55 protein-coding genes (1 of these 55 running past the window's edge) are annotated in these 57,671 nt (G+C 44.8%); 24 read left to right on the forward strand and 31 right to left on the reverse strand.

Annotated features, from left to right (window positions below):
* Positions 1–251 precede the first annotated feature (251 nt).
* The 14 genes from NSA57_RS04620 to rsfS all read left to right on the forward strand — a co-directional run bounded on the left by NSA57_RS04620 (position 252) and on the right by rsfS (position 10,710).
* Complete coding sequence (locus NSA57_RS04620; protein WP_257464155.1) at positions 252–722, forward strand: tyrosine-type recombinase/integrase; 471 nt, start codon at positions 252–254, stop codon at positions 720–722.
* Entirely contained in the window at positions 692–955 is a 264-nt protein-coding gene (locus NSA57_RS04625; RefSeq protein WP_257464244.1) for a site-specific integrase, read from the forward strand. Before NSA57_RS04620 ends, NSA57_RS04625 begins: the two co-directional genes overlap by 31 nt.
* Positions 956–1,334: 379 nt before the next feature.
* A complete protein-coding gene (locus tag NSA57_RS04630; protein ID WP_257464156.1) occupies positions 1,335–3,203 on the forward strand; it encodes a TIGR03960 family B12-binding radical SAM protein in 1,869 nt (622 codons plus the stop codon).
* The gene (locus NSA57_RS04635) at positions 3,187–3,894 is read left to right on the forward strand and encodes a TIGR03936 family radical SAM-associated protein (protein ID WP_147598990.1); all 708 of its coding nucleotides are present in this window, start codon (positions 3,187–3,189) and stop codon (positions 3,892–3,894) included. Before NSA57_RS04630 ends, NSA57_RS04635 begins: the two co-directional genes overlap by 17 nt.
* Positions 3,887–5,113, forward strand: a complete 1,227-nt coding sequence (locus tag NSA57_RS04640) for a ribonuclease E/G (RefSeq protein WP_257464157.1) — start codon at positions 3,887–3,889, stop codon at positions 5,111–5,113. Before NSA57_RS04635 ends, NSA57_RS04640 begins: the two co-directional genes overlap by 8 nt.
* 75 nt (positions 5,114–5,188) lie before the next feature.
* A complete protein-coding gene (locus NSA57_RS04645; protein WP_257464158.1) occupies positions 5,189–6,298 on the forward strand; it encodes a hypothetical protein in 1,110 nt (369 codons plus the stop codon).
* A gap of 159 nt (positions 6,299–6,457) precedes the next feature.
* On the forward strand, positions 6,458–6,763 hold the full coding sequence (rplU, locus tag NSA57_RS04650) for a 50S ribosomal protein L21 (protein ID WP_022067450.1): 306 nt from the start codon (positions 6,458–6,460) through the stop codon (positions 6,761–6,763).
* A 12-nt stretch (positions 6,764–6,775) separates the two neighbouring features.
* Entirely contained in the window at positions 6,776–7,096 is a 321-nt protein-coding gene (locus tag NSA57_RS04655; protein ID WP_257464159.1) for a ribosomal-processing cysteine protease Prp, read from the forward strand.
* Between the two features lie 4 nt (positions 7,097–7,100).
* Positions 7,101–7,388, forward strand: a complete 288-nt coding sequence (gene rpmA / locus NSA57_RS04660) for a 50S ribosomal protein L27 (RefSeq protein ID WP_022067452.1) — start codon at positions 7,101–7,103, stop codon at positions 7,386–7,388.
* A 71-nt stretch (positions 7,389–7,459) separates the two neighbouring features.
* Entirely contained in the window at positions 7,460–8,752 is a 1,293-nt protein-coding gene (gene obgE / locus NSA57_RS04665) for a GTPase ObgE (protein ID WP_022067453.1), read from the forward strand.
* Positions 8,753–8,781: 29 nt separating this feature from the next.
* A complete protein-coding gene (gene yhbY / locus NSA57_RS04670; protein ID WP_022067454.1) occupies positions 8,782–9,072 on the forward strand; it encodes a ribosome assembly RNA-binding protein YhbY in 291 nt (96 codons plus the stop codon).
* 16 nt (positions 9,073–9,088) lie between these two features.
* A complete protein-coding gene (gene nadD / locus NSA57_RS04675; protein ID WP_257464160.1) occupies positions 9,089–9,736 on the forward strand; it encodes a nicotinate-nucleotide adenylyltransferase in 648 nt (215 codons plus the stop codon).
* On the forward strand, positions 9,729–10,322 hold the full coding sequence (yqeK, locus tag NSA57_RS04680; protein WP_257464161.1) for a bis(5'-nucleosyl)-tetraphosphatase (symmetrical) YqeK: 594 nt from the start codon (positions 9,729–9,731) through the stop codon (positions 10,320–10,322). The genes nadD and yqeK overlap by 8 nt, the downstream gene beginning before the upstream one ends.
* A gap of 28 nt (positions 10,323–10,350) precedes the next feature.
* On the forward strand, positions 10,351–10,710 hold the full coding sequence (gene rsfS / locus NSA57_RS04685; RefSeq protein WP_257464162.1) for a ribosome silencing factor: 360 nt from the start codon (positions 10,351–10,353) through the stop codon (positions 10,708–10,710).
* Between the two features lie 199 nt (positions 10,711–10,909).
* On the opposite strand, the gene lexA is transcribed toward rsfS, so the two are convergent.
* On the reverse strand, positions 10,910–11,530 hold the full coding sequence (gene lexA / locus NSA57_RS04690; protein ID WP_022067458.1) for a transcriptional repressor LexA: 621 nt from the start codon (positions 11,528–11,530) through the stop codon (positions 10,910–10,912).
* Positions 11,531–11,756: 226 nt separating this feature from the next.
* Here lexA and NSA57_RS04695 point away from each other — a divergent pair, with 226 nt between their 5' ends.
* The 10 genes from NSA57_RS04695 (at position 11,757) to NSA57_RS04740 (ending at position 20,690) form a co-directional block, all read left to right on the forward strand.
* Positions 11,757–13,157 (forward strand): biotin/lipoyl attachment domain-containing protein, encoded by a 1,401-nt coding sequence (locus NSA57_RS04695; protein ID WP_257464163.1) that lies wholly within the window; start codon positions 11,757–11,759, stop codon positions 13,155–13,157.
* 17 nt (positions 13,158–13,174) lie between these two features.
* Complete coding sequence (locus tag NSA57_RS04700) at positions 13,175–13,867, forward strand: YggS family pyridoxal phosphate-dependent enzyme (protein WP_257464164.1); 693 nt, start codon at positions 13,175–13,177, stop codon at positions 13,865–13,867.
* A gap of 29 nt (positions 13,868–13,896) precedes the next feature.
* On the forward strand, positions 13,897–14,535 hold the full coding sequence (locus NSA57_RS04705) for a cell division protein SepF (RefSeq protein WP_257464165.1): 639 nt from the start codon (positions 13,897–13,899) through the stop codon (positions 14,533–14,535).
* Positions 14,536–14,541: 6 nt separating this feature from the next.
* Positions 14,542–15,294, forward strand: a complete 753-nt coding sequence (locus NSA57_RS04710) for a YlmH family RNA-binding protein (RefSeq protein ID WP_257464166.1) — start codon at positions 14,542–14,544, stop codon at positions 15,292–15,294.
* A 21-nt stretch (positions 15,295–15,315) separates the two neighbouring features.
* Positions 15,316–16,407 carry a 3-dehydroquinate synthase gene (aroB, locus tag NSA57_RS04715; protein ID WP_022067463.1) on the forward strand — a complete coding sequence of 364 codons (1,092 nt, stop codon included), beginning with the start codon at positions 15,316–15,318 and terminating at the stop codon, positions 16,405–16,407.
* Complete coding sequence (gene lspA, locus NSA57_RS04720; protein WP_147598984.1) at positions 16,404–16,946, forward strand: signal peptidase II; 543 nt, start codon at positions 16,404–16,406, stop codon at positions 16,944–16,946. The genes aroB and lspA overlap by 4 nt, the downstream gene beginning before the upstream one ends.
* Positions 16,943–17,857 (forward strand): RluA family pseudouridine synthase, encoded by a 915-nt coding sequence (locus tag NSA57_RS04725; RefSeq protein WP_147598983.1) that lies wholly within the window; start codon positions 16,943–16,945, stop codon positions 17,855–17,857. The genes lspA and NSA57_RS04725 overlap by 4 nt, the downstream gene beginning before the upstream one ends.
* 69 nt (positions 17,858–17,926) lie before the next feature.
* Positions 17,927–18,568, forward strand: a complete 642-nt coding sequence (locus NSA57_RS04730; RefSeq protein ID WP_147598982.1) for a cytidylate kinase-like family protein — start codon at positions 17,927–17,929, stop codon at positions 18,566–18,568.
* Positions 18,569–18,759: 191 nt separating this feature from the next.
* The gene (gene dtd / locus NSA57_RS04735; protein WP_147598981.1) at positions 18,760–19,206 is read left to right on the forward strand and encodes a D-aminoacyl-tRNA deacylase; all 447 of its coding nucleotides are present in this window, start codon (positions 18,760–18,762) and stop codon (positions 19,204–19,206) included.
* Between the two features lie 422 nt (positions 19,207–19,628).
* On the forward strand, positions 19,629–20,690 hold the full coding sequence (locus tag NSA57_RS04740) for a tyrosine-type recombinase/integrase (protein ID WP_022067469.1): 1,062 nt from the start codon (positions 19,629–19,631) through the stop codon (positions 20,688–20,690).
* A gap of 14 nt (positions 20,691–20,704) precedes the next feature.
* Here the strand turns inward: NSA57_RS04740 and NSA57_RS04745 are convergent, their stop codons facing one another.
* The 30 genes from NSA57_RS04745 to NSA57_RS04890 form a co-directional block, all read right to left on the reverse strand.
* Positions 20,705–22,021 (reverse strand): VanW family protein, encoded by a 1,317-nt coding sequence (locus NSA57_RS04745; RefSeq protein ID WP_257464167.1) that lies wholly within the window; start codon positions 22,019–22,021, stop codon positions 20,705–20,707.
* Positions 22,022–22,124: 103 nt separating this feature from the next.
* The gene (locus NSA57_RS04750) at positions 22,125–22,544 is read right to left on the reverse strand and encodes a hypothetical protein (protein ID WP_022067472.1); all 420 of its coding nucleotides are present in this window, start codon (positions 22,542–22,544) and stop codon (positions 22,125–22,127) included.
* A 133-nt stretch (positions 22,545–22,677) separates the two neighbouring features.
* Positions 22,678–23,877, reverse strand: coding sequence for a D-alanyl-D-alanine carboxypeptidase family protein (locus tag NSA57_RS04755; RefSeq protein WP_257464168.1), 1,200 nt, complete (start codon positions 23,875–23,877; stop codon positions 22,678–22,680).
* Positions 23,874–25,031 carry an FtsW/RodA/SpoVE family cell cycle protein gene (locus tag NSA57_RS04760; protein WP_147598978.1) on the reverse strand — a complete coding sequence of 386 codons (1,158 nt, stop codon included), beginning with the start codon at positions 25,029–25,031 and terminating at the stop codon, positions 23,874–23,876. The genes NSA57_RS04755 and NSA57_RS04760 overlap by 4 nt, the downstream gene beginning before the upstream one ends.
* Entirely contained in the window at positions 25,028–25,279 is a 252-nt protein-coding gene (minE, locus tag NSA57_RS04765) for a cell division topological specificity factor MinE (RefSeq protein ID WP_257464169.1), read from the reverse strand. The genes NSA57_RS04760 and minE overlap by 4 nt, the downstream gene beginning before the upstream one ends.
* Before the next feature lie 32 nt (positions 25,280–25,311).
* The gene (gene minD / locus NSA57_RS04770; RefSeq protein WP_147598977.1) at positions 25,312–26,100 is read right to left on the reverse strand and encodes a septum site-determining protein MinD; all 789 of its coding nucleotides are present in this window, start codon (positions 26,098–26,100) and stop codon (positions 25,312–25,314) included.
* 72 nt (positions 26,101–26,172) lie between these two features.
* Positions 26,173–29,073 (reverse strand): penicillin-binding transpeptidase domain-containing protein, encoded by a 2,901-nt coding sequence (locus NSA57_RS04775; RefSeq protein WP_257464170.1) that lies wholly within the window; start codon positions 29,071–29,073, stop codon positions 26,173–26,175.
* A complete protein-coding gene (gene mreD / locus NSA57_RS04780; protein ID WP_257464171.1) occupies positions 29,058–29,585 on the reverse strand; it encodes a rod shape-determining protein MreD in 528 nt (175 codons plus the stop codon). Before mreD ends, NSA57_RS04775 begins: the two co-directional genes overlap by 16 nt.
* Entirely contained in the window at positions 29,585–30,517 is a 933-nt protein-coding gene (mreC, locus tag NSA57_RS04785) for a rod shape-determining protein MreC (protein WP_257464172.1), read from the reverse strand. The genes mreD and mreC overlap by 1 nt, the downstream gene beginning before the upstream one ends.
* Positions 30,518–30,536: 19 nt before the next feature.
* The gene (locus NSA57_RS04790; protein WP_257464173.1) at positions 30,537–31,550 is read right to left on the reverse strand and encodes a rod shape-determining protein; all 1,014 of its coding nucleotides are present in this window, start codon (positions 31,548–31,550) and stop codon (positions 30,537–30,539) included.
* A gap of 12 nt (positions 31,551–31,562) precedes the next feature.
* Positions 31,563–32,261: a RadC family protein gene (radC, locus tag NSA57_RS04795; protein ID WP_147598972.1), complete on the reverse strand. Its 699-nt coding sequence runs from the start codon at positions 32,259–32,261 to the stop codon at positions 31,563–31,565.
* A gap of 95 nt (positions 32,262–32,356) precedes the next feature.
* On the reverse strand, positions 32,357–33,946 hold the full coding sequence (locus NSA57_RS04800; RefSeq protein WP_173752131.1) for an NAD(P)/FAD-dependent oxidoreductase: 1,590 nt from the start codon (positions 33,944–33,946) through the stop codon (positions 32,357–32,359).
* On the reverse strand, positions 33,943–35,166 hold the full coding sequence (locus NSA57_RS04805; protein ID WP_257464174.1) for an aminoacetone oxidase family FAD-binding enzyme: 1,224 nt from the start codon (positions 35,164–35,166) through the stop codon (positions 33,943–33,945). Before NSA57_RS04805 ends, NSA57_RS04800 begins: the two co-directional genes overlap by 4 nt.
* 40 nt (positions 35,167–35,206) lie before the next feature.
* Positions 35,207–36,484: a methionine gamma-lyase family protein gene (locus tag NSA57_RS04810; protein WP_147599072.1), complete on the reverse strand. Its 1,278-nt coding sequence runs from the start codon at positions 36,482–36,484 to the stop codon at positions 35,207–35,209.
* Positions 36,485–36,630: 146 nt separating this feature from the next.
* Positions 36,631–37,578, reverse strand: coding sequence for a tRNA (adenosine(37)-N6)-dimethylallyltransferase MiaA (gene miaA / locus NSA57_RS04815; RefSeq protein ID WP_022067485.1), 948 nt, complete (start codon positions 37,576–37,578; stop codon positions 36,631–36,633).
* A gap of 9 nt (positions 37,579–37,587) precedes the next feature.
* Positions 37,588–39,870: a DNA mismatch repair endonuclease MutL gene (mutL, locus tag NSA57_RS04820; RefSeq protein WP_257464175.1), complete on the reverse strand. Its 2,283-nt coding sequence runs from the start codon at positions 39,868–39,870 to the stop codon at positions 37,588–37,590.
* A gap of 48 nt (positions 39,871–39,918) precedes the next feature.
* A complete protein-coding gene (gene mutS / locus NSA57_RS04825) occupies positions 39,919–42,540 on the reverse strand; it encodes a DNA mismatch repair protein MutS (protein ID WP_147599071.1) in 2,622 nt (873 codons plus the stop codon).
* Positions 42,541–42,934: 394 nt separating this feature from the next.
* Complete coding sequence (locus NSA57_RS04830; protein ID WP_257464176.1) at positions 42,935–44,533, reverse strand: amidohydrolase; 1,599 nt, start codon at positions 44,531–44,533, stop codon at positions 42,935–42,937.
* Between the two features lie 222 nt (positions 44,534–44,755).
* Positions 44,756–46,546: an aminopeptidase P family protein gene (locus tag NSA57_RS04835; protein WP_257464177.1), complete on the reverse strand. Its 1,791-nt coding sequence runs from the start codon at positions 46,544–46,546 to the stop codon at positions 44,756–44,758.
* 147 nt (positions 46,547–46,693) lie between these two features.
* Positions 46,694–47,950 carry a M28 family metallopeptidase gene (locus NSA57_RS04840; RefSeq protein ID WP_147598965.1) on the reverse strand — a complete coding sequence of 419 codons (1,257 nt, stop codon included), beginning with the start codon at positions 47,948–47,950 and terminating at the stop codon, positions 46,694–46,696.
* A gap of 38 nt (positions 47,951–47,988) precedes the next feature.
* Positions 47,989–49,332, reverse strand: coding sequence for a M20/M25/M40 family metallo-hydrolase (locus NSA57_RS04845; protein WP_257464178.1), 1,344 nt, complete (start codon positions 49,330–49,332; stop codon positions 47,989–47,991).
* Between the two features lie 14 nt (positions 49,333–49,346).
* Positions 49,347–50,018 (reverse strand): hypothetical protein, encoded by a 672-nt coding sequence (locus tag NSA57_RS04850; protein WP_022067492.1) that lies wholly within the window; start codon positions 50,016–50,018, stop codon positions 49,347–49,349.
* Between the two features lie 9 nt (positions 50,019–50,027).
* The gene (locus NSA57_RS04855; protein WP_022067493.1) at positions 50,028–50,762 is read right to left on the reverse strand and encodes a DUF5058 family protein; all 735 of its coding nucleotides are present in this window, start codon (positions 50,760–50,762) and stop codon (positions 50,028–50,030) included.
* A 113-nt stretch (positions 50,763–50,875) separates the two neighbouring features.
* Positions 50,876–51,526 carry an aspartate/glutamate racemase family protein gene (locus NSA57_RS04860; RefSeq protein WP_257464179.1) on the reverse strand — a complete coding sequence of 217 codons (651 nt, stop codon included), beginning with the start codon at positions 51,524–51,526 and terminating at the stop codon, positions 50,876–50,878.
* 15 nt (positions 51,527–51,541) lie between these two features.
* Complete coding sequence (locus tag NSA57_RS04865; RefSeq protein WP_022067495.1) at positions 51,542–52,486, reverse strand: aminopeptidase; 945 nt, start codon at positions 52,484–52,486, stop codon at positions 51,542–51,544.
* Positions 52,487–52,569: 83 nt separating this feature from the next.
* On the reverse strand, positions 52,570–53,253 hold the full coding sequence (locus tag NSA57_RS04870; protein WP_330601491.1) for an AroM family protein: 684 nt from the start codon (positions 53,251–53,253) through the stop codon (positions 52,570–52,572).
* A 6-nt stretch (positions 53,254–53,259) separates the two neighbouring features.
* Positions 53,260–54,198: a DUF1177 domain-containing protein gene (locus NSA57_RS04875; RefSeq protein ID WP_173752137.1), complete on the reverse strand. Its 939-nt coding sequence runs from the start codon at positions 54,196–54,198 to the stop codon at positions 53,260–53,262.
* A gap of 13 nt (positions 54,199–54,211) precedes the next feature.
* Positions 54,212–55,294 carry an S-methyl thiohydantoin desulfurase family protein gene (locus NSA57_RS04880; protein WP_147598960.1) on the reverse strand — a complete coding sequence of 361 codons (1,083 nt, stop codon included), beginning with the start codon at positions 55,292–55,294 and terminating at the stop codon, positions 54,212–54,214.
* 31 nt (positions 55,295–55,325) lie between these two features.
* Entirely contained in the window at positions 55,326–57,002 is a 1,677-nt protein-coding gene (locus tag NSA57_RS04885) for an OPT/YSL family transporter (protein WP_257464180.1), read from the reverse strand.
* Between the two features lie 223 nt (positions 57,003–57,225).
* On the reverse strand, positions 57,226–57,671 hold the end of the coding sequence (locus tag NSA57_RS04890; protein WP_257464181.1) for a PucR family transcriptional regulator. Its footprint extends 769 nt past the window's final position; the window shows 446 of its 1,215 coding nt (coding positions 770–1,215); its start codon lies beyond the right edge, outside the window; the stop codon is at positions 57,226–57,228.

Genomic DNA, 57,671 nt, shown 5'->3' on the forward strand with positions numbered 1-57,671 from the left:
GACTGGTGACAGAAAGTTAAGCAAGTGAGCGTCAACTGATGTGAGCAATCTGGTGACAGCTCATGAAATCACTAACAATAAAAAGTAAAGCATGAGAGCGGGAAGCAGAATAAGTTCTACTCATGTGTTTCTTCGTTTGCATTGACAATGAAGAGAAAATCCCTTAGTTTCAATGAGAAACCTAGGGGATATCGAATGTATCCCATGAAGAAATATGCTACACTACCGAAAAAGGCATGGAGGACAGTAGAATGGATTATAAAGAGCAAGTAAAAAAGTATCTTGAATATAGTGAGTATAGGAAAGAATTGGATTGGAATACGCTGAAGGCATACAGAATTGATTTTAGACAGTTTTTTGAGTTTACACAGGAAGATATCCCAGAAAAAAGCAAAATAGAAGATTATATAGTGGAATTGCATAAAAACTACAAGCAGAAAACCATAAAACGTAAAATTGCATCAATCAAAGCATATTATAATTATTTGGAAGAGTGCGAAATTATCGATGATAGTCCGTTTAGAAAAATTAAAGTAAAATTCAAGGAAGCAGCAATTTTACCTAAAATAATCCCGCGTGAAGAAATTGAAACTTTGTTGAATTATATGCATTCATGTAAGAAGAGAAGTAAGGATAATACTTATAAGTACTGGTTACGGGATATAGCTGTAATAGAAACATTACACCACATATATTCCGACATACATACGCAACTGTTTTAAAGGAAAATGATATTAGTTTGAAAGCGATATCTGTCTGTATGGGACATAATGGAACAGGGGTTACAAAGGATGTTTATATCAATCTTCCTGAAGAAATATATGACTGTGAGAAGGTGATTGGCAATTTTATAATAGATATTCTGCCTCAAACAGATTTTGTATTCGACATTCAGATATCTGAGAAAGATTTGCTTGAACTCCTTCCGCAAAAAGTATATAATATGGTGGGTTAACATGCTGTTTCAGAATGTTTTCTGCTGCTTCATATCAAACAATATCATATTCTCATATAGGGTGTTAAATGATAGGAAAAGCAGGACAAAATTTTTAAGAATTTAATTATAAAATAGGTGATTTATAGTATCAAATTATGTTATGCAGTGCTATGTATTTTATGCAAGACCATGAAAATGGTGTATAATTATGCATAGTGCTGCACAGTAGAAAAAAAGTAAATTTGTTACGCAAGGGCAAAAATCAGGTGAAAAACAGCATTTTTCATACTGAAAAGCGTCCCTGAAAATCATAAAAAAACAGCTATTTTTCGTGAAAATCGAAAAAGAAAAGAAGATTACTTTTTTGTATATATTAAACAAAAACGAAAGGAGAAATATGAGAAAACTAGCTTTAAATGATGAAATATTACTAAAAATCGAGAAGCCGGCCCGGTATATCGGGAACGAAGTGAACTCGGTGATGAAAGACAAGAATGAGGTGGATATCCGTTTCGCTATGTGCTTTCCGGACGTTTATGAGATCGGCATGTCCAATCTTGGAATGGCTATCCTTTATGATATGTTTAATAAAAGAGAGGACGTATGGTGTGAGCGTCTGTTTTCCCCGTGGACGGATCTGGATAAGATCATGCGGGAGAAGAAGATACCTCTTTTTGCTCTGGAATCCCAGGAACCGGTGCGTGACTTTGATTTTCTGGGCATTACTCTGGGCTATGAAATGTGTTACACCAATGTTCTGCAGCTTCTGGATCTTTCTCAGATTCCGTTTCTGGCCAAAGAACGCGGGGAGGAATTCCCTCTTGTGATCGGAGGAGGCGCCTGCGCCTATAATCCGGAGCCGCTGGCAGAGTTCTTTGATCTTTTCTATATCGGAGAGGGAGAAACTGCCTATGATGCGCTTTTTGATGCTTATATTGCAAACAAAAAGGCAGGGGGAACAAAAAAAGATTTTCTTTTAAAAGCAGCGCAGATTCCGGGAATTTATGTGCCTGCTTTCTATGATGTAACCTATCAGGAGGACGGCACCATTGCGTCCTTTACGCCAAATCAGCCGGAAGCTCCTTCTAAGGTAGAAAAGCAGCTGGTTATGGATATGGACAGGGACTATAATTTTCTGGAAGCGCCTGTGGTTCCTTTTATTAAAGCAACCCAGGATCGTGTGACTCTGGAGATTCAGAGAGGATGCATCCGGGGCTGCCGTTTCTGCCAGGCCGGGATGATATACCGTCCTACAAGGGAAAGGGATATTGAGGATCTGAAGGAAGCTGCCCGGATCATGTTAAAAAATACCGGGCATGAGGAAATTTCCTTAAGCTCCTTAAGCTCCAGTGACTACAGTGAACTGAAGGAACTTGTAAACTTCCTGATCGATGAGTTCCGGGATAAGGCAGTAAATATTTCCCTTCCGTCTCTGCGTATTGACGCATTTGCGCTGGACGTTATGAGCAAGGTACAGGACGTAAAGAAAAGCAGCCTTACCTTTGCGCCGGAGGCCGGTTCCCAGCGTCTCCGCAATGTGATCAACAAGGGACTTACAGAGGAAGATATCCTTCACGGGGCCGGACAGGCCTTTGAAGGCGGATGGAACCGCGTAAAGCTCTACTTTATGCTGGGACTTCCCACAGAAACCGAAGAGGATATGAAGGGGATCGCCCACCTTGCGGAAAAAATCGCAGAACGTTACTACGAGATTCCAAAGGATAAGCGAAACGGTAAAGTGCAGATCAATGTGAGCACCTCCTTCTTTGTGCCAAAGCCTTTTACACCGTTCCAGTGGGCGCCTATGTTCAGGGAAGAGGAATTTATTGAAAAAGCCAAAATCGTAAAAAATGAAATCCGTTCTCAGTTAAATCAGCGCAGCATCAGGTACAGCTGGCATGAACCGGATGTTACGGTTCTGGAAGGTTTCCTGGCAAGAGGCGACAGAAGAAGCTCCAAAGTAATCCTGAAAGCTTATGAAAAAGGAGCTCTCTACGATGCCTGGTCTGAAAGCTTCCGATATGACATCTGGAAGGAAGCTTTTGCAGAAACCGGCGTTGACATGGAGTTTTATACTCTTCGTGAGCGGGATACAGATGAGATCCTTCCCTGGGATTTTATTGACGCAGGCGTAAGCAAAGAATTTCTGATCCGCGAATGGAAACAGGCAAAGGCGGAGACAGTGACCCCTAACTGCCGTCAGAGATGTTCCGGATGCGGGGCGAAAAGATATGGAGGAGGTGTGTGCCATGAAGGTCAGAATTAAATTTACAAAAACAGGAGCAATGAAGTTTGTGGGCCATCTGGATACCATGCGCTACTTCCAGAAAGCCATCCGCAGAGCAGAGCTTCCGGTGGCATTTTCCGGAGGCTACAGTCCTCATATGATCATGTCATTTGCAGCTCCTCTTGGTGTGGGAACCACAAGTATGGGAGAATACTTTGATATGGAGCTTACGGAAAAAGTTCCTACAGCAGAAATTGAAGATCGTCTCAATGCAGTTATGGTGGAGGGCATTACAATCAGCTCTGCAAGACAGGTAGAGGACGGCAAGGCAAGTACTGCTATGGCTCTTGTGGCTGCCGCAGATTATTTTGTTGCTTTCCGGCCGGGAAAAGAACCCTGCGGGAACTGGCAGGAGAAGCTGGCGGATTTTCTTGCACAGAAGGAGATCACAGTAACCAAAAAGACAAAGCGCAGCGAAAAAACTGTGGACATCCGTCCGTTTATTTATCAGATGGAGGCCTGTGACAGCGGCGTATTCATGCAGCTGGCTTCTGCAAGCTCCAATTACACCAAGCCGGAGCTTGTAATGGATACCTTTGTGCGCTGGCTGGATAAAGAACCGCAGGAGTTTGCCTATATGATTGAACGGAGAGAGGTTTACGCGGATGCAGGCGAGGATAAAAATCCCCGTTTCCTTCCGCTGGAAGCCCTGGGAGAAAAAGTTGAGTAAGCTGATCATCACAGAACTGAAGCTTTGGGGCTGCTCCTCCATTGTGTGCGCTGTCGCAGAAAATCAGAAGATCATGGAGCTGAGGCTTGAAGCAGCAGGGAAAAAAAGTATTCTGAATAACATTTATGTGGGACAGATTGAAAAGATCGCCCAGAATATCCAGGCGGCTTTTGTGCGCTTTGGGGACGGACTTACCGGATATCTGCCCCTTGTTCCGCCGGAACAGGTGATTTTTACTGCCGGAAGGAAAGGAAATGCCCCGTTAAGGGCAGGAGACGAGCTTCTGGTTCAGGTAAGCAGGGACGCTATGAAGGGAAAGCTTCCTGCTCTTACCACAAACCTGAACTTTCCGGGAAAATACCTGGTGCTTACAACAGGAAACCGCAAGATCGGATTTTCCGGAAAGCTTACAAAGGAAGAAAGCAGTCTTCTGAATAAATGGCTGGAACCGGAAAGAGAGCGCGGTGACAGAGGCTACGGGCTGATTGCCCGCACCAATGCAGCAGAGGCCTCCAAGGAGGAATTTCTTCATGAGCTTAGCTGTCTGAAAAAGATTTACGAGAAGGCTGCCATTAACGGACAGAACCGTATCTGCTTCAGCCTTCTCTATGAGGCGGAGCCTTTTTATGTGGCAGCAGTCCGGGATATATACAGCCGCAATCTGGAAGAAATTATTACGGACATTCCTGGAATCTATGAGAAGCTTAAGGAATATCTGAAGGACTTTATTCCGGAGGAGGCTGATAAGCTGAGTTTTTATGAAGATAAGCTTTTGCCTCTTCATAAGCTCTACCGGCTGGAACATACTCTTGATGAGGTGCAGCAGGAAAAAATATGGCTGAAAAGCGGCGGTTTTCTTGTGATCCAGCAGACAGAGGCCTTTGTTTCCATTGATGTAAACAGCGGCAAATACACAGGAAAGAAAAAGGCAGAGGAAACCTATCGGAAGATCAATCTTGAAGCGTCTGAGGAAATTGCCCGTCAGATACGGCTTCGCAATCTTTCCGGAATTATCCTGATTGATTTTATCAATATGCAGAATCCGGATCATCAGGACGAGTTGTTCCATGTGCTTCAGAAATATCTTCGGAAAGATCCTGTAAAGGCCAGAGCAGTGGATATTACGCCTCTGCATATTCTGGAAATGACCCGAAAAAAGGTAAGAAAGCCTGTGCGGGAAGAAATTTTAGAGATACGGAAGCAGAGCGAAGAAAAATAAATTTTCTGTAAAAACAGGAGATAACGCAGATTAAGGCCTACAGGGGATAGAAACGGAGGCAGAGGAGGGATTTTTATGTATCTGGGGTATGCTTTAAGAAAAATGGCACGGGAACTTGGACTGGAAGTAAAAGATGGTGTTGTCTGTGGCATTTTTAAGAGATATGCGGTCAGCATGTGGGAGGGACTGAGTGGCACCAAAACCTTCAGTATTTCAGCAAAATTTGATGATAAGCTATACGAAAAGCTGGATAAAGATTTCAGTGAGCTGGAATATAAGTATCAGAGATTACTTTATATCAGATTTATGGATGATACTCTGACAGCTGAATTTTCTGATAATCCGGGAACCATGAAGCAGTTTCGAAATTGCTTTTTTGATGTTCTTTCTATTTTAGACCAGTATGATATCCCGGATGCAGATATCTGTCCTAAATGCGGACTTCCCATGTATGGACAGGGCGTATGGTCCATGTGTGAGATCATAGGAAGTAAAATCTGCCTGTATGCTCATGAACATTGTGCGGCAGCTATGGAACGGGAAGTAAACAGACAGCTGGAAATAGGGAAACGAACCCCTGTCTCAAAGGAGCAGTTTATTAAGGACATCAAAGAGGCTTATCCGGAAGAATCCATTAAAGAAATTGAAAAAGCGTACAAAGAAATAGAAGCAGAGCAAAACCCGGGAAAAAGATATCTTCCCGGATGGATCGGCGCTCTGGGCGGGTGCATCCTTAGCGCTATTCTTTTTGTTGTACTGTGTTTGATGGACAGCGGTTCCCACTATAGCAGAGGCGGAGGACTGAGCCTGGTAGCCTGCTGTGGCGGATTTATTATAAAAAAAGGATATGATCTGACAAAGGATACTTATGGGAAAAAGCGTTGCTTTACAATTATTATTATGACTGTGCTTTATGTTTTTCTGGGAGTTTTGGGAATTGCTGTTGTTCAGGAAGCAATGGCAATGAACCAGTTCAATACAGTTCCGGAGGGAATATCTATTGTGGAAGAATGCCGGCTATATATACATTCCGGAATACGATCAGTGTTATTGGATAAAGGACGCTTTCTGATCGGGCTGATTATCTTTACATCTGTTTCCCTGTTTATTATTATTGTGGATTTGTATAATGACGGAGACAGAGATGAGCGCATGCGCCGCAAACGCCTTCAGAAAAGGAAATAAGTTTACTGCCTAAAAAATTAAAAAAATTTCATTACATATCTTGACGAATGAAAATAACCGTGCTATCATACAAAGGATGCCGCACAAAGAGGTTGAAGCGGCGGGATTTTGTGCCTGCCCACCATATTTGGCGAGTAAATTTTACAGGAGGTGCCACAGATGTACGCAATTATTGCAACAGGTGGTAAACAGTACAAAGTTGCCGAGGGCGACGTAATCAGAGTTGAAAAACTCGGTGTTGAAGCTGGTGAAACCGTAACTTTCGATAACGTGATCGCAGTCAGCAATGACGGATTAAAGGTTGGAGAAGACGTAAAAGATGCCAGTGTTACCGCTTCTGTAGTTGAGAACGGAAAGGCTAAAAAAGTCATCGTTTACAAGTACAAGAGAAAAACTGGATATCACAAGAAAAACGGTCACAGACAGCAGTTCACTAAAGTGAAAATCGAAAAGATCAACGCTTAATCTGGTGTTTGTATGATTACAGTGACAGTCACGAAGAAGAACAATTCCTATACAGAGTTTACTTCAAAGGGGCATGCCGGTTATGCCGAGGAAGGGCAGGACATTATCTGTGCTGCAGTTTCCGTTCTGGTGATCAATACCGTAAATTCTCTTGAGACTCTGACCCACGATCAGATTTCCGTAAAAGAAAAGGACGGTTATGTTTCTTTTACTTTTACAGAGTCTGTATCAGAAGGAGGAACCCTTCTTATGGATTCCCTTGTTCTCGGACTGACAGAAATTGAGCATAGCTATTCAAAACGATATTTAAAAGTAAAAGTCAGGGAGGTGTAACGACATGATGAAAATGAACCTTCAGTTATTCGCACATAAAAAAGGTGTTGGTTCTACAAAGAACGGCCGTGATTCTGAGTCCAAGAGACTTGGTGCCAAAAGAGCAGACGGACAGTTTGTAAAAGCTGGTAACATCCTTTACAGACAGCGTGGAACTAAGATTCACCCAGGCGTGAACGTAGGCTGCGGTAAAGACTATACATTATTTGCACTGACAGATGGTGTTGTAAGATTCACCAGAAAAGGACGCGATAAGAAACAGGTTTCTATCGTTCCGGTAGAGGCAGAATAATCAGTTTGGCGTAAGGGCTTCAAATCGTTCATGGTTTGAAGCCTTTTGTTTACAGTATAAGGAGCGACTTTATGTTTGCAGACAGAGCAAAAATCATTATCCGTTCTGGTAAGGGCGGAGACGGCCATGTAAGCTTCCGCAGAGAGCTGTACGTACCCAACGGCGGTCCGGATGGCGGGGACGGCGGAAGAGGCGGAGACGTTATCTTTGAAGTGGACGAGGGACAGAACACTCTGGGAGATTACAGGCATAAAAGAAAATTTAAAGCAGAGGACGGAGAAGAAGGCGGCAAGAGACGCTGCCATGGCGGAGACGGCAGGGATATTGTCCTCAAGGTTCCGGAAGGAACGGTTATTATGGAAGCAGAATCCCGCAAAGTCATTGCCGATATGTCCGGCGATAATAAAAGACAGGTTGTGTTAAAAGGCGGAAGAGGCGGAAAAGGCAATCAGCATTATGCTACTGCTACCATGCAGGTGCCCAAATATGCCCAGCCGGGACAGCCTGCCCAGGAGCTTGAGGTTCTTCTTGAACTGAAGGTGATCGCAGATGTGGGGCTGGTGGGCTTCCCAAATGTTGGAAAATCTACCTTCCTTTCCAGAGTTACCAATGCCCAGCCAAAGATTGCCAATTATCATTTTACAACATTAAGCCCTAACCTGGGCGTTGTGGATACAGAGAACGGCGGATTTGTAATTGCAGATATTCCCGGACTGATCGAGGGTGCGTCTGAGGGCGTAGGCCTTGGTCATGAATTCCTCCGCCACATTGAGAGAACCAGAGTTCTGGTTCACATTGTAGATGCGGCTTCTACAGAAGGCCGTGATCCGGTGGATGATATTTATAAGATCAACAAGGAGCTGGAAGCTTATAATCCGGAAATCGCAGCAAGACCTCAGCTGATCGCTGCCAACAAGATCGACTGTATCTTTGAGGACGGTGAGGAAAATCCGGTGGATCGCCTGAGAGCTGAATTTGAGCCAAAGGGAATTAAGGTATATCCTGTTTCTGCGGCAACAGGTCAGGGAATCCGTGAACTACTTTTCGGTATCCGGCAGCTTCTTGATGAGAGCCCTGCGGAGCGTATTGTATTTGAACAGGAATTCTTCCCGGAGGATGTTCTTATTACAGAAAATCTTCCTTATACTGTCACAAAGGCGGAGGATGATCCTCATGTCTTTGTTGTGGAAGGACCGAAGATTGAAAAAATGCTGGGTTATACCAATCTGGATTCTGAAAAAGGCTTTGCCTTCTTCCAGCGTTTCCTTAAGGATGGAGGTATCCTTGATGAACTGGAAAATGCCGGCATAGAAGAAGGCGATACCGTGCGCATGTACGGCTTTGACTTTGATTATTATAAATAAGTGATATTTTAGAAAGGCTGGTTACAGTTATGACAAGTAAACAGAGAGCTTATCTGAAAAGCCTGGCAATGAAAATGGATCCGGTCCTTCAGCTTGGCAAGGGAAGTGTCACACCGGAGAATACAGCTTCTGTGGATGAGGCGCTGGCAGCCAGGGAGCTGATCAAGATCAGTGTTCTTCAGAACTGTCTGGATGATCCCCGCCAGATGGCGGAGGTTCTTGCAGAAAGAACACATTCCCAGGTTGTTCAGGTGATCGGACGTAAGATCGTACTTTACCGGGAAGGAAAAAAAGACAAGAAAAAAATCATTCTGCCATAATACAGGAGGAATGAATATGGCTTCACATCGAAAAAAAATAGGAATCATGGGAGGAACCTTTGATCCTGTTCACGTAGGCCATCTGATTCTCGGAGAAAAAGCATATGAGCAGCTGGGTCTTGACCGTGTATGGTTCATGCCAAGCGGAAACCCTCCGCACAAAAGAAACCGTCAGGGCAGAGCAAGCAATGAAGAGAGGATTTCCATGGTGCAGAAAGCCATTGAGGGAAATCCTCATTTTGAACTTTCGCTGATAGAAATGAACGAAGACGGGTATACTTATACCTATCGTACTCTGGAGCGGCTGAAACAGGAAAATCCGGACACAGATTATTATTTTATTATCGGAGCAGACTCACTTTATGATTTTGCCACCTGGAAGGAGCCTGCCCGGATCTGCCGGGCCTGTACCATTGTGGTCGCTGCCAGAAATCATGTTCCCACTCTCAGTCTGGATCAGGAGATGACATATCTTTCTCATCAGTACGGGGGATGCTTTATCCGGCTGGATACGCTGAATATTGATATTTCCAGTCAGCTGATCCGGCAGTGGATCCAGGAAGGAAAAAGTCTTCGCTATTATGTTCCGGATCCGGTGGTTTCTTATATCCGTGAACATCATATTTATCTTGCGCCAAAAGGAGAACCTGAATACAATGGCTGAATACGATTTTATAAAAATACAGAAAAAACTTTCAAAATATCTGGATGAGAACAGATTTCATCATACCCTTGGCGTTATGTATACCTGTGCAGCTCTGGCAATGGCTCATGACTGCCCCATAGCGGATGCGCAGCTGGCAGGACTTCTTCATGACTGCGCCAAATGTATTCCCAACAAAAAGAAACTGAAAATGTGCGGGGAAAACAAGATTCCGGTAACAGAATTTGAAAAGGAACATCCCTTTCTTCTCCATGCAAAGCTGGGCGTTTTTGTGGCAAAGGATAAATATGGGATCAGAAAAAAAGAAATTCTTTCTGCTATTGCTTTCCATACAACAGGAAAGCCGGATATGAGTCTTCTGGAAAAGATTGTTTATATTGCAGATTATATTGAGCCGGGCAGGGACAGGGCGCAAAATCTTCCTGAGATCCGAAAAATTGCCTTTCAGGATCTGGATGAGTGCATGTATGTGATCCTGAAAGATACCCTGGATTATCTGGAGGAGACTCCGGGAGAAATTGATTCTGCAACAGAAGATGCGTTTGCTTACTACAAAGATTTACATACAAAAAGGCAGGGAAGCTGATTCTCCTGCCGGAAAGGGGCTTTGATCTATGAACAGAGAAAAGGAAATGACAAAGATTGCTTTAAGAGCTCTTGATGACAAAAAAGCCATGGATGTAAAAGTAATTGATATTCATGAGGTTTCTGTACTGGCAGATTATTTTGTAATTGCCAGCGGAAGCAACCAGAATCAGGTTCAGGCTATGGTTGACAATGTAGAAGAGATGCTTACAAAAGCAGGATATGAGCCAAAACAGATTGAAGGTACCAGAAATTCAAGCTGGATCCTTATGGATTACGGCGATCTGATCATTCATGTATTTGATGAGGAGAACCGTCTCTTCTATGACCTGGAAAGAATCTGGCGTGATGGAAAGGTTCTGGAAATGGGAGAATTTCTGGCTGAATAAGACAGTCTGCATAAGACTGCTTATCAAGCTCAGGTTTACAGTAAAATTATTATGTAAACTTAAAAAAGAAATTCTCAGCAGGAAGAGATTTTTGAGAATCCTGCGGTTTGTAAAAATAATTTCTGATAAGAAAGACGGATCCCCGGATGCTGTGGATGAAAACCAGCAGCTTCCGGGGATCCTTTTCTGTCTGATCTGATTAATTATAAAAACGAAATACGCCAAATACTTTGCCAAGGATCTGAAGATTTCCATGAACGAGAATTGGATCCATCTCATCATTTTCCGGCTGAAGACGATAGTAGCCGTCTTCTTTATAAAAGGTTTTGACTGTGGCTGCATCCTCCACAAGAGCCACTACCATATCTCCGTTTTCAGCAGAGGACTGCTGTTTTACCAGAACCTGGTCGCCGTCAAAAATCCCTGCATTGATCATACTGTCTCCCTTTACTTTCAGAAGAAAGCTCTGGGCATTTGGCATAAACTCTGCCGGCACAGGGAAGTATCCCTCAATGTTTTCCACTGCAAAAATAGGCTGCCCTGCGGCTACGGTTCCGATTAAAGGAACATTTACAACCTCTCTGCGCACAAGATTAAACTGATCGTCAAGGATCTCGATCGCTCTTGGCTTCGTTGCGTCTCTGCGGATATAACCGTTCTTTTCCAGGGCTTCCAGATGAGAATGAACAGAGGATGTAGATTTCAGATGGACTGCCTCGCAGATCTCACGTACTGCCGGAGGAAATCCTCTGTTCAGAATCTCATTTTTAATATAATCCAGTATTTCCTGCTGTTTTTTACTGATTCTGCCGTATGCCATATTTTTACCTCCAAAATTTCCGCTTCATTCCGTTTTCGCTATTATACCATACTTTTTTCTGGATAGCAAACAAATATTCGGAAAATATGTTCGTAAACTGCAAAAAATTTATATTCCGGTTTATGGACCACAGAGAAAAAACTGTCTCTTTTTCTTGTCAGACAGGGCCTAAAATGTTACAATGGGTTCGTATATCTGAAAAAAGTTATTTAAAGGAGGCATTTTTTTGCCTGATCACAATAAATCACCAAGAAGCCCGGGGCTTCTTTCAAAAATAAAAAATATTTTCGGCCTGAATATCGGAACCATTATTTTTGGGGTGCTGCTGCTTTATATGATATTCAGTATGATCGTATATCTGACATCTGATACCGTAGAATCCTATCAGGTCATTTCCGGGCCTCTTTCCCGAAATGAAACATACACAGGGCTCGCCATACGTGAAGAGTCCATTTATAAAGCAGATTCTGACGGATTTATCACCTATTATGCGAGAGAGGGCAATAAGATCAATGCCAATGGACCTGTTTACGGGATCAGCAGCTCTAAGGCAACAGAAAACAGCGCCGAGCTGACTCCTGAAGAACTGACCAGCATCCGCAATGATATGATGAGTTTTTCCAAGGGCTTTAATCCAAGCAAATTTAATAATACGTACAGCTTTAAATATACTCTGGAGGGAAATATCCTTCAGTATGCAGGAACCTCCGAAGGAGGCGCGGTATCTCTGGGAGGTCAGGCGGTTACAAAAGCAGACAGCGACGGAATTGTTCTCTATTCCATGGACGGCTATGAAAATAAAAGCGTATCCACTTTATCCGCAGTGGATTTTGATCAGAATGCTTACCACGAAACTGATCTGAAAACAGGCGGTTCCATAAAAGCGGGAGACCCTGTTTATACTCTTATCACTGATGAACGCTGGAGTCTGCTGATCCCTCTCAGTGAAAAACAGGAGGCAAAGCTTGCTGACAGAACGGCTGTCCGGGTGAAATTTTTGAAAGACGATAAAACTCAGAACGGAGATTTTTCTATTATAGAGATCGATGGCCAGAAATATGGTCAGATTGATTTTAACAAAGGACTGATCCGCTATGCTTCTGACCGTTTTGTAGAGATTGAGCTTGTGACCAACACTGTTACCGGGCTGAAGATTCCTCTGTCTTCCATTGTGACCAAGGAATTTTATACCATTCCGTCCAAATATGCCACAACGGATAAAGAAACTCAGCAGACTGGATTTATGGTGGAGGGTACGGACAAAAACGGAAATAACACTTCTGCCTTTGTTGCGGCTGATATTTATGCACAGATCGAGGACGAGAGTACTGAAACAGAAGAAGGAAAGGAACCGGACTACATTTATTATGTAGATAAAAAGAAATTCAAAGAAGGCGATGTGGTTGTCTGCCAGGAGGATCAGAGCCGGTATGTAATCAAAGACGTAGGAGTTCTGGAAGGCGTTTACTGTACCAATCAGGGATATGCTGTTTTCCGCAGGATAGAGGTTCTTGACCAGAATGAAGAATACGCTATTGTATCCCAAAATACTTCTTATGGACTTTCACGGTACGATCACATTGTACGTAATGCAGACAAAGTAAATGAAGAAGAGATTTTATATTAGTCTGGAGGCAGGAATTTATGATAACAGAAAATCTGGAACAGGTAAGAAAAAACATTGACGAGGCATGCAGAATGGCAGGGCGTGACCCGAAAGAGGTTACTTTGATCGCTGTAAGCAAAACAAAGCCGGTATCCATGCTGAAGGAAGCCTATGATGCAGGCGCCAGATGCTTTGGTGAAAATAAGGTACAGGAGATCATGGACAAGCATCCACAGCTTCCTGAGGATATTCAGTGGCACATGATCGGTCACCTGCAGAGAAATAAGGTCAAATACATTGTTGATAAGGTTTCCATGATCCATTCTGTGGATTCTCTGCGCCTTGCGCAGACTATTGAGCAGGAGGCAGCAAAGCATAATGTCTGCGTTCCTGTTCTTCTGGAAGTGAATGTTGCCCAGGAAGAAAGTAAATTCGGACTGAAAATGGACAAGGTTCTTCCCCTTATTGAAACTATTGCAGATTTTCCTCATATAAAGGTACAGGGGCTTATGACCATTGCTCCTTATGTGGAAAATGCAGAGGATAACCGTGATTTTTTCCGACAATTAAAAAAATTAAGTGTTGACATTGAGGCAAAAAACATTAATAATGTTAGTATGAGCGTTTTGAGTATGGGGATGACCGGAGATTATCAGGTGGCTGTCCAGGAGGGCGCAACAATGGTTCGTGTGGGCACGGGGATTTTCGGAGAAAGAAATTACGTGCGATAGCGAAACAAAGAATAAGATTGGAGATTAAAATGAGCGTTTTAGATAAGCTTTTAGATGCAGTGAAACTGAATGACGATTACGATGAGGACGATTTTCTGGATGATGATATCCTGGATGAATCCGATGATGATTTTCTGGATAATGACGAGGAAGAAAAGCCGGTAAAGAAATTTTTCCAGAAATTCGGAAAGAAAAAAGAGGATGATTACGACGAGTATGATGAACTGGACGATGAAGAGGAGGAAGAACCTGTTCAGAAATTCAGTCCGAAATCTGCTTCTTCTGTTTCCAGAGTTACTCCTGTAAAACAGGAAAAGCCGATCCGTACTTCATCCAGTAAGATCACTCCTATGAGAAGCAGCCGCAGAAGTTCTCAGTCTGTGAATATGGAAGTCTGTGTGATCAAGCCGACATCCATGGAGGATACCCGTGAGATTGCAGATACACTGGTTGACAATTCTACTGTCATTCTGAATCTTGAGGGGATTGATGTGGAGCTGGCGCAGCGGATCATTGATTTTACTTCAGGCGCATGTTATTCTCTGGGCGGAAGTCTTCAGAAAGTATCCAGCTATATCTTTGTACTGGGACCATCCAATGTTGACATTACCGGTGATCTCCAGAATATTCTGGGAGGATCTGTTCCGTCAGTAAGAGCAGGATATTAATATACGATGGAAAAAGACGATTTTTTCATTAAGAGAATCCGGGAACTGGCAAATCTCTCTTATCAGAGAGATATTGTCACCTTTTCGGATTTTCTTAATTTAAACGAACAAAATCTGGTAACAGGCCAGGCAGCGCGTTTTCCGGGGATTGTTATGGAGAGCCAGGGCGGATATGACGGGGCGGAGCGTCAGATGATAGCTTTTTATCCCACAGATCTGGGATTCTACTGGGAATATCCGATCTGCTGTCTGAAAATTGAACCGAAGGCAGCGAAATTTTCGGAGGCGCTTACACATAGAGATTATCTTGGAACCATTCTTGGTCTGGGAGTGGAACGCTCTGTGATCGGAGATATTCTTGTAAAAGAACATGGGGCCTGGGTGTTCTGCCATAACAAGATCGCGGATTTTATTATGAAAAATCTCTGCAGGGTCCGTCATACAACTGTAACTGTATCAAAGGTAGAAAACCCGGAGGAGCTTCCCGGTCCCGGCTTTGCTGCAGTTTCCGGAACCTGTACGTCTGTGCGTCTGGATGCTCTTATTGCCATTGCCTTTCAGGCATCCAGAAGCAGCATGGTTTCTTATATCGAGGGCGGTCAGGTTTTTGTAAACGGAAAGCTGATCACTTCCAATGGATATGAACCAAAAGAAGGAGATATTATTTCTGTCAGGGGAAAAGGCCGGTTTATTTTTGAAAAAATTTCCGGAAAAACCAAAAAAGGCCGGACAGGGGTCAGTCTTTTGAAGTATGTATAAAAGAACAGGAGGTGTTCGAGCATGGAACACAATATCTTAAACGTTCGCCGTGAGGGAGAATTTTATTATCCTATTTATTTTGAAGAAGACTTTGCAGAGCTGTGCAGCGGACTGAAAAAAGAAAACCTGGTGGGCAGAAGGGTTTGTATTGTATCAGATTCCAATGTATTCCCCCTATATGGAGATAAGGTAAAAAAAATACTGGAGTCTGTGGAAGAATCTGTGGATGTTTTTGTCTTTGAGGCAGGAGAACCAAATAAAAATCTTGATACCGTCCAGAACCTGTACCGCACACTGATCGAAAATAAAATTGACCGTACCGGCTTTCTGATTGCCCTGGGAGGCGGAGTAACCGGAGATCTTACCGGTTTTGCCGCTGCCACCTATCTTCGCGGCATTGATTTCATACAGATCCCCACGACGCTGCTGGCGCAGGTAGACAGCAGCGTAGGCGGAAAAACAGGGGTGGACTTCCAGCAGTACAAAAATATGGTAGGAGCTTTTCATCAGCCCCGGCTTGTATATATGAATATGAATACTCTGAACACCCTTCCTGAAACAGAGTTTATCTGTGGAATGGGAGAGGTTCTGAAAACAGGTCTGATCTGCGACAGTGAACTGTTTCGTTCTGTATGCAGGCAGAAAAAGCAGATCCGGGGGCTTGACAGTCAGGTTCTTGCTTCTGTGATCCGCAGATGCTGTGAGATCAAGGCCGGTGTTGTAGAGCGGGATCCGAAAGAGCAGGGAGAAAGAGCGCTTCTGAATCTTGGACATACCATAGGACACGCCGTAGAAAAGCTTATGGATTTTCAGCTTCTTCACGGACAGTGTGTGGCAGTGGGAACCATAGCCGCAGCTGCAATATCCCGGAACAGAGGACTACTGTCAGAAAAGGAATACCAGGAGATTCTTTGCGGATGCAGGGATTTCGGGCTTCCGGTTTCCGTACAGGGGCTGGATCCGGAAAAGATCCTGGAAGCAACCAGAAATGACAAAAAAATGGAACAGGGTCATATTAAATTTATCCTTATGAAAGGAATCGGCAACAGCTTTATAGATAAAACTCTTTCAGACCAGGAGATTCTTAAGGGTATTCAGGAGATTTTACAATGACTCAAAAACAGGAGCGAAATACAAGTACCTTTCCAGGAGCCCTCTGCGGCTTCTGGTGGTGCCTTTCTATTATTCTGCTTACAGTTCTTGACCAGTGGACAAAACACCTGGCAGAAATCCATTTAAAGGGAAATCAGGGCATTTCACTGATTCCCGGAGTTCTGGAACTGTCTTATCTGGAAAACCGGGGCATGGCTTTTGGGATGTTTCAGGGCAGACAGGTACTTTTTCTTATTCTGTGTATGGCCTTTTTCGCAGTGCTTTTGTATCTGTATGCGCGTATACCGAAAAATAAATATTACCTGCCTCTTCTGATAACAGGAGCTGCTCTGGCCTCCGGCGCGCTGGGAAATTTTATTGACCGTCTGCTTTACGGATATGTCATTGACTTTATTTATGTTTCCCTGATTGACTTTCCGGTCTTTAATGTGGCAGATATTTTTGTTGTGTGCGGAGGAATCGCTTTCGTTATTCTGGTGGGATTCTGCTACAAAGATGAGGATTTTGATTTTATAAAACGAAAAAGGGATAATTCATGAAGACTTTAAATTTTACAACCGGGCAGGAGGAAACTTCTGTCCGTATTGACCGTTATCTGGCAGAAAAATGCCCGGAATTTTCACGTTCCTATCTTCAGAAGCTTCTGAAGGAACAGGCTGTTTTTGTTAATGGAAAGCCGGTAAAAGCCAATTACAAAATCCAGCCGGAAACAGAAATATGCCTGGAAATTCCTGATATGGAGCCTCTGGATATTAAACCGGAAGCAATTCCGCTTGATATTCTGTACGAGGATGATTACCTTCTTGTAGTAAATAAGCCAAAGGGCATGGTAGTTCATCCCGCTGCAGGCCACACAGAGGGAACTCTGGTAAATGCAGTGATGGCTCATTGCGGAGACCGGCTTTCCGGCATCAACGGGGTTCTGCGTCCCGGAATTGTTCACAGGATCGACAAAGACACGACAGGGGCTCTTCTGATCTGTAAAGAGGATTCTGTGCACAGAGATCTTGCAGAGCAGCTGAAAGAGCATTCTATTAAAAGACGTTATCGGGCCATTGTGGCCGGAAATCTGAAAGATGATGAGGGAACTGTGGAGGGCCCTATCGGACGTCATCCTACTGACCGCAAAAAAATGGCCATCAACAGCAAAAACGGAAAACCTGCTGTAACACACTATAAGGTTCTGGAGCGGTTCGGACAGTATACCTACATTGAATGCAGGCTGGAAACAGGAAGAACGCACCAGATCCGTGTACATATGACAAGCATCGGGCATCCGCTTCTTGGAGATACGGTATACGGTTCATCCAAAAATCCTTTTCACCTTCAGGGGCAGACACTTCACGCTATGGTTCTCGGCTTTGTTCATCCGGTAACCGGTGAATATATGGAATTTACCGCACCTTTGCCAGACTATTTTCTGAAGTTATTAGAAAAATTAAGAAAATAGTTGGCATTTCCCTAGAAATCATGTATAATATATGTCAGAAACATGTTCGCAGAAGGGAGTGTATCGCTTATGAGTAATACAACAAGTTCAATTATTACAATCGGAAGAGAATACGGCAGCGGAGGAAGACAGATCGGCCAGGAGGTTGCAAAATATTTTGGCATTAAATGCTATGATAAAGAACTTCTGGAGCGCGCGGCAAATGACAGCGGAATCTGTAAGGAGCTGTTTGAACACCATGATGAAAAGCCAACCAACAGTTTTCTGTACTCACTTGTTATGGATACCTATTCCTTTGGATATTCTTCTGCGGGATTCAATGATATGCCAATGAATCATAAGATTTTTCTGGCACAGTTTGATGCCATCAAAAAACTGGCAGAAGAGGGGCCCTGCGTTATGGTAGGCCGCTGTGCGGATTATGCGCTTTCAGACTGGCCAGACTGCTTCAGCATTTTCATTCATGCAGACATGGATGCCAGGATTCGCAGAATTGCTTCAAAATACGGAAAATCAGACAAAGAGGCAAAGGATATTATTATAAAAACCGACAAGAGCAGAGCCAGCTATTATAATTATTACACAAATAAAAAATGGGGTTCTGCAAAGGATTATAATCTCTGTATTGACAGCGGCAAGCTGGGACTTGACAATGCGGCAAAGATTATTATCAATGCCGTTCAGGTTTTTGATGAATCCAAGAAAAAATAAAATAGCAAATAAAAGGTTTTCAGCACCGGGGATCAAATATATTTCCCCGGTGTTTTTATGTAAATGACTGTGAATGAAGTGGACAGCAACACCTATGTATTTATACACAAAAATAACACTTAAAATTTATGACACATTTATGTAAAAATATGATATACTGATTTCCAGAAAACAGAAAGAAAGGAACAGTTATGAGACTTTTTATTCAGAGAGTTCTACAGGCGGAAGTGACGGTAGAAGGAAATACCGTGGGTAAGATCGGAAAAGGACTTCTGGTGTTTGTAGGCGCCGGAAAAGAAGATAACCGGGAAATTGCAGATAAATACCTGAAAAAGCTTCTGGGACTGCGTATTTTTGAAGATGAGGCAGGAAAAACAAATCTTTCCCTGAAGGACGTGGGAGGAGAGCTTCTGCTGGTTTCCCAGTTTACTTTGTATGCAAACTGCAAAAAGGGAAATCGTCCCAGCTTTATTGAAGCCGGAGCTCCGGATATGGCAGAAGAACTTTATGAGTATATGATCCAGGAGGCGCAGAAAACAGTCCCTGTTGTGGAACACGGCGTTTTTGGAGCAGATATGAAGGTAGCTCTTGTTAATGACGGACCCTTTACCATTCTTCTGGACGAGCATATATTATAAAGAAAGTGATCTGTATTGAGAACGGCATACATAAGGACCCGTTGAATTATGTGGCTCAGCCTGCAGACTAAACTTTATAAAAGTAATTATTTGTAAAAATTATTTATAAAAGCAGTATTTATTACAGCATGCTGAAAATCAGAGAACAGCCCTCGAAAACAGGAAAAAGGGGGCTGTTGTTGCAATCTATATCTATACGACAAACCCGAGTTTTTCATATAGATGTTGCCGGAAAGCCACTTCTGTGGTATAATTATACTGAAAATCATAATTTCAGTAAATGTGCTGTTGTGTTTTATTCCACCGTACATTTTGTATTTTCCAGTGCAGATACATTTGATGTCCTGTGATTGCATTGAACTTTTTACCTTTTGTGTCATCTGTTATTGTTATTTTTATTAAATAAAGGAGTTTTATTTTTTATGGAACCGAAACAAACCTACCATGAACATACTGATATTGAAAATACTTTGCGGCTTCGTCAGGTTCTTGCGACTTTGCCGCCTTTCTGCAGGGATTATTTCCGTGCCATTGACGCAACAACCACTACAAAAACAAGGATTTCCTATGCCTATGATATCCGCATTTTTTTTCAGTTCCTTCTGGATACCAACCCTGCTTTTAAGGATAAAGCCATGACTGATTTTTCTGTAAATGTACTGGATCAGGTAAAGGCTCTTGACATTGAGGAATATCAGGAATATCTGAAGGTTTACCATAACCATAACGGCGATAAAATGGAAACCAACAGTGAACGCGGCCTGAAACGGAAAATTTCTGCTCTGAGAAGCTTTTACGCCTATTATTATAAAAGGGAAATGATTGAGACAAATCCTGCCGTGCTTGTAGATGTACCCAAAATCCATGAAAAAAGCATTATCCGTCTTGATGCAGACGAGGTGGCTCTGCTTCTGGATCATATTGAACATGCAGGGGATACGCTGACCGGACAGAAACGCGCTTACTGGGAAAAAACAAAGGAACGGGATCTTGCCATTGTAACGTTGCTTCTAGGAACCGGGATCCGTGTTTCGGAATGTGTGGGACTTGATATTGAAGATGTTGATTTTAAAAATAACGGGATTAAGGTTACGCGAAAAGGCGGAAATGAAATGGTTGTTTACTTTGGATCTGAGGTAGAAAAAGCACTGAAAAATTATCTGGAAGTCAGGGAAAATATTGTTCCTCTCTCCGGTCATGAACACGCCCTCTTCTACTCTTCCCAGAAAAAACGAATCGGTGTGCAGGCCATTGAAAACCTTGTAAAAAAATATTCCCGTGAAATTACGACCACAAAAAAGATCACCCCTCATAAGCTGCGCAGCACCTACGGTACGGCTCTTTATCAGGAAACCGGCGATATTTACCTTGTAGCGGACGTTCTGGGCCACAGGGATGTAAATACCACCAAAAAGCATTATGCGGCCTTAGACGACGCCAGACGGCGTCAGGCAGCCACAGCGGTAAAATTGCGGGAGGACTGATATCCTCCCGTTTCTTATCCTTCTCTGGTACCAAGGATCTGCACAGAAATTGCTCCATTTGCATAAGAAGCCTGTATTTTAACCGGATATTCTGTGTTGTTTTTGAATTTGTAGTCCAGAGTTCCCCAGGACACGGTAGCATCCATACCACTGGGAATATAGGCAACAGGCTTTGAATGGGGATATCGCTCCACAATCTCAAGACCTGCATTGAGACAGGCTGCATAAAGGGTGGAGGAAACCTGACAGATTCCCCCTCCGATTCCCGGAACCAGCTGTCCGTTGGCTATGACAGGAGCAGACTGAAATCCTCTTTCTATGGTTCTTTCTCCTACTGTATCATTGTAGGAAAATGTATCTCCGGGATTCAGAATCACATCATTACAGCTTCCGCATGCCAGCTGAATATTTGCGATCCGGCCGCTGCTTCCTCCTCCGTAAGTGGTATAACTTCCAAGCACATCCCGATAAAGCATGGAGGTCAGCTGTTCTGTTGAAAGCTCCGGTTCAGTGATGGCAAAAGAAATTCTTACATCAGCTCCCTCATCTGCCTGTTTCAGCTGTTTTTCTGCTTCTTTTACGTCAAAGGATACTCCCTGTACAGACGGAACTACTGCATAATTATTTTCTCTGTCCAGAAAAGCGTTGCTCATTTTTACATATACCTTGTCATGCAGAGGCTGAAGCTCCAGCTCAGCAGGCGTTACCTTTATTTCCGGGCATTTCAGCTTTGTTTCATATTCATGAGCATTAAGAGACTGCAGGAGCATTTCCTTTAATTCTTTCAGGTCTGCCTTTATTCCGGTACGTCCTTTATGAATAGTAATAGTAAGAGAAGTTTTATCCTGATCCCAGGTAGTTTCTTTTACCGTATTTACTTTTTCAATACCTGTTTTCCGGATTGCTTCATCCAGCTTTTCCGGTTCAGAAGCTTTCGGAAGGATTTCCAGAGAAACGGGTTCCTGATCTTTTAATTTAATCTTGTCCATACCTCTGACATACCATTTTCCGTGTCCGGGTCTGTAGGCTTCTCTGATTTCTCTGGAAGCATTCAGAGAAAGAACCGGAAAAATTTTTACTTCATAGTTTTTTTCTGCAAGGGATACGGTGATCTCAGAATCCTGATAATCTTTTTTGAATTGCTCCTGTACTGCTTTTTCTGCAGCTTCTATTGTTTTTCCCTGTAATGCAACCCCGTTTATGGAAACATCCTTCCAGATCACTTTATCATCCAGCGTGGTACACCAGTATAAATATCCTGCGGTCAGAATACCGGCAGTACCTAGTATTGCAGCCGCTGTTATTTTCCATTTATTTTTCTTTTTCATCATTTGTATATCTGTCCTTTTGTTTTTTAAAAAACAGGAGTTCTGCCCAACGGCAAAACTCCTGTAAAACCTTCCCCATTATATGTAGTTTTATAAAAATTAAATATTATAAAGCTGTTGCAATCTTATCCTGAAATTCAGCCGGAATTTCTTCTTTATCAAGAGATACGCTGATGATAAAGGAAATACCAAATTTTTCTCCGATTTCCTCAAGCTGTTCAAGAGTACCGGAAATATCAAGACCTTCCAGTTTAGCTGTGGTTAAAAAGCTGTCCAGATAAATCTGCTCAAGGTCATGATCCTGAGAAATAATTCCACAGATAAAGCCTACAAATTCATCTGCGTTGATGATCGGATATCCGGAAACATCGATCAGACGAATCTTATTATTCAGTTCATACATGTGCTTTGTGCTTTTGTCTAAGTAAACAATGCTGCCATTTACATTCTTAATTGCGCCGTTCACTTTGTCTAACAGTACTTTTGTTTTGCCCTTGCCTTTCTTTCCTACGATCAGTTCAACCATCCTGTTTTCCTCCTTAGACACAATATAATATTAATTTTTAACAAAAACTTTTATTAATATGTTTCAATTATAGTGCATTTTATCATAAAATTCAATGCCTAATTCTGAAAAAATTGTGTTTTTTCTAAGTTTTTTATTTTGCGTTGGCATTTTCAAGAAGGGAACTCATCTGCTGGTAAAGAAGCTCCTTAGTGGATGCGCCCATGACAATGGAAACATAAGGATCGCCATAAGCATTCTGGCTTAAAAGCGCCAGACAGTTTCCGGCATCGCTGGTGGTTCCGGTTTTTCCTCCCAGCACAGTAATGCCCTTGGGAGCAGTTGCCTCTCCGGTCAGATAATGGTCGGTTGCAGTCAGAGGCGTATTTACCTCTGTTCCGTCGCTGCTTTTATAGGAAATGGTATAGGAGCCAAGCTGAGTGATCTGAGTAAATTCCGGAAATCTCAATGCTTCTTTCAGCATCAGGTAAATATCATAGGGTGTTGTATAATGGTTTTCATCCTGAAGACCGTGAGGATTTGTAAAATGAGTTCCGGTACATCCAAGCTGAGCAGCATAGCTGTTCATCATATCCACAAATTTTTCTGTGGATCCTCCGATATGAGTGGCAATGGCTGACGCTGCATCATTTCCCGAATACACAAGAAGTCCGTGAACCAGTTCATCCATAGTAACCTTATCTCCCACCTGGAAACCGATCACCTGTGAACCCTCTTCCAGAGTAATGTTTTCTTCTGAGATAGTTACCACATCTTCCATATTTCCATACTGGAATGCAAGAAGAGCCGTCATGATCTTTGTGATACTGGCAGGATATACTCTGTCATAGGCTCCTTTGGAATACAATACCTGTTTGTTTTTGATATCCAGGAGAAGTCCTTCCTGATCTTCTTCCAGAGCTACAGTATCCCGAAGAGTGTCTCCGGAAACCACACACAGTTCTGCCGAAAAACCATCCGCCTTTCCCTCTGAACCGGCTATCCGGGAATCTGAGAATTCTCCGGAAGCGCTGTACTTTTGTACCGGTCCCCGGAAAAATGTCTTTTTGATCATAAACACAGCGGCTCCTGCTCCGGCAAGAAGCGCCGCGATCAGAAGTACCAGAAGAAAGGTGCGGATGATTTTTTTTCTTCGCATCTGTCTTATTCTTGCTGCTTTTCTTTTCCGGGCGGCTGACGAAGAGGCCTGTGCTCTTCTTTGCGGTTCCTGCTTTTGTTCCTTTGCCGGAGCAGACCAGTTTCCGGAATTTCTGCGTACTTTTTTATCCGGAACAGTATTTCTCTGTCTTTCGGTATCTGTTTTTCGTCTGCGAACAGGCTGTTCGTTTCTCATAAATACTCCTCTTTCTTATCTGACATTGTTTTCTGAAGTTCTTTATTATACAAGCTGCTCTGAAGACCTACGTTCAGAACAAGTCCCATTCCAATATAAAGACTGATAAGAGAGGTCAGTCCATAGCTTACAAAGGGAAGAGGCGTTCCTGTATTCGGCCCCATTCCGGTGGCTACGCAGATATTCAGAAAGCTCTGGAAAGCAACGATACTTCCCATTCCGCAGCAGATGATTTTTCCGGACAGATCCTTTGCCCGAAGTCCCATACGGATACATTCCAGAGCAATAGCCAGAAGAAGCAGGATAATGGTAGTACATCCGATAAAACCGTATTCCTCCCCTGCTACTGCAAAGATAAAGTCAGTCTGGTTCTCCGCCACAAAGTTTCCTTCATTTACCGATGCCACCGAATCGCCGGACAGTCTTTTTCCTGTCAGCTCCCCGGATGCAATGGCTGTCTTGGAATTATCCTGCTGTTGGGTGTCATCTGTGTATTCTTCATTTTCCGGATAAAGAAACGCCATAATACGGTCTCTCTGATAATCCTTAATAAGCTTCTGTTCCGGCTGTACCACGATCATAAGAAAGATCACCAGTAAGGGAACTGCAATCAGAAGCGCTCCTCCGATAATACGGTAGCTCAGTCCGGCAATATAGATCAGAACACAGAATACTACTGTGATCATGATCGTATTTTTCAGATCCGGCTGATCCAGGATCAGATAAAGAGGAACTGCCAAAAGAACTGCTGACTTTGCCAGTGTACGGAAGCTGTTCAGATCTTCTTCATGATCCATAAAAAACCTGGCAAAAAAGAGAATGATGATAATTTTGGCAAGCTCTGTAGGCTGGAACCGGATAAAACCGAAATCGATCCAACGCGCCGCGCCGTTTGCTGTATCTCCAAAAAGGCGTACGATCAGAAGAAGCACGATATTGCTGCCGTACATGATCCACTGAAAGTTTGAGATCCAGGAATAATCTATGAGAGACAGGATCACCATGATAACCAGACCCATGATCACACCCATAAGCTGCTTGAGCATCAGATCCTCACGGGCAGTACCTACCAGCACCACACCAATGGAACTGATGGCAAGCAGAAACAGAAGCAGTCTGAAATTGTAAAAACGAAGCTTATACTGTTTAATCATTTTGTCCTTTGTTCCTTTTTTGACCTGACAGGAATGTCCGCATGAAAAACAGGAGGTTCCTGAGTGATGCGGATCTTAACTTCCGTCTCGTCAATTGTAATATATTTTTTTACTGTATGTATCATATCATTTTTCAGCATTCTCATCATCTGTGGAGAGCAGTCGATCCGTTCCGACACCAGAAGCATTTTCATTCTGTCTCTGGCATAGCCTGCGGAGCGGCCTTTTCCCTGTAAAGCGGTTTTCAACAGAATACCCTCCTTTTTCTGCGATCATGAAATTATTTTCTGAAAATCTGTCCCAGCCTGCGGAACATGCCTTTTTTCCGGCGGATTTCCATAAATGGAACCTCCTCGCCCAGAAGACGTCTGCAGATGTTTTTGTATTCCTCTTCTGCCTGAGACTTTTTGCCGGAAAGAGGCTCTCCCTGATTGGCAGCCACAACAATCTGCTCGTCATCAGGAATGGTTCCAATAAGGTCTACTGCCAGTATCTCAATTACATCGTCCACTGACATCATATCTCCTCTGGCAATCATATCCGGTCTTAAACGGTTGATGATCAGATGGATATCTCTCAGCCCTCCGGCTTCCAGAAGTCCGATAATTCGATCCGCATCACGGATGGCAGAAACCTCCGGAGTTGTTACTACAAGGGCCTTGTCTGCCCCGGCAACTGCATTTTTAAATCCCTGTTCGATTCCTGCCGGACAGTCCAGAAGAACATAATCAAATTCTTCACGGAGCTCCTCGGTCAGTTTGATCATCTGCTCCGGGGAAACGGCAGACTTGTCCTTTGTCTGAGCGGACGGAAGAAGAAACAGCTCCGGATGGCGTCTGTCATGGATCAGAGCCTGTTTCAGTCTGCAGCTTCCGTTTATCACATCTACAAGATTATATACAATTCTGTTTTCCAGTCCAAGTACCACATCCAGATTACGCAGGCCGATATCTGTATCCACTACAACCGCTTTTTTGCCCATCATGGCAAGTCCTGTGCCGATATTGGCAACTGTTGTGGTTTTTCCCACACCGCCCTTTCCAGATGTAATAACAATGACCTCACCCATGTTTCTGATTCCTCCTAAAAGATATGTTCCATAATTCTGGTTTTCTCTCTGGTATTTTACACCGGACTGATATCAGTCATTGGATGTATTGCTGACATCCGTGGATGCATAGCCGGTCAGAATAGTATCCTTATCTGCCAGATCAAAAATGTATTCCATAATATCATTTGCTGTGGTGCAGGCATTTCCTGAGGAATATCCATTGGCAATACGGACTGCAACCGCATACTGTGGCTGGTCAGAAGGCGCATAGCCGATAAAAAGGCCGTGGTTCGGCTGTCGGTAGTCAATTTCTGCCGTACCTGTCTTTCCGGACAGCGCCACGCCCAGTCCGTTAAACTGTTCGTGGGTCTGTACCACACGGCGCATACCGTCATGGATATCTTCCCACACATGGGACGGCACATCTGTCATTTCGCTTTTTACAACAGTTTCATATGTTTTCTGTGTCTGTCCCCGGGAATCTGTCACCTTATCCAGAAGAGACAGGTCGTACACGGTTCCGGAGGTTGCCAGAGCTGTTGCATAGCGCGCAAGCTGACTGGTTGTATAAAGATGGTTACCCTGTCCGATATAGGACGGAACCGCCTTACTGTCCGAAACGTGAGGAGTCGCCTCTGAAATTTCAATTCCTGTGTTTTCATCCAGACCAAACTCCTCTGCATATTTCTGGAGCTTGGAAAGACTGAGATTTTCTGAAAACTCGTCTTTTTCGTTTTTTCCGGCCTCAAATCCGATCATGTTAAAATAATAGTTGCAGGACTGTTCGATCGCTCCTCTGATCTCAAGAGAGCCATGTCCGCTTTTGTTCCAGCAGTTAATAGGCGGATTGACCAGATCAAATTTTCCGGTACATTCAATGTAAGTGCCGTCGTCTATGAGATTTTCCATCATTCCGGTCACTGCCGACAGAAGCTTCAGAGTGGAACCCGGAGCAGTTGTCTGCTGTGTGGCCTTGTTAAAGAAGGGACTGGAAAGATCCAGGGAAAGCCTGGTGTAGTAATCTGTATCCATCTCATTGCTGAGCCTGTTATTGTCATATCCCGGATAGGATACGCAGGCCACTACTTTACCGGTATTTACATCCGTAACCACAGCCGACGCCGAGCATGGCTTCAGTGCAAGCTGTGCAGGCTCAATCTCCAGGTTGGCGATTTTATTGATCATAAAATCATAGGAATTAAGCTCCCCGGATGCAAGCCGGGAATAGGCTTCGTCCTCTTTTGAAAGAACACCCTGCTCGTAAAGCACAAGGCAGAGATCCTGACCGGAAATCTGATCGTTCATAAGCAGATACTTGTACAGAAGCTTGGAAAAGCCAAGATCCGTTTTCAGATAATCTACTATATAAGAGGTCATGGCCTGATAGATTTCTGCAGAATCCAGGTATTCTCCCTTCGGAGAAATCACAGAAATATCGATCCAGTTCTGTCCCGCAGCATAATTCAGATATTCTCTGAGGCTGATGCTTTCTTCTTCTGCCCATGCCAGATAGGTAGGATCGGAAGTGTCAACCGCATCTTTGGAGATAACTCCCAGAGTATCTCTGAGCACAGTGTCGCAGATGTAAGTAAGATATTCCTGTACTTCTTCGGATTCATCCTTATATGCCGGCGGATTGTCGCCTGTCAGCCTGTTAGTTATTGTATCAAAAACTTCCTGCTGCTTTTGTTGAAATTTGGCATATAAATTTTTTTCTGTATCGGAAGCATCCTGGTCATTGAATTTTTCAATATCAATGACACTGTTTGCTACCAGAGCATTGTAAACGTCATAAATCGGCACAGAAATCTGGCTGGCGTCTTTTACACCCTCAAAATCAAACTTTTTTGTATTTTCAATACGGGTCAGGAGCACTCCTGCAACACGCTGTTTCAAAATCTGATAAATAGCACTCTGCCAGTCTGAATCAATGGACAGATATACGTCGTCTCCTGCAACAGGCGGCACAATGGTGTTTTCGTCAATTTTCAGAACTTTTCCGAGGTTGTCAACCGTTACCGTTTCCTGTCCGTCTGTTCCGTGAAGAAACTGTTCCATATACTGTTCGATTCCGGCTTTTCCGATCACGGCATCGTTGGAATAGTCGGGATTTTCTTTTTTCAGAGTTTCCAGTTCCTCTGCAGACGCCCGTCCGGTATAGCCCAGAACCGGTCCCATACTTTCATCATCAATATACTGACGCACAGAATCCTCGATCACGTCAATTCCCTGAAGCTGACTTTGATTTTCCATAACCGCAGCCACTGTGCTTTCGCTTACATTTGTGGCAATGGTAACAGCCATATATTTCTGGAAACTGTTTGTGTTAAGCTTGTAGCGCATGGAGGCAATATCCAGAATTTCCTGTTTGGACAGCTCTTTTGGAAGTCCATACTGCTCCAGCTCCTCCGGCGCATAGGCATCCTCACCATAAAGAACAATAGAAAATCCGTCGCTTCCCGTCAGATAATTCATCATATCTTCTGCAGTGGCAGAAGCCTGCTCTTTGGTAAGATCATCAATCAGAGGATGACCGTAGATGTCGGCCTTAAATCTGCTGAGCGTAAAACCTTCTCCTACATCAAACGCGTAATTTCCGTTTTCATCAAGTGCAATGTGGAAGTCACCGGAAAGACTGTCTCCGTTTTCTGACAGGATCTGAAGAACCCGGTATGCTACTCCGTTCAGGGTCAGATTTTTTTCACGGGTGGTCTCATAGCTTCCGTTATCCTCAAAAGTCAGGGAATAGGACAGAATATTGGAAGCTACCATTTCGCCGTTTCTGTCATAAATATTTCCCCTTGTACTTTTCAGCACACGGGTTTTGGTGATGCGGTTTTCAAATTCGCTGATATAGTTTTCACCCTGAATGATCTGCAGTTCAAAAATCTGCCGGATCAGGATAAATGCCATTGCAATAAATACAAGGATCACCACAGTTGTTCGTTTCAGTTGAATTTTTTTAATCAGTTTTTTTATTTTAGTACCCAAATAGACTCACTTTCTTTCCTGACGGGGGTCATAAAATGATGATTGATATAATAAAAGATCCTGTATACGATCACCGTCAGAAACACGGTATAAACAATTTCAGGAATAATAATTCTGTACAGATAGGTAAACAGATTCATACGTCCTCTTAAAAGGAACTGGAATCCGTAGACAGCCAGATTATAAAAGAAATCCATGGCTGCAGTCAGAAGGATGGGAACCTTCAGGTCATTATCATAATAAATACGATAAGTATATCCGCTGATAAATCCCACATACATATAGATCAGCGCATAAAATCCAAGAATAGAGCCAAAAAACAGATCTGTCAGAAGACCGCAGAAAAATCCGGTCCACATTCCGCTTTTTCGCCCGCGCATCAGTCCCATGGAGCTGCACAGAATCAGAAGAAGGTTCGGTGTGATGGAGCCGATAGAAACAGAATGAAGCACAGTGGACTGCAGAAGAAAGCAGACAATAATGGTAAAAAACAGAACCAGCTTACTTTTCATTATTCTGCCTCCTTTGCAGTGTCCTCTTCTGAGGCTTCGTCACCTTTTTTCTCCTCTGCTTTTCCCTGCACGGCATCCTGTTTGTTGGTTGTGATCACAAACACGTCTTTCAAATGCTGAAAATCAACCGGAGTAACAAGAGTTCCTGTTTTGGTCAGGTTATTTGTATCCAGTTCGATCTCACTGACGTATCCGATAAATAATCCTTCCACATACTTGTCACTGATATTGGAGGTAACAATTCTTTCGCCTACAGAAACCTTGTCTTCTCTGTCGTAAAGCTGACTGAACCTCAGCTTTCCTTCGTCGATCAGCTCAAGATCTCCCTCTACCACACAGATATCGTCTGTACTTACGGTCATGGCGCTGACATTGCTGCTGTCATCAATAATGGAGCGGACAGTAGCCCAGTTGGAGCCTACCTCAGTGACAATGCCTACTAGGCCTTTTCCGGCAATTACATTGTTGTCCACGCGGATACCGTCATTGCTTCCGCGGTTGATCATAAACGTATCATACCAGTTTCCGGGATCTTTGGAAATGATCCTGGCAGCAACCTTCGGATAGTCTGTATATTCCTCATCCAGCTCATAGAGCTGCTCCAGACGGGCAAGCTCAGCCTGATCCTGCAAAAGCACATTGTTCTGCTCTGTGAGAGTGTCTACCGTTGTCTGCAGTTCCTCATTCTGCTGGATCAGATCCTCTTTTTCCCGGAAGCTGTCCTGAACGCCGGTCATCCACTGGCCTATAGATGCAATGGATTTTTCAAAAGGAACAATAATCAGCCCGGCTGCTTCCTTTAAAGGTGCTGAGGTCACACCGGAGGCAAGGGTGGCGACAATGGCGCTGACGCAGAAAAAGGTCATAATTGCCAGAAGATGTTTACTTTTTAAATGAATACGAAATCGAAATTTCTTTTTCAGGTTTTTCATGGATCATACCCCTAAAAAATTATAATTTACGTTGCTTTACAGGCTGCGCCCATTTTTCCAGTTCCCGGTTCCGGATGATCTTTTCCAGGCCGCTTACGGAAGAGGTTTCATAAAGCTGGGAAAGCCGGAAAGAAAAGCCGGTATAGCTTGCAAGGTAATTGTCTATGTACGGAAGCCGCGTGCTTCCTCCGGTAAGATAAATGCCCTCTCTGGAAATATGATAAGCAATCTGCGGAGGCGTTCTTTCAAGAAATGTTTTCATTTCCGCAGCAATCTCATTGACACAGTTCATAATTCCCGCGTTGACTACATATCCGGAAATGATCTCTTCTCTTGGAAGCCCGGAAATACTGTCGATTCCCACAACCTTGCGGGCGTCCTTTTTCTGATCGTTCAGTCTGCCCATGGCAAGCTTCAGCCGTTTCCCTGTTCTGGTTCCGATCTGAAGGCTGTATCGCTTTCGGATCTCGCTGCAGATGGCTTCGTTCATCTGTCTTCCTCCAATGGGAATCTTTTTGGAGATAATGATCTTTCCGTCTGTAATAATGGAAAACTGCGTGCTCTGCGCTCCGATGTTTACCACCATGCTTCCGGGATTATCCTCCAGGGTGATTCCAAGGGCAAGAGCATCTGCAATGGGAGCTTCCACCATATACACCCGGTTCTTCCGGAGCCAGTGGCCGTTGGCCACATGATAATACGCTCTTTTTTCTACAGCTGTCATATCAAGGGGAACGGAAAAAAAGATATCCGAGCCGATGCCAAGAAATTTATCAATTTTTTTCATCATACTGAAAAGAGCAATTTCCTGAAGCTCAAGATTGGCGATCATACCAAAAGCCATCGGCGAATTAACAACGATATCAACAGGTGATTTTTCAAACATATCGTATGCTTCATTGCCCACGGCGATGATCTTGCGCCCTTTTGACGCAATCATGTTTTTTTCAAGATAGGTTTTGTTTCTCAGAAAGGAATAGACCTTAATGGTACTGCTTCCAAGATCTATTCCATATGTTTTTTTTATCAGCATAAATCTGCCCCTTTATCTCATCATTCCCCGTTCTTTGAAGCTGGTGTAACTGCGATCCCCGATAATGATATGGTCAAGAAGACGGATTCCCAGTAATTCTCCCGCCTCATAGATCCGCTGTGTGATCTCTCTGTCGCAGCCGCTGGGTTCCGGATCTCCACCCGGATGATTGTGAACGAGGATCAGACTGACTGCATGGCAGCGGACAGCCTCCATGTATATTTCTCTGGGTGTGACAAGGGTGGCGTTCACCGTTCCCTTGGAGATCAGTCTCTCAGACAGAAGATGGTTTCTGTTGTCCAGCATCATACAGATCAAAAGCTCCTGCTCCTGATGACGGAGCCTTTCCATGTAATAGGAAGCAATAGAATCCGGATGATGAAAACTTAAAGACGGCTTTGCCGCTGCCATGGAAATGCGTTTGGACAGTTCCCCGATGCATTTCAGCTGAACAGCTTTCACCTTTCCCACCCCGTGGATTTTTTCGAGATCCGCGAGAGAACTGTGAATAAGTCCCGGCAGTCCGGGATAGGACGATTCCTGCATATGCTTCAGTATGTTATTTGCCAGAGCAAGAGAACTGCACCCTTTTGTGCCGCAGCGAAGAATTACTGAAAGAAGTTCACTGTCACTTAAGGTTTCTTCCCCTTCACGGATACATTTTTCGTAGGGTCTTTCTGTCTCCGGCAGATCCTTCATTGTTTGTTTCATATGGTTTACCTGCTGTTCTCTGTGCAGGTCCAGGAAAGAATCAACCTTTATTCTAGCATAAAAAGAGAGAGATGTATACTCTCTCCTTTGTTTTTTTACAATTTCATCATATATTCAGATGCGATCCACTCTGCGGTTTTTATTCCGTCCATGGCTGCGGAAGTGATCCCTCCTGCATATCCCGCGCCCTCTCCGCAGGGATAAATGCCTGTAATGTTGGAAAGGCCTTTCTGGTCTCTCACCAGCCGGACCGGTGAAGAGGTACGGCTTTCTATGCCGCTTAAAACCGCGTCTTTTCTGTCAAAGCCGGAAAGCTTTTTCCCAAAGGCAAAAATGCCTTCTTCAATGGAATCCCCAAGCTCTTTGGGGAGAATGGAACGCACGTCTGTCAGAACATAGCCGCCTTTGATGTTTGGATGAATCTCTCCCAGTTGGCTGCTTGGCTGATGCGCGCAGAAATCCCCGAAAAGCTGTACCGGAACCTTTCCCTTTCCAAGTTCCCAGGCTTTTTTTTCGAGATCGCGCTGGAAGGCAATGCCTCCAAGAGCTCCCTCTTCCGGAAAATCCTTCGGAGTGACAGTTACGATCAGAGCGCTGTTGGCATTTTCTCCGTCTCTGGCCTGATAGCTCATGCCGTTGACTGCCAGAAGCCCCTGCTCAGAAGAGGCATTTACCACATAGCCCCCCGGACACATACAGAAAGAGTATACGCCTCTGCCGTTTTCACAGGTGTGGGTCACCTTATAGCTTGCAGAACCAAGGATTTTATTTTCCGGTTCTCCATAAAGATCCTGATTGATCATGGACTGAGGATGTTCGATGCGAAGTCCCACTGCAAAGGCTTTGGGCTCCATGGCAAGTCCCCTGTCCTTCAGCATAAAAAAGGTATCCCTTGCGCTGTGCCCTACAGCCAGGACACATACCTGAGCCGGAACCTGCTCTGTATGGTTGATCTCCACTGCCTTCAGCTTTCCGTTTTCTGTATAAAGATCCGTTACTTTGGAACGGAACCGGAAGGTTCCTCCCATTTCTTCAATCTGGCGTCTCATAGTCTGAACGATGTTTACAAGTACGTCTGTGCCAAGATGAGGCTTCTGCTGATAAAGGATTTCCGGATCAGCGCCTGCTTCTGTGAAGCGCTTCAGAACTTCTCGGTTTCTTCCGGAGGAATCTTTTACAAGAGTGTTCAGCTTTCCGTCTGAAAAGGTACCTGCGCCTCCCTCTCCGAACTGAACATTGGATTCCGGATCAAGAACACCGTTTTTCCAGAACCGGTTTACAGTCTCCATTCTTTTATCTGCCTCTTCTCCCCGTTCCAGAACCAGAGGACGATAGCCGGCTCTGGCAAGATACCAGGCGCAGAAAAGCCCGGCAGGGCCGCTTCCAACGATGACAGGTCTGGTTTCCAGGGGCTGATCGCCCGGTTTCGGAAAAGAATAATGCCTCTCGTTAGTTGACATAACATTATTACCGTGAACTTTTTTGAGGATTTTTTTCTCATTTTCAGCTTTCACATGCACAGTATATACGAATTTTTTATCCTCTTTATGGCGGGCATCCAGAGACTGCCGGATAATTTCATAAGAAAATAAAGTTTCACCGCAGCGGAGAGTTTTTTTAATCTTCTGTCTCAGGTCTGCTTCCGTATGACTGATCGGAAGCTTCAGCTGGCTGATCTGTATCATATAAGCTCCTTTGCTCCGTGGATTCCGGCCACGGCTCCGCTGGACCATGCCCACTGAAGGTTATAGCCTCCGCATGCTCCGTCAATATCAAGAAGTTCCCCTGCAAAATAAAGACCTCTGTGAAGTCTGGATTCCAGAGTTGAAGGATTTATTTCATCGGTAGCGACTCCCCCGGAGCACACCTGAGCCAGATCAAAGCCCAGAGAATCCTTTACGGTAAGTTTAAAGTCCACAGCAGATCTCAGGGGATCCTTCTGCTTCATCAGAAGTCGTACAAGCCTGTCCGGAAGAAGGCCTGCAAAAAGCTCTTCTTCAGTTTTATAGGGACAGAGTTCTTTTCTTTTTTTCATAAGCCGCTTCAGTGTTTCTTCTGTGTATTCAGGCAGAAAGTTCACGGAAAGCTGAACCTGTTTTTTCTCTGCCAGAGCCCGGGTTGCATACCTGCTCAGCTGAAAAACAGGGATTCCTGAAATTCCATACTCAGTAAGCTGAACCTCTCCTGTTTCCTTTCCTGACGGACTTCCGTTAATAAAAAGCTGAACTGCCGCTTCTGTACGGACGCCTGCCCACAGAGAAAGACTGCTGTTCTGACATTTCAGTCCTGTCAGCGCCGGAATAGGCTTTATGATCTGATGCCCCAGTTCACTGGCAAGAGCATAGCAGCTTCCATCTGCGCCTGCAACTGCAGAGGCTTTGGAGCCTCCAGCAAGAATCACCGCGCCCCCCTGATAAGTCCAGGTTTCTGTCTGTACATTCCAGAGATTGTCCGAAAAAAATATCTTTTTTACATGTTCCAGGGTTTTGATCTTTACTTTCAGGCTTCGGGCTTTCATTTCCAGAAGCTCGGGAACACATTTTGCCTGCCCGCTTCTGGGATACAGCCAGCCTTTTCGTTCCGTTGTCAGAATCCCGATTTCCTCAAAAAAATCAAGGGTGTCTTTTACAGAAAACTGTTCAAAGGTTTCTCTGACAAATTCCGGATGGGTTCCTCTGTATGCTCCTTCGTACTGATCCAGATTAGTAAGATTGCATCTTCCGTTTCCGGTTACTGCAATTTTCCGGCCTGTTTTTTCATTGTGCTCCAGAAGGGTGACAAAGACTCCCGTTTTTGCAGCCTGAACGGCAGCCATCAGTCCTGCGGCGCCTCCGCCAATCACGATCAGAGAACGGGACGGGTCCACAGGCTTTTTTTTCTTTTTTGCAGGCTGATTTTCTTTCATAAATACCTCCCTGACTGGTGTTATCTGCAATCCTGTAAAATCATGGAAGTGTGATCAGATGTTTGTCCAGAAGCTTCTGTACAGACATCAGGATTCCAAGCTTCGCATGCTCCCAGGTCAGTCCTCCCTGGAAGTAAACTGCATAAGGAGGCTTCATAGGACCGTCTGCCGAAAGCTCAATGGAAGAGCCCTGAACAAAGGCTCCTGCGGCCATAATCACCTGACTGTCATAGCCCGGCATATCCCAGGGCTCCGGGTCCACATAGGAATCCACCGGTGCGGCAGCCTGGATTCCCTTACAAAAGGCAACCACACGCTCCGGTTCGCCCAAAGTCACAGCCTGGATGATATCCTGTCTTGGTTCCTGTCCGTTTGGAATCACAGGGAAGCCCAGTTTTTCGTAAATGTTTGCGGCAAAAACAGCTCCCTTTAAAGCACCCTTTGTCACCATAGGAGCCAGGAAAAAGCCCTGATAGAAGGAACGGTTCACACCCAGAGAAGCGCCTACCTCCATGCCAAGTCCCGGGCAGGTCATTCTGCTGGCTGCGTTTTCCACACATTCCTTTGTTCCTGCGATATATCCGCCGATAGGAGCAAGACCGCCTCCCGGATTTTTAATCAGAGAACCCACGATCATATCTGCTCCCACATCACTTGGTTCTACGGTATCCACAAATTCACCGTAGCAGTTGTCCACCATACAGATCACGTCAGGCTTAATGCTTTTTACAAAAGCGATCAGTTCTCCGATCTCCTTTACAGAAAAAGAAGGTCTTGTCTGATAGCCCTTGGAGCGCTGGATCTCCACCAGCTTTGTTTTTTCGTTGATGGCTTCCCGGATCCTGTCATAGTCAAAGGTTCCGTCCTCCTTCAGATCCACCTGACGGTAGGTGACGCCGTATTCTGCAAGAGAACCCCTGGCCGGACGGATTCCGATCACCTCTTCCAGAGTGTCATAGGGCTTTCCTGCCGGAGCTAAAAGCTCGTCTCCCGGGCGGAGATTTCCAAATAACGCAATGGCAAGAGCGTGGGTTCCGCAGGCGATCTGAGGACGTACCAGGCAGGCTTCTGTGTGGAAGGTATCTGCATAAACCTTTTCCAGAGTATCCCGCCCGAAGTCATCATAGCCGTAGCCTGAGCTTCCGTTAAAGCACTCGGAACTTACCTTGTTTTTCTGCATGGCAAGCAGCACCTTCATCTGATTATATTCTGCTTTTCGATCAAATTCCTCAAAGCGCTTTTTCAGAGATGTTTCCACCTGTGCGCCAAAATTATAAACCTCTTCTGAAATTCCTAACTGTTCATATATTTCTTTCATCATGCAACCTCTTTTTCTTTATTCAATCCTGTATTCTTACAGGTGTTCCTGCAACTGCAGGTCAGTTCCTGCCGGAGTATGCGCGGCAGGCTTCTTAATATGCGGGTATAACAAATATTAAAATCCGGTTCCTGTCTGTCCTGGTTTTACAGAAGAATCCCCTTCTTTCTGCATATTTCCAGCATATAGTCAAGAATCTGATCTTCCTGATAGGAAAACTGATCTTTGTTTACCCAGGTTACCTCCTGTTCTCTCCGAAACCAGGTAAGCTGCCGCTTTGCAAAATGTCTGGTATCCCTCTTCAACACTCTGACAGCTTCCTCAAGAGGGTATTCTCCGTCCAGATAAGCAAGGATTTCTTTATATCCAAGTCCCTGCATGGATACCATTCCTCTGTGGCAGCCCTCTTCCTTTAGCCTAGACACCTCTTCCAGAAGACCTTCCTTCATCATCTGATCCACCCGAAGATCAATTCTTTCATAAAGAAGCTCCCGTGGCATATTCAGCACAAAATAAGCCAAATTGTAGGGACTTTCATGCTGTTTCTGTTCTTCATTGTGAGCAGAGATGGGAGAACCGTTCTGATGATAAAACTCAAGAGCCCGGATCACACGCTTTACATTGTGGGCGTGAATGGCATCTGCGCTTACAGGATCCACCTTTCTCAGCATTTCATGGAGATGCTCCCCGCCTTTTTCTTCTGCAAGAGCTTCCAGTTCCTTCCGGTAATCATTTTCCTGCTGAGCTTCTGTAAAATCAATATCCTTTGTAACTGCCTGGATATAAAACCCGGTTCCACCTACCAGAATGGGTATTTTTCCTCTGGAATAAATATCCTCCATGGCTTTTTTTGCCATCTGCTGAAATTTTACAATATGAAATTCTTCCTCCGGTTCCAGAACATCCACCAGATAATGAGGAATTCCCTGCATTTCTTCAGATCGGATCTTTGCGGAACCAATATCCATTTTTTTATATACCTGCATGGAATCTGCAGATATGATCTCTCCGTTTACTGCCTTTGCAAGGGAAATGGAAAGACTTGTTTTTCCTACTGCCGTCGGTCCGGTCAGTACGATCAAGGGCTGTTTCATATGGCTCTCCTAAACAATTCGTTTGAATTTCTTTTCCAGTTCTGTTCTTGTCATGGAAATAATGGTAGGGCGTCCGTGAGGACAGTGATAAGGGTTATCCAGGGTAAGAAGCTCGTCAATAAGCTTTTCCGCCTCTTTCGCTGACATGGCGTGATTTCCCTTGACTGCTGCCTTACATGCCATAGTCGCCAGTCTGGATGCAAAAATATCAAGGGCATCCTTTTCCCCGCTGCCGGATAGCTGATCCAGCATTTCCAGAAACAGAGCTTCTTCGCTGAACCCGTAAAGAGTGGCTGGAACCGCGCTGATCCGGTATTCTTTTCCGCCAAATTCCTCTATTTCAAATCCGAACTGAGAAAAGTATTTCTGATTTTCCTTCAGAATGTTTTCTTCCTGAAGATTTAAGGTTACGATCAGAGGCGGATTCAGATACTGGGAATCCACGGTCTTTTCCTGGAAGCTTTTTACAAGGCGCTCATAATAAACCTTTTCATGGGCGGCATGCTGGTCAATAATATAAAAATTATCCCCAAACTGCGCCAGCCAGTAGGTGTCAAAGATCTGTCCTACAAGGCGGATACGTTCCCGGGATTCCGGAGCAAGAAGCTTTTCCTCAAATAATTCCAGCTGACGGGGCTCCTGGGCTGTCATTTCATGACTGTTCTGATCCGATTCTGCTGCCGAAATCCCCGGTTCGGTTTCCACACTGATTACAGTTTCAAGGTTCTGAGCAGTCTTCTCGGGAGAGTCACTGGTGTGTGTAATTTCCGCTGGTTCTGAAAGAAAATCCCCGGATTCCGGTTTCTCTTTTTCTGAAATCCAGTGCTCTTTTTTCTGATTTGTGTTCTGTGATACCGGGACTGTATTTTTCATCTGACTGCGGCCAGTATTTTTTAATTCCCTGTTTTCTTCAGCCGGAAGCTTTGTTTCTGTTTCCCGTTTCAGCTCCTCTTCCTGCTTTTCACGGAGAGTTCCCTGAAAAAGATCTTCTTCCGAGGCGGAAAAAACCTGAGGCTTCTTTGTTTCCGTTGTATGAGAAGCGCTGTACGAAACGGAGGGTTCTTTTACGGTACTCTGGTAAGCCGGGCGTTCCATCCATGACTTTGTTTTTTTCGAGACAAACGAACCTGCGCCTGAATAAGCTCTGGTGCCGGATATTCCGGTTTCCTGCATTTCTTTTTCTGTATGTCCGTAAAGCTGTTCTCTTCGTTTCTTTTCAAAGGGTTCCGGAACAGACACAGACTTTACAGGTGTTTCCTTTGTTTCCGGCTCCGGACGGCCCACAGAAACCTTTGGGATCATCTCTTTTCCCGTCAGCGCCCGGCGAACGGTATCGTAAACTGCCTCATAGACCTCCTGCTCTCTGGCAAACCTTACTTCACGTTTGGCAGGGTGAACGTTTACGTCCAGGTCATTTCCCTCCATCTGCATCTGAAGGGACACAAAGGGAAATTTATGCTGCATCAGAAAACCCTTGTAGGCGTTCTCTATGGCTTTTGTGATAATGTTGTTTTTTACATAGCGGCCATTGATATAATAATTCTCAAAGCTTCGGTTTCCTCTGGCAATTTCCGGTTTTCCCACAAACCCGGTGATCTTCATAAAATCATTTTCAAATTCCGCATCCAGAAGCGCTTTTGTGATGTCTCTGCCGTAAACGCTGTATATCACATCTTTTACGCTGTAATTTCCGGCGCTGTGAAGCTTTACCTGCCGGTTCTGAATGTATTTAAAAGAAATCTCCGGATGAGACAGGGCCAGCTGTTCCATTAAGGTATGAATGTAATTGGCTTCCGTCATGTCTGATTTCAGGAATTTGCTTCTTGCCGGAGTGTTATAAAAAAGGTTCCGCACAAGAAAGGTGGTTCCCTCCGGAGCTCCAAGCTCTTCCAGAGAATGTTCCACCCCGCCCTCAATTATATATCGGGAGCCGCTGACCGCAGACGGAGTTTTTGTGATCAGCTCCACCTGAGACACAGCCGCGATACTGGATAACGCCTCCCCGCGGAATCCAAGAGAAGCAATCTGTTCCAGATCCTCCACTTTTTCAATTTTGCTGGTGGCATGGCGGAGAAAGGCAAGAGGAATCTGGTCTGCCTCAATGCCTGCTCCGTTGTCTGTAATACGGATCAGCTTCTTTCCGCCGTCTGTGATCTCCACCGTGACCGCCGTGGCTCCTGCGTCAATGGCATTTTCCACCAGCTCTTTTACAACAGAAGAGGGGCGTTCCACCACTTCTCCTGCTGCGATCTTGTCAATGGTATTCTGGTCTAAAACTGCGATCTTTCTCAAACCAAACCTCCCTTTCTTCCTTTCTGCCGGCTTTGTCCTGAAAGTCTTTTACCAGCGGTTCTGTATTTTATTCTGAAGATTATAAAGAATATTCATAGCCTCCATAGGCGTCAGATGAGACATGTCCAGATTCCGTATCTCCTCCACAATATCATTGTCCTGTACGGTATCAAAAAGAGACATCTGCGCCATATCCACCTGGTCGTACACAATTTTCTGCTTTTTCTTTGAGGAGGAAGTAAGATCCTTAACTGCTGCCGTAATGTCTGCATCACTTAACTCTTCCACCAGCTCTTTTGCCCGGCAGATCACAGAGTCCGGCACTCCTGCAAGCTTGGCAACCTGGATTCCATAGCTTTTGTCTGCTCCGCCTTTGACGATCTTGCGGAGGAAAACAATATCATCGCCTTTTTCCTTAACGGCAATGCAGTAATTGTTTACGCCGGAAATTTTTCCTTCAAGCTCTGTCAGCTCATGATAGTGGGTTGCAAAAAGAGTTTTTGCCCCACAGAGCTTTGTGTCGCTGATGTGCTCGATCACTGCCCAGGCAATGGCAAGTCCGTCAAAGGTACTGGTTCCTCTTCCGATTTCGTCCAGGATCAGAAGACTTCTGGAAGTGGCGTTTCTCAGAATATTGGCAACCTCTGTCATTTCTATCATAAAGGTACTCTGACCGCTGGCAAGGTCATCAGAAGCTCCTACTCTGGTAAAGATCCTGTCCACAATTCCGATATTTGCCTTGTCTGCCGGAACAAAGCTTCCGATCTGAGCCATAAGAACGATCAGGGCTGTCTGGCGCATATAGGTGGATTTACCTGCCATATTGGGACCTGTAATAATGGATACCCGCTTTTTCTGATTGTCAAGATAAGTGTCATTGGCAATAAACATATCATGCTCGATCATCTGCTCCACAACCGGATGTCTGCCGTTTTTTATATCCAGAACACCGCTTTCATTGATCTTGGGGCGCACATAGTTATTTCTCTGGGCAACCAGGGCAAGGGATGCAAAAACATCAAGGGCGGCAACTGCCTTGGCAGTTTTCTGAATACGCACAACCTCTGCTCCTACCTTGTCTCGCACCTCACAGAAAAGCTCATATTCCAGAGCATAAAGCTTATCTTCTGCCCCCAGGATCAGATCTTCCAAATCCTTTAATTCCTGAGTAATGTAGCGCTCTGCATTGGTGAGAGTCTGCTTTCTTATATAATTTTCCGGCACCAGCTCCTTAAAGGAATTGGTGACTTCCAGAGAATACCCAAAAACACGGTTGTATTTAATCTTCAGACTTTTTATTCCTGTGCGCTCTTTTTCTCTGACTTCCAGCTCTGTCAGCCATTTTTTGCCGTCTGTACGGGAACGACGGAATTTATCCACATCTTCATGATAGCCTTCCCGGATAATGCCTCCGTCCTTCTGAGCCAGAGGCGGCTCATCCACAATAGCGCTTTTGATCAGAGACGCAATATCTTCCAGAGGATCCATGTCCTCATAAAGCTCTGTAAGAAGAGGTGTTTTAAAATCCTTCAAAATCTGCCGGATATGAGGAAGCATTTCAAGAGAGGATGCAAAAGCAATCAAATCCCTTGGATTGGCAGACTGATAGCTGATGCGGCTGATCAGTCGTTCCAGATCGTAAATCGGATTTAAGTATTCCCGGATCTCATCCCTGAGCATGGGACTTTTATTCAGTTCTTCCAGAGCCTCCAGACGCCGGTTGATCTCCTGAGCGTCAATAAGAGGCTGTTCCACATAAGAGCGGAGGGTACGGGCTCCCATGGCAGTTTTTGTTTTGTCCAGCACCCACAGAAGGGAACCTCTTTTATTTTTTTCACGAAGGGTTTCCACCAGTTCCAGATTTCTGCGGCTGGAGCTGTCGATCAGCATGTATTTTTCTGCCGCATAGGGACGGATTCCCGCCATATGGGAAAGCGCTGATTTCTGAGTCTCCTGAAGATAAAGAAACAGAGCGCCGGAAGCGATCACGCCGATGTCATAGTCCTGGATCCCCAGGCCTTCCAGTGTATTCACATGAAAATGCTCTTTTAAAGTCCGCTTACACAGGCTGTCATCGAAATACCAGGCATCCAGAGGGAATACACAGATACCCAGACGGTTTTTCAGATCGTCTGTATCCACGCCGCTCATAAAAAACGCATCATTGCAAATGATCTCGGCAGGAACAAATTTATTGATCTCGTCCAGAAGCTTCTGCGGTTTATCTACTTCTGTGAGAAAACAGTCGCCTGTGGAAATATCCGCGATGGCACAGCCAAAATGATCTTCCATAGACACAATGGACATCAGATAATTATTTTTGGATTCATCCAGAGAAGCTGCATCCAGAGTGGTCCCCGGAGTTACCACACGGATCACTTCTCTTTTTACCAGTCCCTTTGCTTTTTTCGGGTCTTCCACCTGCTCACAGATGGCAACCTTATAGCCTTTTTCAATTAATCGGTTAATATAGGTTTCCGCAGCATGAAAGGGGACCCCGCACATGGGGGCCCTTTCTTCCAGTCCGCAGTCTTTGCCTGTCAAGGTGATCTCCAGCTCTTTTGTAACGGTCAGAGCATCCTCAAAAAACATTTCGTAGAAGTCACCCAGACGGTAGAATAAAATACAGTCCTTATACTGCTGCTTTGTTTTTACATATTCGGCCATCATTGGTGACAGTTTCTTGATGTCAATAGTTGTATTTTCGTTTTCTGTGTTTATATTTGTATTCAAGTGCTTCCTACCTCATATCTTAAGTAAAACAATATTTCTGACAAATATTGCTGTAATCCTGTATTTAATCAGTCCTCATTCTAACACGGAAGAATGGAATTTTCAATACTCAACAACCTTACGTTTTCTTAGTTTTGTCCATATTAGCTGACAAATCGAAAGTTAAATGAGCTGATATTTCTATCAGCCCATTGTCGTATCTATTGGGGTGAAACATTTTACAGACAAGATTTCTGTATTTCTTCGATTTTCCCAATAAATTTCCTGTTCTTTATTTAATACTTTTGTTTAAACAACTGCTTCTATAATTTTGTTTCTGCTTTTCCTTATTTCATTCCCCTCTCCTGAACACCACCTGATTTTCTTTGATTGTCAGCAGTACTTTAACATCTGCCAGATCTTCTGGCTTTGCTGTCAGTGGATTCTGGTCTAATACCACAAAATCTGCTGTTTTGCCAGGTACAATGGTTCCTTTTGTATCTTCCTCAAAATACTGATATGCCCCGTATTTTGTGATTGCTTTCAGAGCCTCCAGAACAGAAATTTTCTGGTTTTCTCCAATGCTTCTGCCTTTTCTTGTGATGCGGTTTACGGCGCAGGAAACTGTTTTCATCATGTCCGGCGGAATTACCGGGGAATCCTGATGGAAGGTATACTTCATATCATATCCTATGGCATCCTTTACCGGAGAGATCTGGCTTCCGCGCTTTTCACCGAAATTCTTTAAATGAATGTCGCCCCAGTAATAGGTATGAGCCACAAAAAAGCTTGGAATCATTCCAATCTCTGCCATACGGTGAAGCTGTTCTTTTTGTACAAGCTGGGCATGTACCATAACCGCTCTGTGGATATCCTTATCCTTTCTTAAAGCCAGCTCCTTTTCAAACTGAGAAACATACTGCTCTGCCGCCGCGTCTCCATTGCAGTGAGCCAAAAGCTGCTGTTTTTTGTCAAGTGCCAGGCCAATATAGGTTCGCAGCTGCTCATCTTTGTAGATGGGATATCCGCAATAGTCTTTTTCTCCCTCATAGGGCTCTGTCATCCAGGCTGTCCTGCCCTGAGGTGAACCATCCAGAAAGATTTTATATCCGCCCATCTTTAAATGATTGTGATACTTTCCGGCATAATCATTTTCTTCCTCTATAAGCTCAGAAGCTGTGGTAATATCAAGATATCCGACTACATCGAGATGCAGCAGTCCCATGTCTGAAGCTGCTTTTAAAAGCTGGAACAACGGCTTTCCCACCATTCCGTCCTGAACGGTTGTAATACCATAGCTGGCATAAACCTTCTGGGCTTCCACGATCAGATCCATAAGCTCCTGTGGTGAACCAGCGGGAATTCCGGACTGGAATCTGAGAAAGGTTTTTTCTTCCATATATCCGTCAGGAATCTGCGTACCCTCCATGCGTCCGTAACGTCCGTCAGAAGTATCCTCTGTATGTTCGTCAATTCCCTGAAGCTGAAGGCCTTTGCTGTTTGTCACGCCCATATGGGAGGATGCGTGAATCAAAAGAACCGGATTTTCCGTACTGATCTGATCCAGAACTTCTCTGTTGGGGTGGCGCCCCTCCTTCAAAAAATTGTGATCGTAATTGCAGCCTGTCAGCCATGCGTCTTCTGAAAGATTCTTCTGGGTTTTGAAGGCTTTCATTGTATCTATAATGTCCTGAAAGCTTTCGCAGGAAGAAAGATCGCACTGTCTCATTGCATTTGCCACGCCCACAAAATGAGAGTGTCCGTCAATAAATCCCGGAAGCAAAGTGCCTCCGTGAAGGTCAATGATCTCATCCTGCTCTTTATAGAGCTTCATAATCTCATCCTGATCACCAACTGCAAAAATCTTCCCGTTTTCTGCACATACTGCTTCTGCATATAAGGCATCATCTTCCATGGTGATAACTGTTCCGTTAATATAAAATGATTTCACAGAAATTCTCCTTTTTTTTATATATTTTAATCTTCACAACTTCTTCATACATCTTTCCCAATATCTGCATAATATGCGACTGTTTGAACAGGCTACATACACATGAAAATATTATCTGTATTTTCCTTGTATAGAATAAATAAAAGTAAAAAATCAGAAGAGACCAGATTTGAATCCAGTCCCTCCCGATAGAGTGCATTTATTGATATCTCTTTCCGGTTCTCAGATTTCTCGTGTAGCTTCTTTCAGCCACTGTTTTTCCTCCTCATTCAGATAAGGAGAAATTTTTTTATAAACTTCTGCATGATACTGGTTTAAAAGCTCTTTTTCATGGTCTGATAAAAGCTCCGGAACAATGCCGTCCAGATCAAAAGGAACCATGGTCAGGTTCTCAAAGCACATGAACTGTCCGTAAGCAGTCTTTTCTGCTTTTTTACACACGATCAGATTCTCGTGACGGATACCGAATTCATTCTCTACATAATAGCCCGGCTCGTTGGAGGTGATCATTCCCTCCTCCAGAACACAGGCAGATTGTCCGGGAGCTGTTTTCCAGCGGAAACGGTTTGGTCCTTCGTGAACGTTCAGAAGATATCCTACTCCGTGTCCGGTTCCATGATTATAGTCTTCACCTAACTGCCATAACGGTTCTCTTGCAATGTAATCCAGATTAAGATCCGTACATCCATAACGGAATTTTGCTGCTGCAAGATTCAGATGCCCTTTTAATACAAGGGTAAAATATTTTTTTTCTTTTTCTGTTACCGGGCCAAGGACAACCGTTCTTGTGATATCGGTGGAACCTTCCAGATAATGTCCGCCTGTATCGCACAGTGCCAGTCCGTGAGGCTCCAGAGGAATATCTGTTTCCGACGACGGGCTGTAGTGACAGATTGCCGCATGGCCTGCATAGGAAACAATAGGATCAAAGCTGTTGTCCAGGAAGTTTTCCTGCTCCTTGCGAAGGGCAAATAAATGGTCTGCCGCGCTGAGCTCTGTGATGGTTGTTTTTCCTACGTTTTTTTTCAGCCAGTAGATAAATTTTGTCACAGCTACGCCGTCCTTGATGTGGGCAATGCGTTCATTTTCCACTTCAACAGGATTTTTGATGGCCTTTGGAAGAAGGGTAAGGTTTTCCTCATCCAGAATCTTCACACTGTCTGGAAGACTGCTTACCAGGCGGCTGTTTGCATTTTTTCTGGAAAGAAGAACCGTTCTGCTTTCCGGAATAGTCTTTACATACTGGTAAATGTCATTATAAGGTTTAAGAACCACGCCGTCTTTTTCCAGAGAATTTCTTACCGCTGTATCAAAAGCCTTCTCATTGGCAAAAAGAAGGATCTCATCCTGTGTCATAACAAGATAGGAAAGCACTACCGGGCAGCAGTGAATATCATTTCCACGGATATTTAAAAGCCACGCAATATCGTCAAGGGAAGTAAGAATGAAAGCATCCGCGCCTTTTTCAGCCATCTTATCTCGGATCTGCGCACATTTATCTGCCCTTGACTTTCCTGCCCATTTTTCTTCAAGCTCCATAACCGGCTCACAGGAAAGCTCCGGGCGGTTCTTCCAGATTTCTCCGATCAGGTCGTCCTCTACGGAAAAGCTGATATTTTTGTCTGCAAGAAGGGATTTCAGTTCCTCTGCCTCGGCAGCGCTTACGCATCTTCCGTCAAATCCAAGGCACATGCCTTCTGTCAGCTTATCCTTCAGAAATTCGTGAACGGTAGGAACCTTTGGCTCTCCCATTTTAAAAAGTGTGACAGTGGTTCCTTCAAGCTGCTGGGCAGCCTGGATAAAATATCTTCCGTCTGTCCAAAGTCCTGCCATATCAGAGGTGATCACCGCGGTTCCTGCAGAACCGGTAAACCCTGTAATATATTTTCTGCATTTAAAATAATCGCCCACATATTCAGAGCCATGAAAGTCGTCTGTGGGAACCAGATAAGCGTCCACATGTTTTTCTTTCATCAGGCTTCGAAGAGCGGCAAGCCGTTCCTGTACGGTCATTCTTTCCATCTCCTTTGTATTGATACTGGTACAGAGAATACGAAATAAACTGCTGTTTACACAGCACTATTTTGCGTGGAAATCCCCATGGAATTTTAGTATTCCCTCTACTGGTAAGTTTATCACAAATTTCGTTCATTTAAAACCCTACACGCCAAAATATTCATCCAGCTGCTTTTTAAATTCCTCAGGAATGTTCTGTGGAAACGGCATGCTGTCAATATCAGAAAGGCTTTCTGCAATGTGGGCTAAAAGTCTGGCGCTTCTTTCCAGGGACCAGGCAGAAAGTAGTTCCACGGTATCGTAATGAGTATGCATTCCAAAGCCGTCTCTGTTTAAGGTCATGGCAGGGATTCCCTTCCATGCAAAGGTATTGGAGTCGCTTCCCCAGATCTGGTTCTTTGTTGTCATGCCGATCCCTGTCTCACGGGCAAGGTAAGTAAGCATGGCGCACACAGACGGATCCGCGGTAACGCCGATCACGTTTCCGCCAACAAGCTGGCCGGCAAGATCTACATTCATGTTGAATCTGTGCTGATTCAGCTCCTGCTGGTGAAGCTTTACATAATGGCGGCTTCCCAGAAGGCCTTTTTCTTCTGCGCCAAACCATACAAATTCCACGGTTCTTCTTGGCTGATGCTCCTTTAAATAACGGCACACCTCCATAATAATGGCTGCGCCTGCCATGTTGTCATAGGCTCCCGGACCTTCCGGAACAGAATCGTAGTGAGCGGTAAGCGTCAGGATCTCGTCTGCTCTGTCCGTACCCTGGATCCTTGCCTCCACATTGCGGGAGGTGCGCTTTACTTCCTCTTGAATAAGAGTAAGTTGTGCTTTTTTTGCCCCTTCCGTTACCATCTCCACTGCGTCAAGATAGTGAACGCCAACACCCTGGATCAGTTCTTTTTCATTTAAGGATTCGTATACCTTCTGAGGAATGGCGGCAGCTCTTGGGATGCGGTCCTCTCCTTCATCCACAGGAGAACCGCTGATGCTTACAAAGCCTGCAACCCCTGCTTTTATAAGGCGAAGATACAGATCTTTCCGCACGATCTCGTTGACCATAACGATTTTGCCTGCTGCATGAGAAAGACTGATATCGTCTCCGTTTTCCACATACAGAAAATCTGCCTCTGTCCCTTCTTTTGCAGTGCTTCCGCATCTCTGATAGCCGGTTGCCTGATAGGTTTTATGATAGGGCTCTGTAATGGTAAGCTCTGCTTTTGTAATCTCCCAGGTATCAAAGGAAAACTCTTCTATATGACTTTCCATGCCAAAGCTTTTTAATTCTTCCCGGATCAGAGAAGCAGCCTTTTCCTCTGAGGGAGTTCCGGCCTCTCTGATATAGTTAAATTTTGAGACAAAATCCATCTGTCGCTGTCCGCTGATTGTGTTTTTACTCATAATGTCCTCTCCATTGTAATTGATTTGTGATATGGAAGTTACTCTTTCCAGCCTTCCATATGGCGCACGATCCTCTTATAAAAATCAACTGCAGGAGGAAGGGCGGAAAGACTGATATTTTCGTCGATTCCGTGGATGCTCTGATACTGCTGTTCATTGATCTCCAACGGAGCAAAACGGATGCTGTTTTCACACACCGGAGTATAGAATCTGGCGTCTGTGCCTCCTGTCATGGCATATGGAGCCACGATCACACCCGGATACATTTTTTTCACTACATGTTCGATCAGGCGGAACGGCTTTCCCTTATAATCCACCACCGGGCAGGGCTGATGGATCAGGATCGGCTCTGTTTCAATTCCGTATTTTTCAGCGATCTTTGATACCAGAGCCAGACTTTCCTCCACACCCTGATGATGGATAAAGCGCATATTACCTGTAACAGAGGCCTCCTGAGGAATCACATTCAGTCCGTCAGAGCCTTTGGCCATGGTAAAATTAAGGGTTGTGGTGATCATTGCAGCTCCAAGGGGATTTACCTTTGGAAGCAGCTTTTCCAGAAGAGGCTCCAGCTGTCTTTCATATTTCATGACTTTTCCCAGCGGTCCCTCTGTATAAGGAGCCATTCGCCGGAACATTTCCGCTACCGTAGGATTCATTTTTGAGGTAAATGGATTATGGTTCTCGATATCCATCATAAAAGCAGCCAGCCGGGTAAGAGGCGTCTGCTTCTGGGGAACACTGGCATGTCCTCCGTTTCCCTTTGCGGTAAAGCGGATATCGCCATAGCCCTTTTCCAGACATCCTACCATGGCAAAGCGGCCTTTTACTCCCTTCATGGGCTCTTCCTTGATCATTCCGCCTTCGTCCATAAGGAATTTTAAATGTACGCCGTTGTCCTGAAGCCATTTTACGGTAAGGGGAGCTCCCTCTCCGCCGATTTCCTCTGTACAGCTGCTTGCAAGGTAAACATCACACTCCGGCACATAGTCCTTTGAGATCAGCTCCTCCACAGCCTGAAGAAAGCAGAACAGGCTGCCTTTGGTGTCCACGGTTCCTCTTCCCCATACAGCGCCATCTGCAATTTCTCCGCTGAAAGGGTCATGCTTCCACTCTCCGGAGGCCTCCACCACATCCTGATGACTCATAAAGAGAATGGGCTCTCCCTGTCCTTTTCCCTTCCACTTAAAAAGAAGGCTTCCGTTAAATTCGTGTTTTTCACAGACTCTGTGTATATTTGGAAACAGCTGTTCCAGCACTTCATGGAATCTGTAAAATTTGCTGAGATCCTGCTGAAAGGCATTGGAAATCGTCTCGCAGCGGATCATTTTTCCCAGTTTTCCCCCATAAAACAGTTCTCTTTCATTAGCTTTACCGCTCATAATGCTCCTCCTTATCAAAGCTTGTCTTTTTTCCATAAAATATATCCGATCAGCAGCGCCATTCCGCCTGCCGGAATCAGCAGGATACTTGTCTGGGAAATGGCTGCCGGAACAAACACACAGAGAAGAGTCATGGAAAGCAGCGGAATGGCTGCGATCTTCATACTCTTTTTAAAATATTTCAGTCCCAACGCGCCAAAAAGCGCAGGAACTACCGTATCAAATGCAGGGGTCAGCACCGGATTTTCCAGAACCGGTGTCAGCGGAACCAGAAGAAGGACTCCAGCAAAGATCACCAGCATGGTCACAATGGAGCTGGACGCAACGCTCAAAGTAGAAATAATCTCATTTTCCGCAGTTCCCACCTCTGTTTTTGCAATATCCCTGGCATTCATGGCACAGGGGATTTTAAGATTTGTCACATTTCCGGTCAAAAAGGTAAGATAGCTTCCTCCGTTTCCAAGCATGGGTGCGTAAACAAGAAATTCCACAATTCCTACCGGAATATAAACGATCCCCACCTTGATAAACCCATTGATAAATCCTTTAAAGTCCGGGAAAGCTCCGTAGATAGCGCCAAGCATAAAAGGAACTGCAAGAAGCAGAAGTGCTGCGGATATCAGCATGATCCTTCCAAGGCGGTGCTGCTGTCTGTTAAATTCTTCCAGAAATTTTTCTTTATCCATATGATCCTCCTACAGATTGATCAGAACAGCTGCTGCCATTCCGATAATCATACTTACTGCAATACTGAAGTTTTCCAGCCACTCCATTTTTTTCTTTACGATCAGGTATTCAAATACCGCCATAGCCAGGGCGGAAATTCCTGCCACCAGAAGAGGCGTGCTGTTTTTAAAGGCTGTCCAGGTACCCACATAAGAACCGATGTATGCGCTGCACAGACCGATAAACATGGCAATGGTAGCATAGGTGCCAAAGCCGGGTCTGCCGCTGTCATTTTTCTTTTCTTTTTTCTGTACCTTGCCCAGATATTTTTTCAGTCCGAAAATGCAGCAGGTGATGCCGCTTAAAATTCCGGCTGTCATAACCAGGGCTATGGTAGTAAAGGCGCCAATGGACATCTCGCTTACTTTAAGGCCGGAAAGTCCCATTCCGGTTGCCGCGATCTCAGCCACGTTCAGCTCGTACTGTAAAGCTCCCACCACAGAAAGCCTCAGCCAGGATAAGGGAACTCCAAGGCTTCCGCTGAGAGCGATCACGCCCAGAAGGATACTGACGCCCGGAAGAACGGAAAAGGTTGCGCTTGACATAATGGCCCGTCTCATCACCTTCTTATCCATTCCAATGGCGATTCCCGCCCGGTAGCTTTTTACCAGAAACACCACACACATAATCAGGATAAACAAAAGCACGCCGCCTGTGATCAGATAAAAGGGCAGGCTGTTTACCTGTTTCAAATACTCGTTCATCTCTCTTTCCTCCACCTTTGTTTATTCTTTACGATTTTATCACAAAACCATACAAAAAGACAGAACATTTTACCGGTTTCCCTGCCGTAAAATATTCTGTCCCTAAAGCTGTTTTATTTTTTCAGATATTCAAAATATGCAAACAGTCCCTCAGCCATAACAGGATCGATGACCGGAATACCTGCTGCTTCTTCAAGCTCTTTTGCTATTCCGATCGTTGCCATGCCTGTACAGGCAAGAGCAAGCACATCCGCCCCCTGTTCTTTCAGTTTTCTTGCCATATTCACCGTACTTTTCCTGCCTTTTGATGTCATAAGATCCAGTGTGCTGTATACCCCATCCGGTCTTCCTATTAGAAGCTGGTCGGACTTAAGTTTTGCATAAGCTTTGGGGGCATAATCTGTAATCCCAAGTACACCGATTTTTTCTCCGTATTTCCGTGCAAGAGCAAGCGTTGTCTCACCGCCTCCGGTAACCGGGATTCCCGGAAGAGCTTCCCGGATCTCCTCCACTCCCGGATCGTCTGCACAGCTTACAATGATCATATCCACATCCCGGAAGCTTTTGGCAGTTTCCACGATTTTGGGGACTGCAAGCATACAAAGCTCAGGAGAGTGGATTCCTTCATACTGGTCGGGGATGCATTTTGTTTCCACCGTAAGCATTGGAAAATATTGATTCAAAAGTTTTTCGTGAGCCAGAAGAATATCCTGATCCTCTGTTGTCAGGACTCGTATCAGACCTACCTTGAATTTTTTCTCCAAAACAGCCTCCTCCTTTCAGATACAGAACACGCCGTCCTCGATGATCTTCTCATTATCCAGATAAAGGGTGGGACGAAGGATAATTCCGTCCATGTGGCACTCTGCCTTATTCACACCGCCAAAAGAGGTGTTTGTTCCAAAAGCAATGTGCACGGTTCCGTAAACTTTTTCATCTTCAAGAATAATTCCGTTTAATATGGCTGCCTCGTTTGTTCCAATACCAAGCTCACAGAGGGTTCCGTTTGTCTCATTTTTCAGAAGTACATCCAGATTCTCGCTTTTTTCTCCGGTAACAGAACGGAGCCTGCCGCCTGAGATCACCATGTGAAGAGGGCTTTCCAGCTTTCCGATACCCACCATGGAGCCGTCTATGATCATTTCTCCTTCAGAGCCGTTCTCAAGAGGCGCAATATAAGCTTCCCCGGAAGGAAGGTTTCCACACTGTCCCGGCTTTTTGTATACCCCGGGGCTTGGAACGCCGTTTCTTCCCTTCAGGGAAATCTTCAGAACCTTACCGTCCTTTTCAATGCGGGCTTCCGAAGCTTTTGTAAGCTTTTCTGTAATAACCTCTGTCAGCTTTTCTACCTGGTCGTAATCTGCAGTCATCGCCCCTTTGGAAAACATTTCTTCCGTGATCCCGGGCATGGTGGCAACTCTTGTACCTGCCTTTGCAGCCTCTATACGGGCATTGGTGTGAGTTAAAGACTGCGCCGTAGGAGCAACAACCACATCTGCGTTTTTCATGGCTGCCGCAACTGCCTTCGGAGGCTCCTGGCCGCTTAACTCCCTCTCCTTCATCACCATCAGAAGCCGTTCGCAGCCAAGGTTTCCGGCTGCTTCATAAAGAGCTTCCCCGATTCTTTTTCTTGTATCGTCTGTGACAATGAGAACCTCTTCTCCTTCTTTCACTGCCAGACAGGAAGAAAGGATTCCCTCTGCTGTTTTTATCAACTGTTCCATTTTCTTTTTTATCCGATTGAAAAAACGATCGGATTTTCCCTTTCTCCCGGCAACTTCCGGGACATCTGCGTCTGTGTGTAGCCTTACAAATCTGTCAGTTCAGAAACTACACGGGCCAGAAGTGTTCTTGGCAGAACAACCTTCTTACCGGTTTTTTGTGCGAACATTTTTTTCATTTCCTGAGTATATCCAATGCAGTCCAGCACAATAAGATCTCCCTCCATGCCACTTATTTCCTCTGCCGCCTTTTCCAGTTCCCCCCAGTCTCCGTAGGGAGAGGCAGCTACTACGCTTACTTTTTGTACATAATTTTTCCACTTTGCAGCGCACTGCTCCTCCTGAAGGGGAGAAGGGGTCAGGCAGATAATATGTGAGCTTTTGGTAAGCAGAGGAACCACCCTGTCCAGAATATCGCAGGGATAGATCAGAGGGATTTTTTCTGTGGAAAGGCTCTCCGGAAAGTTTCCTGTACAGAACATCATTACAAGAGCACAGCCCTCTTCCTCCATTTTCTTTATAGCCGCCTGAAGGCGCGGCAGGATAAAGCGTTCTGCAAAGGTCACAGAACTGCCGTCTGTAAGTCTGGACACCAGAACATAATCGTCCTTTTCCGGCGCAAAGGCTTTGATCTCCTCTTTTGTAAGACCGTCAAGTCCTCCTGCCTGGATCAGTTCCACAGAGCTGCCAAAGATCCCCATAATATCCTTTGTCACATCCACTCTGGGAGACTGTCCGATTGTAACCGCCCCGATTTTCATATTAGTCATGCCCCCTTATTCGTTTCCAAGAGTCTGCAGATGCTTCATGCTTCCATAAAGCTTCTGTAATCTTGCATATTCCTCCTCGTCATAGAAGCTGCACTGTCCTCTTCCAAAGGCCTTTGCCACCTCAAGCATAAAGCGGGCTGCCTCTTCCACGTCAGCTGCGTGAGTTCCTCCTGTAGCGCAGCCCGGAACCATAGTCTCAGCTGTAATGGCAACGCCTACAACAGGAGCATCTGTTGCTGTACAGGGCTGAAGCACACTGTTCAGATGGTGAACGTCGTTTCCATAGGGTGTGATATCCTGAGTTGCCAGCGGGAACACATACGGAAGCTTTCCTGTTGTGATCTGCATCAGCTCCAGAAGATCCTCAGAGGTTCTTAAAATATATCCTTCTTTTACTGTAGGAGAAATGGCAAAGCCTCTTGTATTGATTACACGGTTTCCCTTTGTGGTATCTACAGAAAGGATGGCGTCAAGCTCCGGAGAAACCTCTTCTCTGTTTACCTGGGACATTTCTACCGGAGAGCCCATAAAAGGAACCGGATCGTGAGGCGCTGTAGGAGCATCCGGACAGATATGGGTGGAAATAAATACGTCTCCGTCCAGAATATCTCCTTTATTCTGCATATCCAGAAGCTTTGCAGCAAGGGCTACGGCACAGAGAGCCCCGTCTCCGTCTGATACAAAGCCGATCCGTTCCGGACGGGCGCCGATTCCGCCAAGGCGTCCCAAAAGTCCAATGGTTGGTGCGTCTCCACCGTTCATTTTTCCGTTTTTGCCCGGAATACGCACTTTCAGCATATCTGTGCTTCCTTTTGGACCTACAAGCTCATATACCTCAATATTTGCATCCGGCTTAATGCCAAGAAGGTATTCCTTTACCTTTTCTCCTGTAACATAAGTGCTGTCCAGCACTTCATATGCATCAATGATCTGTTTCATTAACATGATCCTGTCCTCCTTATTTTTTAAGATAGCTGATCAGATCTTTTTTGATCACGTCCTCAGTTGCTTTTAAAAGCTCCGGTTCAAACATGGTGGGAGAAAGCTTCAGGTTTTCTTTATCTGCTGCAATCACATAAACCTCAAGGTCTTCCTCCATCATGGCTGTAGTTACAGGCTCGCCTGTCTCTGCATTAATTGTCATAATAAGATCCGGGAAGGTTGCCAGTCGCTTACCGTTTTTTTCTGCTGTGGCATATTCATTCCAGAAGGTAAGCTCACATCCGTCCACTGTGGCATATCCCACATCAAAGCCGCCGGTTGTTTCAATGGAAAATTTCTCCACCTTACCTTTTGCAAGTACCCGTCCCTTCAGGAAGCCGCACAGCTCTTTCACGCCCTCCTCCACAGAAGCATCAAGACCTTTTAAGAATGCTTTTCCTGTTTCAATGGCAAACTGTACGCCGCCGGGAGCGCCGTTCTCTTTCGCATAGGATACACTTACCGGATTTCTGGCTACTGCAACCAGACCGCCTGCCTCAATGGAAGCCAGGCGCACCAGCTTTGAGGTATGTTCGATACTTCCCTCAAAAAAACATTCCACATGGCTGCCTGTTTCCGGATTTCCTCCAACACAGGCCTGCACCGTCTTATAATCTGCGATCTTATGAAGATTCATGCTTCCCATAACTCCTGTGGGGTGGGCGCGGCCATTGCAGGGAAGATCCACAAGGGGAAGTCCGAGAACTGCTGCCTGAAGCCATCCGTTTACCGTTGCTTCTCCGCCCTGTTCATTGGTAATGATCCCGGCAACAGGAAAATCACAGTTTCTCTGAAGAAGAACAAAGGTCTTTACCAGATCTGCCGGAGTCATAAACTGATTCTCCGCATTTGGAGCGCCCACCAGGGAGGCGGTCAGTACCATGTCGTTATCGTCAAGATCCTCAGCACTTAAAAGTCTGAGATCTGCATACTCTACCGCAAGCTTTGCGTATTTGCGGCCTTTTTTTGCATCGCCTCCGCCGCCCCCTCCCAGGATGGTTCCTCCGTAAAGGGCAGCGTCAAGAATCTCTTCTGTCAGTTTGATTCCTTTTGTTTCCATAAATCAACCTTCTTTCTAGTGTGAGCTTATGTTACTTTTTCTTTCCAAGAGAAAGCGTTGCTGTGAAGAAACTGTACAGCGCGGCTCCTGCCAGAGAACCTGCGCCCAGAATATTCAGTGTCTGTTCGTTTTCTTTGTTGCGTTTTACAAGAACATAACGTAATACAAGGGCGATCAGGATTGTCAAACCGTTAATAGTGGAGCCTACCAGAAGACCTGTGGCAAAAAGGATGCCAACCTGTCTGGAACCACCCAGAAGCTGGATGATCGCGCCGGGAATCGCCCAGATCACAAGCCATTTGGCAACACCTGCGCCTGCACCGGCTTCAATGGTTGCGGCAAAGGTAGCGTCTACCGGAGCAAACAGTCCCTGGTCAAAATATTTGCCTGCCATAATGGCAACCAGAACAAAGGCAACCACAAATCCGATCATTTCAGAGTAATACTGCTGCTTTCTTCCTTCCAGCTCTAACTCCTGATCCTGACCGCAGCCGCGGAGAATATATCCACATTTCAGGTCATAGGCCATATCAGAAAATGCCGGGCCGGTAGCAGAGGTATAAGCTACAAGGATTCCAAGAGGAATTGCCGGGAAGCCGATTAGCATACCAACGATCAAAAAGATCAAAGCTGTGGCAAATCCCGGGAACCATCCGGAATACATGGCGGAAATACCAACGATCAGCTCAGAAGCAATGGCTGCAAATGCAGAAAATATAACCCAGATAATCAGCTGGAACATACTCATATCTGACCAGATTCCTGTAATTACTGCAAGAAGCACTGCCACGATCAGGTACGCCACATAGCCGCCGCCGAGAGCTTTTTTCATATTTGCCATACTGGAAGAAAACTTACCGGCAGCGCTGTTTCCGTCACTTTTTTTCAAAAGCATACGTCCGCACTGGATCAGGGAAATAAGACCAGCGCCGATCATAATTCCATGAGGCATGTACTGGAACATGGGCTGAGCCATCAGATCAGCGCCTTCTCCGAAAAGATCTGTAATAACCGGAAGGCTTGTTCCAAAAATATCAATGATAAATCCGTTTGTCTTAATAATGCCAATTACAATACTTCCCACGCCAAGAGCTGCCATGGCTGCAAAATCACCAAACCAGGAAACACCCAGAAGGTCTGTTGGAATACCGATCATCTTACCGCCAATACCGATTCCCATACCAGCCAGAAGTAAAAGAGCTTTTTTGCCCTTCTGTACAACTGCAAGAATGGATTCTGCGGAAGCTACGCCCGGAGGCCATGCCCCTTCTGCCGGAAACATTTCGCTGTCAAAGGTTTTATAAAGAATTGTGGCATCAATAATGGTTGCCAGAAAAGCTCCGATCAGCATCGGATACATCAGATCCATTCTTCCCATAATAACCGGTACACCGATGGGAAGAAGGAAGCAGTTGGCCGCTGAAAACGTAGCTCCTGAAATGGATGTCTGGATCAGATTCTGACAGTGGATACTCTGATATTTTTTAAGTATCGCAATGGGAATTCGCGATATGATAATCGCAAACAATGCTCCTACGATCGAGGTGTTGGGCGCCACTCCGGTACGCACGATCAGTTCCAGACCAATGATCGCACCAAGCACACTCATAACAATATTCAGGATCAGAATATGGGGAGCATATGCTTTCGGATGTTTTGATGCATGGATATGAAGCTGTGTGTAGTCTTTGTTTGGGTTGTTACTCATCTTGTCTCCTCCTTTTAGTAAAAAAATAGCCGATGCAGGACCGCCCACATCGGCTTCACGCTTCTTGTGTTAAGATGATATCACTTTAAATCAATAAAATCATCGTTTCCGAAGCACCATTTTTCTATTATAGATTGTGCATAATGCACACTTATTTCGTAAAAATAAAATATTTATTATGTGATTTATTATTCCTTTTGTTTCTTTTTTAAATTTTATTGTTTTATTGCATATATCGTCTTACTTTGCAGGCAAATTCCAGTTCCTGCAGTTCTTCCATATCGTCCAGATCTGTATTTAAAATCTCCTGTATTTTCTGGATACGGTGGGCCATGGTGTTTCTGTGAAGGTAAAGAGCTTCTGCTGCAAGCTTCCTGGAACCATGCTTTTGAGTAAGAACATCAAGAGTTTCCAGAAGAGCGCTTTCATGAGCTCTGTCATATTCTGCCAGCGGCCCCAGTTTTCTCTGAACAAACTGCCCCGTTTCCTCCTGCTGCGCAATATGAAGCAGGATCCTGTCATACTGGAGATCCTTCAGAAAAACAACTGTCTGCTTCTGTTTTTTCATCTTTCGGATCCGGAACCCTTCAGTAATCTCCTGATATATCTCCGGAAGCATCAGATATCCTGTGATCTCCTGGCTTATCAGCGCAAAGCAGGCGCAGTTAT

It is taken from the genome of Blautia caecimuris (assembly GCF_024622975.1).
GTDB classification, from domain to species: Bacteria; Bacillota; Clostridia; order Lachnospirales; family Lachnospiraceae; genus Blautia_A; species Blautia_A caecimuris.

Coding starts and splice junctions, on each gene's coding strand:
- NSA57_RS04620 (WP_257464155.1), top strand. CDS start 252: ATGGATTATAAAGAGCAAGTAAAAAAGTATCTTGAATATAGTGAGTAT.
- NSA57_RS04630 (WP_257464156.1), top strand. CDS start 1,335: ATGAGAAAACTAGCTTTAAATGATGAAATATTACTAAAAATCGAGAAG.
- NSA57_RS04635 (WP_147598990.1), top strand. CDS start 3,187: ATGAAGGTCAGAATTAAATTTACAAAAACAGGAGCAATGAAGTTTGTG.
- NSA57_RS04645 (WP_257464158.1), top strand. CDS start 5,189: ATGTATCTGGGGTATGCTTTAAGAAAAATGGCACGGGAACTTGGACTG.
- rplU (WP_022067450.1), top strand. CDS start 6,458: ATGTACGCAATTATTGCAACAGGTGGTAAACAGTACAAAGTTGCCGAG.
- NSA57_RS04655 (WP_257464159.1), top strand. CDS start 6,776: ATGATTACAGTGACAGTCACGAAGAAGAACAATTCCTATACAGAGTTT.
- rpmA (WP_022067452.1), top strand. CDS start 7,101: ATGATGAAAATGAACCTTCAGTTATTCGCACATAAAAAAGGTGTTGGT.
- obgE (WP_022067453.1), top strand. CDS start 7,460: ATGTTTGCAGACAGAGCAAAAATCATTATCCGTTCTGGTAAGGGCGGA.
- yhbY (WP_022067454.1), top strand. CDS start 8,782: ATGACAAGTAAACAGAGAGCTTATCTGAAAAGCCTGGCAATGAAAATG.
- nadD (WP_257464160.1), top strand. CDS start 9,089: ATGGCTTCACATCGAAAAAAAATAGGAATCATGGGAGGAACCTTTGAT.
- yqeK (WP_257464161.1), top strand. CDS start 9,729: ATGGCTGAATACGATTTTATAAAAATACAGAAAAAACTTTCAAAATAT.
- rsfS (WP_257464162.1), top strand. CDS start 10,351: ATGAACAGAGAAAAGGAAATGACAAAGATTGCTTTAAGAGCTCTTGAT.
- lexA (WP_022067458.1), bottom strand. CDS start 11,530: ATGGCATACGGCAGAATCAGTAAAAAACAGCAGGAAATACTGGATTAT.
- NSA57_RS04700 (WP_257464164.1), top strand. CDS start 13,175: ATGATAACAGAAAATCTGGAACAGGTAAGAAAAAACATTGACGAGGCA.
- NSA57_RS04705 (WP_257464165.1), top strand. CDS start 13,897: ATGAGCGTTTTAGATAAGCTTTTAGATGCAGTGAAACTGAATGACGAT.
- NSA57_RS04710 (WP_257464166.1), top strand. CDS start 14,542: ATGGAAAAAGACGATTTTTTCATTAAGAGAATCCGGGAACTGGCAAAT.
- aroB (WP_022067463.1), top strand. CDS start 15,316: ATGGAACACAATATCTTAAACGTTCGCCGTGAGGGAGAATTTTATTAT.
- lspA (WP_147598984.1), top strand. CDS start 16,404: ATGACTCAAAAACAGGAGCGAAATACAAGTACCTTTCCAGGAGCCCTC.
- NSA57_RS04725 (WP_147598983.1), top strand. CDS start 16,943: ATGAAGACTTTAAATTTTACAACCGGGCAGGAGGAAACTTCTGTCCGT.
- NSA57_RS04730 (WP_147598982.1), top strand. CDS start 17,927: ATGAGTAATACAACAAGTTCAATTATTACAATCGGAAGAGAATACGGC.
- dtd (WP_147598981.1), top strand. CDS start 18,760: ATGAGACTTTTTATTCAGAGAGTTCTACAGGCGGAAGTGACGGTAGAA.
- NSA57_RS04740 (WP_022067469.1), top strand. CDS start 19,629: ATGGAACCGAAACAAACCTACCATGAACATACTGATATTGAAAATACT.
- NSA57_RS04745 (WP_257464167.1), bottom strand. CDS start 22,021: ATGATGAAAAAGAAAAATAAATGGAAAATAACAGCGGCTGCAATACTA.
- NSA57_RS04750 (WP_022067472.1), bottom strand. CDS start 22,544: ATGGTTGAACTGATCGTAGGAAAGAAAGGCAAGGGCAAAACAAAAGTA.
- NSA57_RS04755 (WP_257464168.1), bottom strand. CDS start 23,877: ATGAGAAACGAACAGCCTGTTCGCAGACGAAAAACAGATACCGAAAGA.
- NSA57_RS04760 (WP_147598978.1), bottom strand. CDS start 25,031: ATGATTAAACAGTATAAGCTTCGTTTTTACAATTTCAGACTGCTTCTG.
- minD (WP_147598977.1), bottom strand. CDS start 26,100: ATGGGTGAGGTCATTGTTATTACATCTGGAAAGGGCGGTGTGGGAAAA.
- mreD (WP_257464171.1), bottom strand. CDS start 29,585: ATGAAAAGTAAGCTGGTTCTGTTTTTTACCATTATTGTCTGCTTTCTT.
- mreC (WP_257464172.1), bottom strand. CDS start 30,517: ATGAAAAACCTGAAAAAGAAATTTCGATTTCGTATTCATTTAAAAAGT.
- NSA57_RS04790 (WP_257464173.1), bottom strand. CDS start 31,550: ATGCTGATAAAAAAAACATATGGAATAGATCTTGGAAGCAGTACCATT.
- radC (WP_147598972.1), bottom strand. CDS start 32,261: ATGAAACAAACAATGAAGGATCTGCCGGAGACAGAAAGACCCTACGAA.
- NSA57_RS04800 (WP_173752131.1), bottom strand. CDS start 33,946: ATGATACAGATCAGCCAGCTGAAGCTTCCGATCAGTCATACGGAAGCA.
- NSA57_RS04805 (WP_257464174.1), bottom strand. CDS start 35,166: ATGAAAGAAAATCAGCCTGCAAAAAAGAAAAAAAAGCCTGTGGACCCG.
- NSA57_RS04810 (WP_147599072.1), bottom strand. CDS start 36,484: ATGAAAGAAATATATGAACAGTTAGGAATTTCAGAAGAGGTTTATAAT.
- miaA (WP_022067485.1), bottom strand. CDS start 37,578: ATGAAACAGCCCTTGATCGTACTGACCGGACCGACGGCAGTAGGAAAA.
- mutS (WP_147599071.1), bottom strand. CDS start 42,540: ATGATGGCCGAATATGTAAAAACAAAGCAGCAGTATAAGGACTGTATT.
- NSA57_RS04835 (WP_257464177.1), bottom strand. CDS start 46,546: ATGACCGTACAGGAACGGCTTGCCGCTCTTCGAAGCCTGATGAAAGAA.
- NSA57_RS04840 (WP_147598965.1), bottom strand. CDS start 47,950: ATGAGTAAAAACACAATCAGCGGACAGCGACAGATGGATTTTGTCTCA.
- NSA57_RS04845 (WP_257464178.1), bottom strand. CDS start 49,332: ATGAGCGGTAAAGCTAATGAAAGAGAACTGTTTTATGGGGGAAAACTG.
- NSA57_RS04850 (WP_022067492.1), bottom strand. CDS start 50,018: ATGGATAAAGAAAAATTTCTGGAAGAATTTAACAGACAGCAGCACCGC.
- NSA57_RS04855 (WP_022067493.1), bottom strand. CDS start 50,762: ATGAACGAGTATTTGAAACAGGTAAACAGCCTGCCCTTTTATCTGATC.
- NSA57_RS04865 (WP_022067495.1), bottom strand. CDS start 52,486: ATGGAACAGTTGATAAAAACAGCAGAGGGAATCCTTTCTTCCTGTCTG.
- NSA57_RS04870 (WP_330601491.1), bottom strand. CDS start 53,253: ATGACTAATATGAAAATCGGGGCGGTTACAATCGGACAGTCTCCCAGA.
- NSA57_RS04875 (WP_173752137.1), bottom strand. CDS start 54,198: ATGTTAATGAAACAGATCATTGATGCATATGAAGTGCTGGACAGCACT.
- NSA57_RS04880 (WP_147598960.1), bottom strand. CDS start 55,294: ATGGAAACAAAAGGAATCAAACTGACAGAAGAGATTCTTGACGCTGCC.
- NSA57_RS04885 (WP_257464180.1), bottom strand. CDS start 57,002: ATGAGTAACAACCCAAACAAAGACTACACACAGCTTCATATCCATGCA.